This window comes from Zoogloea sp. (genome assembly GCF_041904905.1).
GTDB lineage: Bacteria > Pseudomonadota > Gammaproteobacteria > Burkholderiales > Rhodocyclaceae > Zoogloea.
Genome location: NZ_JAYRMI010000020.1, coordinates 1 through 54,902, shown reverse-complemented (window position 1 = coordinate 54,902; position 54,902 = coordinate 1). Strand labels below are relative to the sequence as shown.

Here is a 54,902-nt window from a genome sequence, read left to right as displayed (position 1 = left end):
GCCGGGCAAAGGGGACGACCCAGATCCCGGTGACCCGCCCGAGCACCGGACGCGACACCACCAGGCCGGCGCCGGCATCGTCCTGCAGCGTGCGGAAGTACTCCCGGTCGGCGATGGCGGCGCTGGCCACCGGCCCAGCCTGCCCCTGCCAGCGCAGGCCGCCGCGGGCATCGAAGACATACACGCCTTCGATCTCGGGCAGCCAGCCCTTGTAGCGCAGCAACATCGACCGGATCTCGTCGCCGTCCAGGTAGGACGAGCGCGCCTCCTCCCGCTCCAGCTCATCCACCAGCGCCCGCAGCGCCATGTCGATGGTGCGCCCGCTGTTGGCCAGGCTCTGGTCGAGCATGCCGGTGAGGTTGCGGGCGTTCTGGCTGACCAGCTCCTCGGTCTGGGCACGGCTGCCGATCAGGCTGGACACCCCCAGCCCCACCGCGAACAGGTTGCTCAGGACCACCGCCGCAATCAGCACGACGACGAAACGCCGCTGACGCTCCGGCGCAGACATGGCAGCAAAAAGACGGGACAGCAGCGGATTCATCGGCGGCGGCAACCTGAAGCGACTATCGGATTCGACCCCGGTGCCCTCGGCCCGGCGGTCCGTCGCCTTCTAACGGCAAGCGGTCGCCGGCCCTGAAGGCCGCGGCGTCGCGCCCTAGCGCCGGGCCAGGATCGGCGCGCTCAGGATCACCCGGCGCTGGATGTCCACCAGGTTATCGACGATCGCCCGCCAGGCCAGGCTGTTCACCCGCGCCCGCGCCGCCAGATGCAGGCTGGCGCGCAGCTCGGGCGCTTCGGCCAACGCCACCGCCCCCGCCACGAAGCCGCGCTCGTCGCCCGGCTCGGCCAGCCACCCGTGGACCCGGTGGTCGATCAGCTCATGGGCGGCCGCATCCCGGTAGGCTACCACCGGCAGCCCGCTGGCGAGCGCCTCGGCCACCACGTTGCCATAGGTTTCGGTAAGACTTGGAAAAACGAACAGATCGCCGCTGGCGTAGTGCTCGGCCAGCAGCACCCCGGTCTGGGGGCCGGCGCACACCGCCTCGGGCAGGCGCGCCCGCAGCTGGGGCAGGGCCGGCCCGTCGCCCACCAGCACCAGCCGCGCCCGGGGCTGGCGGGCCCGCACCGCGGCGAAGGCCTGCTCCAGCAAGGCCAGGTTCTTCTCCGGCGCCACGCGCCCCACGTACAGCACAGCCAGATCGTCGGGCGCCAGCCCCCACTGACGGCGCAGGGCCTCGCTGCGCCGGGCGGGATCGAAGAGGGTCGTATCCACCCCGCGGGACACCACATCCACCCGCGGAATACCCTGCCCCGCCAGCTCGGCGCACAGGGCGCGGGTGGGCACCAGGGTCAGGTCGGCGCGGTTGTGGAACTTGCGCAGGTAGGCCGCGATGGGGCGCTTCAGCCAGCCCACGCCGTAGTGGCCGGTGTAGCGGTGGAAGTTGGTGTGGAACTCGCTGATCGTCGGCAGGCGCAGCTTGCGCGCCGCGGTGAGCGCCGACCAGCCCAGCGGGCCCTCGGTGACCACCTGCACCACGTCCGGCCGCCGGTGCGACCAGCGCCGCAGCAGCACCTTCTGGGCCGGCAGGCCCAGCTGCAGGTTGGCGTACTTCGGGATCGGGATGCCCCGGGCAAGCATCTGCTCCACCCCGTCGGCGGCGATGGCGGCCCCTTCGTGGGCCTGCCGCGGGCGGATCAGATCCACCCGGTGGCCGGCGGCGACGAGCCCCTCGACGATGCGCCCGGTGGTCATCGCCACCCCGTTGATTTCGGGCGGATAGGTTTCGGTCACCACGGCAACCCGCAGCGGGCCCTTGTGGCTGACGATTTCCTGGCAGACGAGTCCGGCGTTGTCCATCCAGCCAGTGTCGTGGGGCGATGCTGCAGCGGTGTTACCGGCAGGTGATGGTCGAGTGACGGGCGCTGTTCGCCTCACCGGCCGGGTGCTAGCATCTCGCCCCTCATGCGCATCGAACACCTCCGCCAGCGCCTTGCCGATCTGGGCGCCAAACCCGTGCACATCCAGCGCGTGCTGCGCGCCTGGACCCACGCCCTGCCCCTCTCCGCCGGCCCGGCCCGGCGCGGCCCCAACCTGCCGCAAGCCGTGCTCGACGCCCTGCCGGCGCTCGCCGCCGAGCTGGACGGCCTCGCCCGGCTGCACTCCGAGCACCCGGCCGAAGACGGCTCGGCGCGCCTGCTGGTGCAGCTGCCCGACGGCCAGACGGTGGAGAGTGTGCTGCTCCCCCGCGACGGCCTGTGCGTGTCGAGTCAGGTGGGGTGTGCGGTGGGCTGCGTGTTCTGCATGACCGGCCGGGACGGCCTGCTGCGTCAGGTGGGCAGCGCGGAGATCGTCGCCCAGGTGGTGCTGGCGCGGCGCCGGCGGGCGGTGAAGAAGGTAGTCTTCATGGGCATGGGCGAGCCCGCCCACAACCTGGAAAACGTGATCGAGGCGATCCAGCTCCTCGGCAGCGAGGGCGGCATCGGCCACAAGAACCTGGTGTTCAGCACGGTGGGGGACCCCCGCGTTTTCGAGCGCCTGCCCACGCTCACGGTCAAGCCCGCGCTGGCGCTGTCGCTCCACACCAGCCGCGCGGATCTGCGCTTCGAGCTGCTCCCCAAGGCCCCCCGCATCGGCCCCGACGAGCTGGTGGAGCTGGGCGAAACCTACGCCCGCCGCACCGGCTACCCGATCCAGTACCAGTGGACGCTGATCGACGGAGTGAACGACACGCCGGAAGAGCTGGACGGTATCGTCCGCCTGCTCTCGGGCAAGTACGCGATCATGAACATGATCCCGTACAACGCCGTGCCCGACCTACCCTTCCGCCGCCCGGCGTGGGACAAGGCCGCCGACATCGCCCGCCAGCTCCACCGCCGCGGCATCCTCACCAAGCTGCGCAACTCGGCCGGGCAGGATGTGGAAGGCGGCTGCGGGCAGCTGCGGGCGCGGGTGCTGGGCGACGAAACCCGCCCGGCAGAGGCGCCGGTGAAGTTCGTGAGCAGATCGTAGATCGGGTTGGCCAGCGGGCGTGACCAGGCATTGAAGCGACGCCCCCGTTCGCCAGAACGGAAGACTTCGCGGGGAAGATCGACAGCGCGTCGGCCCTGCGTGTCGATCGCGTGGGAGGTGTGTCGGGTTACGCCCTGACGGGCTAACCCGACCTACGCCACTCCCTACTCCCCACTTCCCACCGCTCCCTCCATCAACACCTTCCGCAGCCCTTCCGGCACGTCGGTGAGGACCAGGGTGTTGTTGGCCGGGTCGTACTGGACGGTGCCGGAGCGCAGGCCGGCGCGTTCGAATTCCAGCTTCCAATCTTGCGCCGCGGCCTTGAAGCGGATCAGCGGGCGCAGGGCGCGCTTGTCGGGGACGAAGCCGGTGGCGAGATCGGCCGCCTCGTCCTGCAGGCGTTCGACGAGCTTCTGGGGCGCATCGGGGAAGACCTGGCTGGCAACGGCGGCGAGATCCAGCGGGGCGCCGGTCTCGTGCATTTCTTCGAGCACCAGATGGGCGCGCTCCAGCAGTTCGTCGCGGGCCGGGGCTTCGAGCTGCTGGGTGTCGGCGAAGTGGGTGAGCGTCTCGACGAGCTTCTTGGTCTCCTTGAGGGCGATCACCACGTCGGTGCAGCCCAGGAAACGCTTGAACCAGCCGGCTACGTCGCCGCGGCCCTTGAGGAAGGCGATGTAGCGCTCGGCGCCGGCCTGCCAGGCGGTGAGGTCGATGCGCCCGGCCACCTGCAGGCCGGCAAAATCCAGGTGCGGGTTGTCGTGGATGGCGAGGCCGTCGTCGATCACCGAGCCCACCGTCTCCTGCACGAGCGCGAAGTACAGGCAGTCCGCCCCGAACACGGTGGCGCGGGCGATGACCAGGAAGCCGGCCTCCTCCACCCCGTCCTCATCCACCCGCTGCTGCAGGTGGGCCAACGCCTCGGCGCTGAAGGCGGGGAAATCCAGGCTGCCCTCGCGGGCGTAGCGGCGCACCAGATCGATCGTCGGGAAGTTGTGCTCGTCCTGCTCGAAGCAGCCGTAGCCCTTGCCCGGGCGCTCGGCCAGGTGGCGGCACAGGCGCTCCATCAGGCCCACCGCCGGCGCGTCGATGACGTTGGGCGTCGGCCGGGGCTGGACGCGGGACGGCCCTTCGCCGACGCGGGCGAGGCGGTGGATGACGAGGGCGGAGATGGCGTGGGTCTGTTCCATGGCGGACGGGTGCTGCGGGTGAGGGGTGACGAGGAGAAGCGGGCGGCCGCTCAGAAACGCATCTTCTTGCGGTTGCCGGGCAGCTGACGGAGCTGCTCGCGGCGCAGCTCGGCGGCGGAGGGTTTCCTTTCCGGCGCGGCCGGCTGGGCGGCGGCCAGCTCGGGCGGGATGTTGGCGCCCACGCCCCGCGGGCAGAAGCCAGTGGTGGCGCAGGTGCAATTGACGCAGGGTTTGCGGGACGACTTCATGGGCGATTCAACCGAACAGGACCAGCCCCCAGACTACCACCGCATTCACCAGCGCCACGAACACCGCAGCGCTGCCGATGTCCTTGGCGCGCTTGGCGAGGTGGTGCTGCTCGAAGGAGATGCGATCCACCGCCGCCTCGACGGCGGAATTGACCAGCTCGACCAGGATCACCAGCAGCACGCTGGCGATCATCAGCGCCTTGCCGACGCCACTCACCGGCAGCCACAGGGCCAGCGGCACCAGCACGGCGGCCAGCCACACCTCCTGGCGGAAGGCGTCTTCGTTGCGGTAGGCGGCGGCGAGGCCGGCCATCGAGTAGTGGAAGGCGTTCCACACCCGGGTGAGGCCAGTCTTGCCTTTGAAGGGGCTCTCGTTCATGGCGATGGCAAAAAGCGGCAAGCCTGCGGGGCTCAGGTGACAGGGGTGTGATCGGCGAGGTAACGCCGCACCTGGGCGGCAAACGCCTCGGGCACCTCGAAGGGCGCCAGGTGGCCGGCGTCCAGCGCCACGAAGCGCCGCTCGGGGATCATGTCGGCCATGCGCCGCACCACCGGCGGCTGGGAGACCTGGTCGTGCAGGCCCGCCAGCACCAGCGCCGGTACGTCGATGGAGGCGAGCGACGCCCGCTGGTCGAAGCCCACCAGCGCCCGCAGCGCGGCGCGGTAGCTGTCCGGCGGGATGTCGGCCATCAGGTCGACGGCAGCATGCAGCACCTCGGGGTCGGCGTCCGGCCCGACCATCGTCGGGATCAGGTCCGCCGCGATGTCGCGCATGGTCGCACCTTCATCCAGCGGGCCGATCCGACGGGCCAGGAAAGCCTGCTGCAGCGGCCCCGCCGGCGCGCCGAAGGCCGGCGTGCAGCACGCCAGCACCAGCCCGGCAACGCGCGCGGGGAAGCGCGCGACGGTCTGGAGGGCGATCATCCCGCCCATGCTGTGACCGACCAGCACCGCGCGCTCGAGCCCCGCGGCATCGAGCAGTTCGACCACCGCCGCCGCGTAGCCGTCGAAATCCACCGGGTCGATGGGCGCGCTGGCACCGTAGCCCGGCATGTCCCACGCGAGCCCGCGCCAGCCCGGCGGGGTGATCGCCGGCAGGATCGACGCCGCGCCCTGCGCGCCGCCGCTCACCCCGTGCAGGAAGAGCAGCCCGCGCGGGCCGGCGCCGGTCTCGATCCAGCGTGGGGCGGCCATCAGGCCAGGCGCTGGTAGGCGCCGCCCTGGAAGAGCAGCGGCTTCTTGTCGGCGTTGCGCTCGAAGCGGATCACCTCGTCGATGAAGACGATGTGATCGCCGCCCGGATGCCGCGCGTGGGGCCGGCACACGAACTGGGCGCAGCAGCCGGCGAGCAGCGGAACGCCGCCCTCGCCATCGGTGAACTCGACGCCGGCGAAGCGGTCTTCCACCCGGCTGGCGAAGCGGTTGGAGAGGTCCTGCTGGTCTTCGGCGAGCACGTTGATCGCGTACACTGGCGCGTTTTCGAAGGCCGGCACCACCTGCAGGTGGCTGGAGAGGCTCCACACCACGAGCTGGGGCACCAGCGACACCGAGTTGAAGGAGCTGACCGTGAGGCCCACCGGGCGGCCGGCGCCGTCGCGGGTGGTGACCACCGTCACGCCGGTGGGAAACATGCCCAGCGTGTCGCGGAAGGCGCGCACCGCCGGATCGTTCTTGAGAGCATTCATGATGAAATCGGATCGGCCGGGCAAGTTTGCAGCCCGGCAACCTGTTTGGGGAGGCGCGATTATCACGCGCCGCCCGGCGAGCGTCGAGGGGATGCTGCGGTGAACAAAGCCTGGCCCGCGGGCATCGCGCCCTTTCCCGGCACGCCCTTCGCCCGCCGCCTGATCGACTGGCAGCGCCGCCACGGCCGCCACGACCTGCCCTGGCAGACGAGCGACGCCTACCGGGTGTGGCTATCGGAGATCATGCTCCAGCAGACCCAGGTGGAGACGGTGATCCCGTATTACACGCGCTTCCTGGAACGCTTCCCGACCCTCGAAAGCCTCGCCGCCGCGCCGGTGGAGGACGTGCTGGCCCGCTGGAGCGGCCTGGGCTACTACGCCCGCGCCCGCAACCTGCACAAGTGCGCCCAGGCGGTGATGGCCCGCCACGGCGGCGCCTTCCCGGCCGACCCGGCGCTGCTGGCCGAGCTGCCCGGCATCGGCCGCAGCACCGCCGCCGCCATCGGCGCCTTCAGCTACGGCACCCGCGCGGCCATCCTCGACGGCAACGTGAAGCGCGTGTTCGCCCGGGCGTTCGGGATCGACGGCTTTCCCGGCACCAAGGCGGTGGAAAACGCCATGTGGGATCTCGCCGAGGCCCTGCTGCCGGAAGGCGACGTGGGCACCTACACCCAGGCCCAGATGGACCTGGGCGCCACCGTGTGCACCCGCGGCAAGCCCCGCTGCGGGCAGTGCCCCCTCGCCGACGGCTGCGTGGCGCTGAAGGATGGCCGGGTAGCCGAGCTGCCCACGCCCCGCCCGAAGAAGACCGTGCCCGAACGCCACGGCCGCTTCGCGGCGATCATCGCTGGCGGCACGGTGCTGCTGGAGCGCCGCCCCCCCGCCGGCATCTGGGGCGGCCTGCAGAGCCTGCCGGAGCTACCCGAGGACGCCGACACGGCAGCGTGGGTCGCCCGGCGCTTCGGCCTGACGGTGACGCGGATCGCGCCGCTGCCGGGGCTGCGCCATGTGTTCACCCACTTCGTGCTGCATCTGGCGCCGGAGCGGGTGGAGGTGACAGCCGGCGACGGGGTGCGGGACGCGGACGGCCTCGACTGGTGGCCGCTGGATGCACTGGCCGACGCAGCGCTGCCGACGCCGATCAGAAAGGTGCTGGAGGGGCTGGCCGCACCGCAAGATCCGTGAGCACGGCCCGGCCTCACCCCACCAGCTTGTGCTGCTTGAGGTAGGCGTGAAGGATCTCGAGCCGCGAGAGCGTGTCGTCCAGCTCCAGCAGACGCAGGCGGGCTTCGGGCGGGATCGGCAGCACCTCCGCCAGGCGGTAGCCGACCCAGGTGGCGTCGTCGAAGCGGTGGGGCGGCGGGAACACCGAGCTGCCGGCGTCGGCAACGATGGCCCGCAGCAGCGGCAGCATGTCGGCCAGCGCCGGGGGCACGGGCTGGGGCGCCGGTTCGGGGAGCCATTCGACGCGGGCGGTCTGCAGCCGGTCGGCCTGGATGGTGCGCTCCACGATGCGGAAGCGCGGCCCGCCGCGGGTGGCGATGAAGAGCAGCCCCGGCTGGGACATGTCCCAATCGACGATGCGCGCCATGCTGCCGATGGCGTGGGGCACCGCCGCCTCGCCCACCTCGGCCCCCTCGCGGATCAGGCACACGCCGAAGGGCGTGTTGGCCTTCATGCAGCGGGCCGCCATGTCGAGATAGCGGGCCTCGAACAGCTTGAGCTGCAGCACCCCATCGGGAAACAGCACCACGCCCAGCGGAAAGAGCGGGATCTCGGCAGGCAGGGCTTGGGCGGTGGCGGTCATGGCGGGATGGACAGGTGGGTAATGGGAAGGAGGTAACGGGGAGTGGGTGTGGGTGATGGCTGAATCGGCGGAGCCGCTGCGGGCACGTCAGTGACAGATCGGAAAACGGGAAAGGGGTTCAGCAGCTTCCACCCATTTCCCACTTCCAACTTCCCACTCCCCCACGTCCCATCAATGCCGATGCACCGCGCCGATGCCCTCGTGGGCCACGCCGTGGGGGGCGGCGGCGTGGTGGCTGTGGCGCAGGCGATCATGCACATCGGGGTCGTGGGGCACCCACTGCCTGACCAGCGAGCCGGCAATCATCCCGACGACGCTGGCCACGAGGCCCGCCAGCTGGGCCGGCACGAAGGGGTCGTCGCCCCCCGCCAGATGCACGCCCAGCCACACCGCTATGCCGCAGACGATGGAGACCAGCGCGCCCTGGTTGGTGGCGCGCCGCCAGAACAGCCCGCACAGCAACGGGACGAAGGCCGCCACCAGAGTGACCTGATACGCGTTCTCAACCATCTTGAAGATGCTGGCCTTGGAGAACATGGCGTAAAAGGTGACCAGCACGGTGAACACCAGCGTCACCACGCGCATCCAGAACAGCAGCTTCTTGTCGGTGAGGTGAGGCAGCGCGGGCCGGAGGATGTTCTCGGTGAAGGTGACCGACGGCGCCAGCAGGGTGGCCGACGCGCAGCTCTTGATGGCGGAGAGCAGGGCCCCGAAGAACATCACCTGGGCGAACAGGGGCGCGCGGGACAGCACCAGCTCGGGCAGGATCATCTGGGAGTCGGTGTCGATGAGGCGGGCCACCATCTGCGGGTCGATCAGGGTGGCGGAGTAGGCCAGGAACATCGGCACGAAGGCGAACAGCAGATAAAGGCTGCCCCCAAGCACCGACCCCCACACCGCGATCCGCTCGGACCTGGCCGACTGCACCCGCTGGAAGACATCCTGCTGGGGGATGGAGCCCAGCATCATGGTGATGGCCGCGGCGGTGAAGGCGAGGATCTCCTTGGCGTCGGGGGGCGGCAGCATCGCAAACCTGCCCGCCTCCATCGCGTGACTCACCACCGCGCCCACGCCGCCGGCCATGCCGCTCACCTCGCCGCCGATCCACAGCATGCCGATCACGATGATGATCATCTGCAGGAAGTCGGTGACCGCCACCGCCCACATGCCGCCGAACAGGGTGTAGATCAGGATGGTGCCCGAGCCGATCCACATGCCCATCGTCTTGCTGATGGCGCCGTCCGACACCACGTTGAACACCAGCCCCAGCGCCGAGATCTGCGCCCCCACCCAGCCCAGGTAGGAGATCACGATGGCGACGGTGGTGAGCACCTCCACGCCGCGCCCGTAGCGCTTCTTGTAGAAGTCGCCGATGGTGAGCAGGTTCATGCGGTAGAGCGGCGCCGCGAAGAACAGCCCCACCAGGATCAGGCACATCGACGAGCCGAAGGGGTCGGCCACCACCCCGCGCAGCCCCTCGTTGAGGAAGGTGGCCGGCACCCCCAGCACGGCCTCGGAACCGAACCAGGTGGCGAACACCGTGGCGGTGACCATGTAGAAAGGCAGATGACGGCCGGCGACGGCGAAGTCGCGGGTGTTGTGGACCCGCGTGGCGGCGGCGAGGCCGATGGCCACCGAGATCAGCCAGTAGGCGATGACGAACCAGAAAAGCATGCGCGGAAACGGAAAAAACGTTGGCGAATCCGCGAATTATAGGGGCCCGGGAGCCGAATGAGGGAAACCGCGGAGGGTGCTCCGCGGCACCGGGCGACACACCCGGGCGCAAGGCGGCCACCCCCGTTGACGCCCGTCAAGGTAGACGGCCCGACGGGCGCCTATAGTCCCGCCGCGTCATTCCTGCCGTCCACACCCATGACCTCAGCGCGCCAAATCGAACTGGTCTGCCCCGCCGGCAGCCTGCCCGCCCTCAAGACCGCCGTGGATCACGGCGCCGACTGCGTCTACCTGGGCTTCAAGGACGCCACCAACGCCCGCAACTTCAGCGGCCTCAACTTTGACGACAAGGCCCTGGGCGAGGGCGTGCGCTACGCCCACGACCGCGGCCGCAAGGTGCTGCTGGCCCTCAACACCTACCCCCAGACCGACAACTGGCAGCGCTGGACCACCGCGGTGGATCGGGCCGCCGCCTTCGGCATGGACGCCGTGATCCTCGCCGACCCGGGCCTGATGGCCTACGCCCGGCGGGTGCACCCCGCTCTGCGCCTGCACCTGTCGGTGCAAGGTTCGGCCACCAGCTACGACGCGATCAACTTCTACCACCGCCACTTCGGCATCGCCCGGGCGGTGCTGCCGCGGGTGCTGTCGCTGGCCCAGGTGGAGCAGGTGATCGCCAACACGCCGGTCGAAATCGAGGTCTTCGGGTTTGGCGGGCTGTGCGTGATGGTGGAGGGGCGCTGCGCCCTGTCGGCCTACGCCACCGGCGAATCCCCCAACTGCCAGGGCGCCTGCTCGCCGGGCAAGCACGTGCGCTGGGAGCAGACCCCCAAGGGCATGGAGACGCGCCTGGGCGGCATCCTCATCGACCGCTTCGCCGACGACGAGCGGGCCGGCTACCCCACCCTGTGCAAGGGCCGCTTCGACGTGAATGGCGAGACCTACTACGCCATCGAGGAGCCCACCAGCCTCAACACCCTCGAGTTGCTGCCCGAGCTTGCCCGCATCGGCGTGCGCGCCATCAAGATCGAAGGCCGCCAGCGCAGCCCGGCCTACGTGGCCCAGGTCACCGAAGTGTGGCGCGCCGCCATCGACCGCCTGCTGGACGACCCGCAGCCCTTCCGCGTCGAGCCCGCCTGGATGACCGCCCTCAACAAGAACTCCGAAGGCCAGAGCCACACCCTGGGCGCCTACTACCGCCCCTGGAAATGAGCCGCGCCCGCCCCCTCCGAAAGCCCGATCACCGATGAAACTCGCCCTCGGCCCCCTGCTCTACTACTGGCCCCGCCAGTCCACCCTGGCCTTCTACGCCGACATGGCCGACGCGCCGGTGGATATCGTCTACCTGGGCGAAACCGTGTGCTCCCGCCGCCACGAGCTGCGCCTGCCCGACTGGCTGGAGATCGCCGAAACCCTCGCCGCCGCCGGCAAGGACGTCGTGCTGTCGAGCCAGGTGCTGGTCGAATCCGAATCCGACGTAAAAACCCTGCGCAAGGTCGTCGCCAACGGCAGCTTCCGGGTCGAGGCCAACGACATGGGCGCGGTCGAGCTGCTCACCGGCGGCGACGCCCCGGCCACCGGCTGGATCGCCGGGCCCACGCTCAACATCTTCAACCCGGTCACCCTCGGCATGTTCGCCGACCTGGGCGCCACCCGCTGGGTGGCCCCGCCCGAGATGTCCCGCCAGCAGATCGCCGACCTGCGTCGCGGCCTGGGCCGCGAGATCGAGACCGAACTCTTCGCCCACGGCCGCCTGCCCCTGGCCTACTCCGCGCGCTGCTTCACCGCCCGCCACTTCAACCTGCAGAAGGACACCTGCGAGTTCCGCTGCCTGCAGTTCGCCGACGGCATCCCCCTCAAGACCCGCGAGGGCGCCCCCTTCCTCACCCTCAACGGCATCCAGACCCAGTCGGCCCACGTCCACACCCTGCTGGCCGACCTGCCCGCGGTGGTCGCCGACGGCATCGACATCCTGCGCATCAGCCCCCAGGGCGAGCACACGCCCAGGATCGTCGAACTCTTCCGCCGCACCGTGGACGGCCTCATTCCGCCCATGGACGCCCTCACCGACGCCCTGCCGCTGCTGCCCGACGCGCCCTGCAACGGCTTCTGGCACGGGCGACCGGGCGTCGAACAGTTCGTCACGCCGTGACCCCCGGAGCCCGCCGATGAAACTCCCCGCCTTCACCCTGCCCGGCCCCTTCGCCCGCGTGGGCGCCCGGCTGCCGCAGCTGCCCCCCACCCTGGCGCTCGTCGCCGGCCTCAATCTGGCCCTCGACCGCCTGCTCCCCCGCGACACCCTGGAGCCCCTCACCGGCAAGCGCCTGCAGCTCAAGGTGACCGACGCCGGCATGGCCCTGCGCTTCACCTTCGGCCCGCGGGGCTTCAGCCCCCTCTTCGACGGGCGCGAACCGGATCTCACCATCTCGGCCAAGGCCCGCGACTACCTAGCCCTGGCGCTCCGCGAGGAAGACCCGGACACCCTGTTCTTCAGCCGCCGCCTGCTGATGGAGGGCGAGACCGACCTCGGCCTGCTGGTCAAGAACACCCTCGACGCCGTGGATTGGGACGGGGTGATGGCCCGCCTCGCCGCCCTCCGGCTGCCCGGCGCCGCCCAGCTCTTCGCCCGCGGGCACTGAGCCCGCCCAGCCGTCGGCACGGCACCGCGGGCGGCCGGCGAGCATCGTCGCCGCCGGCTTGACCGGGTAATCTGCCGCGTTCAGCGGCACGAACCGGGTTGGCGGATCGGGCCGGGCTTGGAGCGCCTTCATGCCCGGAATGGGTCGTCTCGCCGGGCCGCACGAACCAAAAATTTGCCCCCCGCCCCCAGTCGGCAGGTCAGATTTCGCAAAACCGCGGTGACAGACGCGGGGCGACTCGACGAACATGCGGCCAAGCCTGCCGATCGGACGGCAGACCTGCGGCGAGCTGGCACAGGCCCGCAGCACGCGAACGACTCGCCAGGGCAGCGCGCGGAAGGGTGACGCGCGGGCAAAGCGGATGACCGCCCAGGCAAGCCTCGGGCGCCCCCCCACCGGCACGCCCGCCAGCGACCCGCTAGAATTGCAGCACTCCGCCCAATCCCCGGCCCCATGCCCAACGCCCCTCGCCGAAGCTCGCCCCTCGCCGCCTGGTTCGCCGCCGTGATCGGCGTGCTGATCGTCTACGCCTGCCTGCACCCCTTCGCCGGCTGGCGCGACACCGGCCTGCCGGTCTTCGACTTCCTCCGCCAGCCCTGGCCGCGCTACTACACCCTCACCGATCTCGCGGTGAACGTGCTGGGCATCGTGCCCTTCAGCTTCGCGCTGGTGGCCGCGCTGCCCTCGCGGCTGACCCGGGGCGCCGCCGTGGCGGTGGCGATCCTGGCCACCCTCGCCCTCAGCCTGTCGGTCGAAACCCTGCAGAACTTCCTGCCCAGCCGGGTGCCGTCCAATGTGGACGTGGGCTGCAACACCCTGGGCGGCATCCTCGGCGCGCTGGCCGGCGGGCGCTGGAGCGGCGTACTGTTCGACCCCCGCAGCGGCCTCACCCGCTGGCGCCAGCGACGCATCGTGCCCGGTCACGTGGGCGAGTTCGGGCTGGTGGTGCTGGGCCTGTGGCTGCTCACCCTGCTCACCCCCGAGAGCCTGCTGTTCGCCACCGGCGATCTGCGCCGGCTGTTCGATCTGCCCACCCCGCTGCAATTCAACCCTACCCGCTTCATGAAGGTCGAGGCGGCCATCGCCGCCAGCCAGCTGGTGGCGGTGGGGCTCACCGCCCGCTGCGTGATGCGCCGCTTCTCGCCGTGGCCGCTGGTGCTGCTGGTGCTGCTCGGGCTGGGGGTGAAGACCCTCGCCTCGTCGGCCTTCTTCTCGCCGGGCGACCCGCTCCACTGGGCCACCCCGGGCGGGCAGATCGGCCTGGCCGCCGGCACCGTGCTGCTCACGGCCTGCCTGCTGCTGCCCGCCCGCAGCCACACCATGCTGGCCGGCATGGCCCTGCTGGTGGGCACCGCGCTGGTCAATCTGGCGCCGGAGAACCCCTTCCTGCCCACCGACGTGACCCTGATCCGCCAGGGCAACTTCCTCAACTTCCACGGGCTCACCCAGCTCACCGCCAGCCTGTGGCCCTTCGTCACCTTCGCCTACCTGGGCCTGCTGGGCGCCAGCGCGCCGCGCGACACCTTTCCCGGGCGCTGAAATCCGCCGCGGGCGGAACGATTGACAGATAATCGCGTCACTTTCCAGAACACCCTTGCGGAGTCGCCCGATGAGTTATTTCAAGCACCACGTTTTCTTCTGCTGCAACCAGCGCCCCGAAGGCGAAACCTGCTGCGCAGCCCACGGCGCCGTCGAACTGCACGCCTACGCCAAGGATCGCATCGGCGCGCTGGGCCTCAACGGCAAGGGCCAGGTCCGCGCCAACAAGGCCGGCTGCCTGGGCCGCTGCGACGAAGGCCCGCTGCTCGTGGTCTACCCAGAGGAAACCTGGTACACCTTCGTCGACAAGGCCGACATCGACGAGATCGTCGAAGAGCACCTGCAGCACGGCCGCATCGTCGAACGCCTGAAGATCTGAACACCATGGCCACCACCGAAACCGCCCTCATCAACGGCCCCGACGGCCCGATCGAACTCATCATCGACACGCCGGCCCAGGTGCGCGGCATTGCGCTGGTGTGCCATCCGCACCCCCTGTTCCACGGCAGCAACACCAACAAGGTGGCCCACACCCTGGCGCGGATCTTCCGCGACCTGGGCTACGCCGCGCTGCGCCCCAACTTCCGCGGCGTGGGCAAGAGCGTCGGCGCCCACGACCACGGCGGCGCCGAGACCGAAGACATGCTGGCCGTCATCAGCTGGGCCCAGAGCCGCTGGGGCGGCCTGCCCCTGGCGCTGGGCGGCTTCTCCTTCGGCGCCTACGTGCAGACCCGCGTCGCCGCCCGGCTGGCCGAAGGCGTCACCCCGGCCGGCCGCATCGTGCTGGTGGGCACCGCCGCCGGCACCGTCACCGGCGCCCGCAGCTACACCACCGAGCCGGTGCCCGACGACACCCTGGTCATCCACGGCGAGGCCGACGAGACCGTGGCGCTCGCCAACGTGATGGCCTGGGCCGCCCCCCAGGAGCTGCCGGTGGTGGTGGTGCCGGGCGCCGACCACTTCTTCCACGGCAAGCTCCACGTCATCCGCAAGATCGTCGAACGCGCCTGGACACCCCTCTGATCCGCCGCGCCCGTCAACCCCGGCCTGCCCCGCAGGCCGCCACGCCGAGGTCCAACCGATGAAACTCGTCGCATCGCTCACCAGCCCCTACGCGCGCAAGATCCGCGTCGCCCTGGCCGAAAAGGGCCTGCCCTTCACCCTCGAGGTGGACATCCCCTGGCTGCCCGAAACCTCGGTGCCGTCCTACAACCCGCTGGGCAAGGTGCCGGCGCTGGTGGCCGACGACGGCGAGGTGTGGTACGACTCGCCGGTGATCGCGCTGTACCTCGAAACCCTCGGCGGCGTGCCGCTGCTGCCCGCCGAACGGGTGGCCAGCCTGCCGGTGCGCCAGACCGAAGCCCTCGCCGACGGCATCTGCGATGCGGCCATCGCCGCGTTCTTCGAGGGCCGCCGCCCGCCCGAGCAGCAGGACACCGTGGGCATCGAACGCCAGCTCGCCAAGATCCACCGGGGCCTCGCCACCCTGGAGGAACGCCTGGTGCAGCGCAAAGGCTTCGGCAACGCCGCCATCAACATCGCCGACATCGCGGTGGGCTGCATGCTGGGCTACCTGGATTTCCGCTTCGGCCAGCTGCACTGGCGCAGCACCCACCCGGCCCTGGCCGCCTGGGCCGCGGATCTCCTCGCCCGGCCCTCCTTCGCCGCCACCACCCCGCCGCCCGCCTGATGCCACTGCAGATCGACGGCCTCGTCAAGCGCTTCGGCAGCGGCGCCGACGCCCGGGAGGTGGTGCGCGGCATCGACCTGCACCTCGTCCCCGGCGAATGCTTCGCCCTGCTCGGCCCCAACGGCGCCGGCAAGACGACCACCCTGCGCTGCGCCCTGGGCCTCACCGGGGCCAGCGGCGGCAGCATCCGCCTGTGCGGCGAGCCCGTGCCCGAGCGCGCCCGCGAAGCCCGCGCCCGGGTGGGCGTGGTGCCCCAGCTCGACAGCCTCGACCCCGACTTCACCTGCGCCGAGAACCTGCTCATCTTCGCCGGCTACTTCGGCGTCCCCGAGCGCGACATCCGCCCGCGCATTCCCGAGCTGCTCGCCTTCGCCGGCCTCGAGGGCAAGGAGCACGCGCGCATCCAGTCGCTCTCCGGCGGCATGAAGCGCCGCCTCACCCTGGCCCGGGCGCTGGTGAACAAGCCCGATCTGCTGATCCTCGACGAGCCCACCACCGGCCTCGACCCCCAGGCCCGCCACCTCATCTGGGAGCGCCTGCGCCGGCTCACCGCCGAAGGCACCACCATCCTCCTCACCACCCACTTCATGGACGAGGCCGAACGCCTCGCCAACCGGCTGGCCATCCTCGACGGCGGGCGCATCCTCACCCAGGGCAGCCCCCGCGAGGTGATCGCCGAACACATCGAGCCCCAGGTCGTCGAAGTCTTCGGCGAATGGAACGGCACCGGCGCCGCCGCCTGGGCCGCCGCGCACGCCGCCGGCCTTTGCAAACGCTGCGAAATCAGCGGCGAGACCGCCTTCTGCTACACCGACGACGCCGCGCCGCTGCTCGCCCACCTGGCCCACCAGCCGGGCCTGCGCACCCTGCACCGCCCGGCCAACCTGGAAGACGTGTTCCTCAAGCTCACCGGACGCGAACTGCGCGATTAATGAACGACCCCCACGCTCACTTCGTTCGCTGCCCCCCGAGGGGGCTGCAGCCTCCCTTGGGGCGGCCCGGCGGGAGGCTGGCGCGCTCCCACGCTCGCTCCGCTCGCTGAAGACCCTGCCATGCCGAACCACTTCGCCCCGCCCCGGCTGTCATCCCGCCTCCTGGCCGTGTGGCGCCGCAACTTTCTGGTCTGGAAGAAACTCGCCCTGCCGTCCATCGTCGGCAACCTGGCCGACCCGGTGATCTACATGCTGGGCCTGGGCTACGGGCTCGGGATGCTGGTGCCGGAGGTCGAAGGCGTCTCCTACATCGCCTTCCTGGCCGGCGGCACCCTGTGCTACTCCACCATGAACGCCGCCACCTTCGAGGCCCTGTACTCCGGCTTCTCGCGGATGCACGTGCAGAAGACCTGGGAAGCCATCATGAACGCCCCGGTGGCGCTGGACGACATCGTCGCCGCCGAACTGGTGTGGGCCGCCAGCAAGGCAACGCTGGCCGGCACCGCCATCCTGGCGGTGATCGCCGCCTTCGGTTTTGCCGCCTCGCCGCTGGCGCTGGCGGCGATCCCGGTGGTCTTCCTCACCGGGCTGTGCTTCGCCGCCCTCGGCCTCATCATGACCGCCCTGGCGCCAAGCTACGACTTCTTCATGTACTACTTCACCCTGTTCATCACCCCGATGACCATGCTCTCGGGCGTATTCTTCCCCCAGAGCCAGCTGCCCGACGCGGTGCTCGGGGTGGCCAACCAGCTGCCCCTGGCCCACGCCGTGGCGCTGGTGCGCCCACTGCTGCTGGGCCAGATGCCCCAGCAGATCGGCTTTCACCTGGCCGTACTGGCCCTCATCGCGGCGCTGGCCTTCTGGCTGGCCCTGGCGCTCACCCGGCGCCGCCTGCTCAACTGACGACGACGACCATGACCGCACCTGCCGAAACCCTCCTCGTCCTCACCAACCTGCCCGACGCCGACAGCGCAAGGCAGATCGCCCGCCAGCTGGTCGAGCAACGCCTCGCCGCCTGCGTGAACATCCTGCCGGCGTGCACCTCGGTCTATCGCTGGAACGATGCCATCGAATCCGCCGCCGAGGTGCCGCTGCTCATCAAGACCACCCTCGCCCGCTACCCGGCGCTCCAGGCCGCCCTCACCGAACTCCACCCCTACGAACTTCCCGAGATCATCGCGGTCCCTCTGCACGAAGGCCTGCCCGCCTACCTGGCGTGGGTCGACACCGAAACCGCCGAGCCGCACCCCTGATTTCTTGATCCATCCGCTGGCGGGGTCGCCACCCCGCCGCCACACTTGCCGGCCATGATCCGTCTCATCCGCCACCTCCTCGCCCTCGCCGCCTTCCTGCTCGCCGCCTTCGGCGGGCACGCCGCTGGCGAGCCGCTGCCCGTCGAACAGGCCTTCCGCGCCACCGCCCGCGCGCTTGACGAGCACACCGTCGAGATCCGCTTCCAGATCGCCGACGGCTACTACCTCTACCGCCACCGCTTCAAGTTCGAGGCCGACGGCGTCGGCTTCGGCGAACCCGCGCTCCCGCCCGGCAAGCCCAAGAAGGACGACGCCTTCGGCGAGGTCGAGATCTACCGCAAGGAACTCGTCTTCACCCTGCCCGTCACCGCCGGCAAGCCGCCCTTCCCGCTCACCCTCGTCAGCCAGGGCTGCGCCGACATCGGCATCTGCTACCCACCCCAGACCCACACCCTCACCGTGGCCCTCTCCAGCGGCGGCCCCGGCGAGAGCCTGCTCGCCCGGGCGCTCGGCAAGGGCGACGCCCCCGCCGCCAGCCCCGCCCCGGCCGCAGCCCCCGACGACCACGACGAATCCGGCCGCATCGCCCGCCTGCTGGCCGGCGGCGGCACCCTCGCCACCCTCGCCAGCTTCTTCGGCTTCGGCCTGCTGCTGGCCTTCACCCCCTGCGTCTTCCCGATGATCCCGATCCTCTCGGGCATCATCGTCGGCCACGGCCACGCCATCACCAAGAGCCGCGCCTTCGGCCTGTCGGCGCTCTACGTGCTGGGCATGGCCGTCACCTACGCCGCGGCCGGCGTGGCCGCCGGGCTGTCCGGCACGCTGCTGTCGGCGGCGCTGCAGAACCCCTGGGTGCTGGGCGGCTTCGCGCTGGTCTTCGTGGTGCTGGCCCTGTCGATGTTCGGCTTCTACGAGCTGCAGATGCCCACCGCGCTGCAAAGCCGCCTCTCCGACACCGCCAGCCACCAGAAGGGCGGCTCGCCCGGCGGCGTGATCGCCATGGGCGCGCTCTCCGCGCTGATCGTCGGCCCCTGCGTGGCCGCGCCGCTCGCCGGCGCCCTGCTCTACATCGCCAAGACCGGCGACGCCACCCTCGGCGGCCTCGCCCTGTTCACGATGGCCCTGGGCATGGGCGCACCGCTCATCCTCGTCGGCGTGCTCGCCCGCAGCGCCCTGCCCAAAACGGGCCCGTGGATGGAAGGCGTCAAGCGCGCCTTCGGCGTCATGCTGCTGGCGGTGGCGGTGTGGCTGGTCTCGCCGGTGCTGCCGGGCATCGCCGCCATGCTGGCGTGGGCGGCGCTCCTGGTCGTCTCGGCGATCTACCTCCACGCCCTCGATCCCCTGCCGCCCCACGCCAGCGGCTGGCAGCGCTTCTGGAAGGGCTGGGGCGTAATCGCCCTGCTGGCCGGCGCGGCGATGTTCGTCGGCGCCCTGGCCGGCTCCCGCGACCCGCTTCAGCCGCTGGCCGTGCTGCGCGCCCAGGCCGCGGCCGCCCCGGTGGCCGAAACCAGGTTCCAGCGCATCCGCTCGGTGGCCGAACTCGACGCTGCGCTCAAATCCGCCAACCGCCCGGCGATGCTCGACTTCTACGCCGACTGGTGCATCTCGTGCAAGGAGATGGAGCGCTTCACCTTCGCCGACCCCGCCGTCGCCCGCCGCCTCGCCGGCTTCCAGCTCCTGCAGGCGGACGTCACCGCCAACAACGACGACGACAAGGCCCTCCTCAAGCGCTTCAAGCTCTTCGGCCCGCCGGGCATCGTCTTCTTCGACGCCGCCGGCACCGAGCGCACCGCGCTGCGGGTCGTCGGCTTCCAGGACGCCGAAGTCTTCGGCAAGGTGCTGGACGCAGCCCAGGCGCCCTGACCCCGGCTGGCGCACCGGGCTACCCCGGGCTATGCTGGAAAGCATGACAACGTCCGCGCCCGCCTGAGGGGCCATCGCCCCGCGGCAGGGCCGGCCTCAGGAGCCGTCCCGATCATGCCCGACCACCTGCCCGCCTTCGACGAACTCTACGTCATCTCCGATCTGCACATGGGCGGCGAGCCCGGCTTCCAGATCCTCAAACAAACCGGGCGGCTCGCCCGCTTCGTCCGCCACCTCGCCGACCTGCCCGCGGCCCGACGGGTCGCCCTGGTGCTCAACGGCGACATCATCGACACCCTCGCCGAAACCCGCGTGAAGGGTTGCGTGGCGATGCTGGACGCCGTGGACGTGGTGGGCGCCATCGTCGAGCGCGCCGCCTTCAAGCCGGTGTGGGACGCCCTCGCCGCCTTCGTCCAGACCGACAACCGCCAACTGGTCCTGGTCATCGGCAACCACGACATCGAACTCGCCCTGCCGGCCGTCCAGCGGATGCTCGCCGCCCGCCTCGTGGGCAGCAAGCCCGCGGCCCGCGCGCAGCTCGAGTTCTCCACCACCGGCGGCGGCTACCCCTGCACGGTGGGCGGGGCGCGGGTCTTCTGCACCCACGGCAACGAAACCGACACCTGGAACTTCAACAGCTACGAGGATCTGGCCCGCCTCGGCCGCCGGGTGGAGCTGGGCCAGCCCCTCGACGACTGGCACCCCAACGCCGGCACCCGGCTGGTCAAGGAGGTGATGAACGAGGTCAAGCGCCGCTACGCCTGGATCGACCTGCTCAAGCCCGAGAAATCCGCCGCCTTCGGCACCCTGCTGGCCCTCGACCCCGGCCGCATCCGCAAGCTGCCCGACGTGGCCACCATCGTGCCCGCCGCACTCGACACCCGCGAACGCGACCGCCGCCTGAACGAGCAGGCCGCCGCCAAGGCGCCCACCGACAGCGAGCGGCTCGACCAGCTCCTCGGCCCCAACCTGCGCGCCCTGCGCCACGCCGCGCCCCCGCCGGCCACCGGCGCCGACGCCATGCTGCTCAACGCCGAAGACGCCCTGGGCGCCGCGCCCGGCACCACCAGCCAGCCTGAAGAAACCCTCGGCACCGGCCAGTACCTCATCGACCGCCTGTTCGGCTGGATCACCAAGGTCTCGAAGGAAGAGGCCCTGCGCAAAGCCCTGCTCGACTGGCTGAAGGACGACCGCAGCTTCGACTGGCACTTCGGCAAGAACGACGACGACCGCCAGATCATCGACTCCGTGGGCACCGGCTTTCGCTTCATCGTCGCCGGCCACACCCACCTGGCGCGGGCCATCGACCTGGGCGGCGGGCGCGCCTACTTCAACTCGGGCACCTGGATCCGCCTGATGCAGTTCACCGCCGACATGCTGGCCAACGCCAAAGCCTTCAAGCCGGTGTACGCTGCGCTGGACGACGGCCACATGACCACCCTCGACGACGGCCAGCTCATCCTCGACCGCACCACCGCCGTGCGCATCTCCGCCGCCGCCGGCCAGCCGGTCGGCGAACTCCTCGTCGTGCGCGGCGACGCCGACGCCGTCAGCTTCGAAGCCATCGACCCCAAGGCCTGAACCATGAGCGACATCCGCAGCGTCAAGCTCGAATTCCTGCGCCCCGGCCCCGCCCACAACCAGCTGCTCTCGCCCCTCACGCCCTACGTCGCGGTGTGCGGCGACGACGGCTCGGTGACCGTGCACCTGCCCTTCGAGCACCGCGAGCTGCTGGTCCGCCTCAAGCGCCTGCGCTACGAGAGCGGGCTCGACCCGGCCCAGGACGTGCAGCGTCAGGCCGAAGTGCGCAGCATGGGCGAGGCCGTCGGCGAAGTGATCGGCAAGGTGCCGTCGCTGCTCTCGGCGATCAGCGGCATGGGCAGCGATCTGGTGCACCTGCGGCTGGTGCTGTCCCCGTCCGAGCTGGGCATGGTGCCCTTCGAGATGGCCATCGCCCCGAACGCCTTCCCCGGCTCCGGCGCCTCGCTCTTCCTGCAGCCCTGCTCCCCGATCACCGTCACCCGCGAAGTGCGCCGCAGCACCCCGCTCAAGGTGGAGTGGGACCGCCCCCCGCGCATCCTGTTCGCCTTCGCCACCCCGCCGGGCTACGCCCCCGTGCCCGCCCAGGACCACCTCAACGCCCTGCGCCGGGCCATCGAACCGTGGGTGGACATCGTCGACCCCGGCGCACGGGACGCCCGCCTCGAGAAGGTCAAGGCCAACCTCACCGTGCTGCCCGAAGCCACCCTCGAAGACATCCGCCGCGCCTGCGCCGCGGCCGACTACACCCACATCCACATCCTCGCCCACGGCGCCGAATACCACGACGCCGGCGAGAGCCGCTTCGGCGTGGCCCTGGCCGGCGCCCTCGACCCGTCCGGCGCCGACGTGGTGGACGGCACCCGCCTCGCCATCGCCCTCACCGCCCGCGGCAACGACGGCAGCACCCGCTCGGTGCCCACCTTCGTCTCGCTGGCCACCTGCGACTCCGGCAACATCGACTCGGTACTCGCCCCCGGCGGCAGCATCGCCCACGCCCTGCACATGGCCGGCATCCCGTGGGTCGTCGCCTCCCAGTTCCCGCTGTGGATGCGCGCCTCCACGCTGGCCACCGAGATCCTCTACGGCGGCATCCTCGCCGGCCTCGACCCCCGCCGGGTGCTGTTCGACCTGCGCCAGCGCCTGCGCGCCAACGCCCCGGGCACCCACGACTGGGCCAGCATCGTCGCCTACGCCGCGGCGCCGTGGGATTTCGCCGCGCAGGTGCGCAAGTTCCGCTACCGCCAGACCAAACGCCGGGTCGACATCCAGCTCGACCGCCTCGACAACCTCCGCCTGCACCCCGACGGCGCCAACCGCGAAGCGCTCGAAGCCGAGATGGCCGAACGCCACCGCGCCATCCGCAGCGTGATCGCCGACTGGCTCAACGAGTCAAAGAGCAGCCCCGACCCCCTCCTCGCCAGCGAGCGCCTGGGCATGGGCGGCGCCACCGAAAAGCGCATCGCCCTGAACCTGGAAACCCTCGCCCCGGCCGACCGCCGCACCATCGACGCCGCCTACGACGCCGCCATGGACTACTACCAGCGGGCCCTGCGCAAGAGCACCACCAACCACTGGGTCGCCACCCAGTACCTCTCCCTCGCCGCGGTGCGCGAGCGCGACGCCAAAGCCCCTTCGGCGGAACTCCGGAAGCTCGCCGCCTGGTGGCAGGCCGCCGAGCAGATCACCCGCTGGGAGTACGCCGCGCCCAGCTGCTGCAAGTCCCAGAACCACCTGTGGGCCATCGGCACCCTGCTTGAGCTGCTCACCCTCGGGCCATTCTTCGCCGCCAAGGGCCAGTGGGACGCCGAAGCCCGCAAGCGCGAGGCCGTCGACTACGCCCGGGAGCTGGTGCGCCTCGTCGGCGACGACGACTTCCCGCTCAAGTCCACCCAGCGCCAGTTCCGCCGCTACCGGGACTGCTGGCGCTCCGAGCGCTGGAACGACATGGTCGCCGCCATCCTCGAGGCCCTGGGCGAAGCGCCCGAAAGCCCTTGAAAGCCCTTAAAAAACCGCCACAAAAACCGATATAATCGGCGACTCTTCGAGGAGCGCTGCAAGACCGCCGGGTGCAATGCCCGCCGTCCCAGGCTCGATGTCAGTGCCGCCGGGCTTGCCCGACGCACCAGCAACCGCGCTCACCCGTCCATGCTTTGTCTGCAACCCGTGCCGGGCACGGGGAGACGTGGTGAGCCCCTCGTAAAGCCACCCGTAGTCCCTTCCCGGCCACACGTTCGAGGAAACCTCATGAACACTGTGGCTGAAAAGTTCACCGATTACATCGTCGCCGACCTCTCCCTGGCCGACTGGGGCCGCAAGGAGATCAAGATCGCCGAAACCGAGATGCCGGGCCTGATGGCGATCCGCGACGAATTCGCCGCCGCCCAGCCCCTCAAGGGCGCGCGCATCACCGGCTCGCTGCACATGACCATCCAGACCGCCGTGCTGATCGAGACGCTCACCGCGCTCGGCGCCGAAGTGCGCTGGGCCTCGTGCAACATCTTCAGCACCCAGGATCACGCCGCCGCCGCCATCGCCGCCCAGGGCATCCCGGTGTTCGCCGTGAAGGGCGAGACCCTGGTGGATTACTGGGACTACACCCACCGCATCTTCGAGTGGGCCGACGGCGGCTACTCCAACATGATCCTCGACGACGGCGGCGACGCGACCCTGCTGCTGCACCTGGGCGCCAAGGCCGAGAAGGACATCTCCGTCATCGCCAAGCCCTCGTCCGAAGAAGAAACCATCCTCTTCGCCGCCATCCGCGCCAAGCTCGCCACCGACCCGACCTGGTACTCCACCCGCCTCGCCCAGATCAAGGGCGTCACCGAAGAGACCACCACCGGCGTGCATCGCCTGTACCAGATGCACCAGCGCGGCGACCTCAAGTTCCCGGCGATCAACGTCAACGACTCGGTCACCAAGTCCAAGTTCGACAACCTCTACGGCTGCCGCGAATCGCTGGTCGATGGCATCAAGCGCGCCACCGACGTGATGATCGCCGGCAAGGTCGCCGTGGTGTGCGGCTACGGCGACGTGGGCAAGGGCTCCGCCCAGGCCCTGCGCGCCCTGTCGGCCCAGGTGTGGGTCACCGAGATCGACCCGATCTGCGCCCTGCAGGCCGCGATGGAAGGCTACCGCGTGGTCACCATGGAATACGCCGCCAGCCTGGCCGACATCTTCGTCACCACCACCGGCAACTTCCACGTCATCACCCACGACCACATGGCCGCCATGAAGGATCAGGCCATCGTCTGCAACATCGGCCACTTCGACAACGAGATCGACGTCGCCTCCATCGAGCAGTACCAGTGGGAAGAGATCAAGCCCCAGGTGGATCACGTCATCTTCCCCGACGGCAAGCGCATCATCCTGCTCGCCAAGGGCCGCCTGGTTAATCTGGGCTGCGGCACCGGCCATCCGTCCTACGTGATGTCCAGCTCCTTCGCCAACCAGACCATCGCGCAGATCGAGCTTTTCACCCGCACCGCCGACTACCCGGTGGGCGTCTACACCCTGCCCAAGCACCTGGACGAGAAGGTTGCGCGCCTGCAGCTCAAGAAGCTCAACGCCCAGCTCACCGAGCTGACCGACGAGCAGGCCGCCTACATCGGCGTGCCCAAGCAAGGCCCGTACAAGGCCGAGCACTATCGTTACTAAACTTGATTCAAGCCCACCGAGAATCCACAATGGAACCATAATGATTCCATTGTGGATTAAGCCATGCCTGTCACGCTCACCATCAAGAATGTTCCGGACAAACTGGCCGAGCAGCTTCGTGCACTCGCCGCAGCCCATCACCGTTCGCTTCAGGGGGAGCTGATGGCGATCGTCGAAGCCGTCGCACGCAACGAGGATTCCGCCAAAACGCATCCGCCCCTCCCGCCCGCCATGGCTGCCAGCCATGGCCCCGTGGAGCCCAAAGCGGTTGCGTCCGACGACCTCCTCGATCAGCTTGATTCAATCGTCACCGGCAGCCAGTGGGGTCAGGCGCCGCTCCTCACCCGAAGCCAGGCCCATGACCGCGCGCTCTCGCGAGAGTTCGACTACCAGTTGCAGGAAGAGCAGGCGCAGTACAAACCATGAGTTCGCCCTACTTCCTCGACACCAACATCCTGATCTACGCAACCTCGCTGGCCAGCGACCACGCCGCCAAGCGGCCCATTGCCCGAAGCTGGGTGGCCCGCACCGACTGGGGCCTGTCCACTCAGGTGTTGATGGAGTTCTACGCCAACGCTCGCCAGCCCCGCCATGGCCTGCTGCCCACGGCGCCCCAGGCTTTCGTCGAAAGCCTCGCCGCCAGCCGTCCTGTACAGGCAGTCGACCGCGAACTGGTGCTCGCGGCCCTCAGCCTGCGCAACCGTTACAACCTCAGCCACTGGGATGCGGCAATCCTCTGTGCTGCAGCGCGCCTCGGCGCCCACACCGTCATCAGCGAGGACCTCTCCCATGGGCAGCAATACGATGGCGTCACCGTCCTCAACCCGTTTGTGGCGCAGGCCTGAGCGCTGACGCAGCATCTACCCCATTATTGGCGGCCCAAGCGCCGCCCCCGTACGGAGCAGTCATGACCGACTCACGCCTCACTCCTCACTCCTCACAGCACTTAAGCATCGAATTCTTCCCCCCGCAAACGGCCGAAGGCGCCGACAAGCTGCGCGCGGTGCGCCAGAAGCTCGCCGTGCTCAAGCCCGAGTTCTTCTCGGTCACCTTTGGCGCGGGCGGCACCACCCAGGATCGCACCTTCGAAGCCGTCTTCGAGATCCAGAGCGAAGGCCACCAGGCCGCGCCGCACCTGTCGTGCATCGGCTCCACCCGCGAGCACATCCGCGAGATCCTGCAGCGCTACCGGGCCGCCGGCATCCGCCGCATCGTGGCCCTGCGGGGCGATCTGCCCTCCGGCGTGGGCTTTGCCGGCGAACTCCGCTACGCCAACGAGCTGGTCGAGTTCATCCGTGCCGAAACCGGCGACCACTTCCACATCGAAGTCGCCGCCTACCCCGAATACCACCCCCAGGCCCGCACCCCGCAGGACGACCTCCTCGCCTTCAAGCGCAAGGTCGAGGCCGGCGCCGATTCGGCCATCACCCAGTACTTCTACAACGTGGATGCCTACCTGCACTTCCGCGACGAATGTGCCGCGCTGGGCGTCGATGTGCCCATCGTGCCGGGCATCATGCCCATCGTGTCGTTCTCGAAGCTCGCCCGCTTCTCGGATGCCTGCGGCGCCGAAATCCCCCGCTGGATGCGCCGCAAGTTCGAAGCCTTCGGCGACGACAGCGACAGCATCAAGGCCTTCGGGCTGGACGTGGTGAGCGAGCTGTGCGAGAAGCTCCTCGCCGCCGGCGCGCCGGGGCTGCACTTCTACAGCATGAACCAGTCCGCCGCCACGCTGGCCATCTGCCAGCGCCTGGGCATTGCAGGCTGATCCAGCCCGACCACGGGAAAGACACCCATGCGCGACCCCTACGAAGTCCTCGGCGTAGCCCCCACCGCCCCCGACGAAGCCATCAAGACGGCCTACCGCAAGGCGGCGCGCCTGTACCACCCCGACCGCAACCCCGACCCCAACGCCGCGGCCCGCTTCCGCGACATCCAGAGCGCCTACGAGCTGCTGGCCGATCCGGCAAAGCGGCGCGACTACGACCTGCTGCGCCAGCGCAACCTCATCGACGACCCCCAGCAGGAAGCCACCTTCCTCTGGAACGCCTACATTGAAAAGGTGATTGCTTGACCTCGTTCTACTTCGAAGACATTTTCGAGCGCTACGCCCACGAAATCGACGACCTGCGATCCGACTCCGAAGGCCGCGACGTGCTCGCCCGCCGCCTGCGCGACAAGCACAAGGAATTCCCCTTCCTGCTGTCGATGATCGACACCGCCCCCGAGATGGTCGCCCCCGCCTTCCACGGCGCCTTCCGCTTCACGAGCCAGACCCTCGTCTATGGCGCCGCCCACAGCGAACCCGGCGACGACGACTTCCCCAGCTGGAGCGAACTCGCCCGCACCCTCGAGATCGCCGACTGGGCCAAGCCCCTGGTCGCCCAATGCCTCAAGCAGGATGGCGGCGACAGCTTCCTCGTCACCGTCGCCGTGCTCGAACACATGCTCGGCAGCGGCCTCGCGGTGCGCGCCGCCCCCGAATCCGCCCGGGGCCACGACGAAGACGACGACGCCGAAGATCTCTCCGAAGCCGGCGACGCGTGGATGTCCGAACAAGGCTTCGACGCCGTCGAACGATAAGCACGCCAAGGAACGCCCCGCATGAACGCCCTGGTCATCAAACAGACCCACGCCCTCATCCAGGCCGGCGAGATCGCCGAAGCCGAATCCGCCCTCGCCGTCATCGCCGAACAGGAAGGCGACCACGCCCTCGTCGAAGTGCTCGACGAGATGGCCCCCAAGGATGTCCTCGCCGTGATGCGCGAGTACGACGCCAGCAAGGAATCCATCGTCAACATGGTGGTCAGCCCCGAGCAGTTCGTGGCCGCCATCCTGCTTGAGCGCCAGTACGGCGAGCCCCTCGAAAAGTACGTCCCGCGCCTGCGCAACACCATGAACGCGGTGATGCACCGCAGCAGCGGCAGCTGCGCCGAAGTGCTCGACTGCCTCGCCGAACACGACGAAGGCGTGCGCCTGCTGGCCGACTACTTCACCGACCACTACGACTCGCTCCTCGCCCTCGCCTACCACGGCGTGTTCGAGGTCGAGGTGGATCTGGAGCGCGCCTTCACGCCCAAGTCCGCCATCGGCTTCGACTCCGAGCGCATCGACGAACTCGACCAGGGCCTCGAGATCGGCGACGCCATCGAGATGGTCAAGGCCCGCGTATCCCGCACCGAAGTCGCCGACGGCGACTGGATGGAGACCGCCTGGCTGCTGCGCCACGAATTCTCCGACACCTTCGAGCTGCTCGTCATCGAGATCCAGGACCGCATCGCCCGCGCCAGCGAAGCCGCCCGCCTGCCGGTGGCCGACACCGAGCCCGGCGTGCCCAAGCTCGACGACGAGGACGAAGAATCCGCCATCTAAGCCCCTCACCCCCGCACGGCCCCCCGGCCGTGCGCCCGCGCCCATGCCCATCGCCCAAGCCCTCACGACCGTCGACAGCCGCCCCTACTTCGAGCGCGTGCTGTGCCACGCCCTGACGGAAAAGCTGATCGACGCCGCCCGCCTCGACGCCATCCGCCGCGAAGGCGCCAAAGGCATCGTGCAGCTCGCCGGCTTCTTCAGCACCGCCCACCTGCGCCCCGAACTCGAAGCCGCCCGCGGCCGCCTCGTCACCCTGGTCGGACTGGCGCTGGAGGCAGAATCCGGCGGCAAGTTCGACGCCGCCGCCCGGCTCCTGCGCGACAAAACCCTCCTCGCCCTCTCCAAAGCCGGCGCCGACCGCCTGCGCCGGCTCCACGCCCTGCCCACCGAACGCCTGCTCGGCACCCCCGAAGTCCTGCGCGAAAGCGAAAAGGACTTCCTCGCCCGCAGCACCATCGAGCCCGGCATCACCTATGCCCGCTATCTGGCCGAACACGCCGCCCGCGAACGCAACCAGCAGTTCATCGACGCCGCCTACTGGCTCGCCGGCAAGTTTGGCGTCGCCCGCGACGACGCCCAGGAATGGCACGTCTTCGCCGAATCCGTCATCAACAGCGCCCTGCTCGTGCTGTTTGCCGAAAAGAAACCCGGCGGCTTCTTCAGCGTGGATCGCTTCCTCAAGCTCGCCGAAGCCGCCACCAAAAAACGCGGCGCCACCTTTGGCGTGCTGGATGGCTGGCTCGAAGACGCCCCGCCCGCCCTCCGCCGCCTCATCGAAAAGGAATGCACCCGCTTCACCGCCGAAGTACTGCCCCTGCTACGCGAACACCCCGCCACCGAGATCTACCGCAACCAGGACCGCTTCTCCGGCCTGTTCTTCTTCGACAGCCACTCCATCGGCGAAATCACCCACCACGACAAAGCCCGCGCCGCCGAATGGCACAGCATCATGGGCACCCAGGGCGAACACCCCGACGTGCAATGCGGCGTGCTCCTGATGGTCGCAACCGGCCTCGAACCCACCCGCAGCCTGCGCAAGAAAGACGCCCTCGCCATCTGGGACAACTTCCGGGACACCGGCTTCAACCAGCCCGCCATCACCCGCTTCATCGACAACGTCGTCCCCTTCGAATACCAGTCCGACATCCGCCGCCTGTGGGATGAAGACCTCGGGCCCGAGGCCAGCCAGCAGCTGGATGGCGATGACGAGACGAGGGTGCTCAACTACCTGCAGGAGACGTGCAGGACGGGGTGGAAGAAGAAGGGGTGAGGGGCGGACTGCCGCAGCTGCCGACCCTAAACAGCCATAAAAACGCCAAGAAAACCACCCATTGACGTAAAGATCACAGGTGCCACGCGGCTATATCATGCAGCGCCCAGTGAAACATCATGTTATGCCGCGCTATATTCCGCTGGCGGCTCAAGCAGGATGTATTGAACTTGGCGCTCTTCGCGGCGGCGAATAGGGTTTTCCGTAAAGTTGGTTACTAACGCTTCAACAACTGGATTTCTATTTTCCTCTTTGCCGCCGACATGATAGAAATGCTCACGCGTAAGAACGCGATGCTCTGACCATAAGGATTTCACATATTCATTTTCTCGGTAATCATTGTGATGCCAAGTCGACAAAATGAATTTCCCAGCAAAACCCGAGAGCTGCCTAAAAAGCTCTCGTTCCTGACTATCATCCCACCCGTTATAATAATCAACATGCCGATCAATGTATGGCGGGTCGCAGTAAATTAGGTCTTTCGACGAAGCGTCTTGTATCGTCTTATTGAAGTCTTGGCATCTAAAAGTAAACTCCTTTGCCTTGATGATCTTACTGACCCAAGCAACCTGATTGACAATTTTAGTCACATAAGCCTGTGCAAACCGTTGGGGCTTTCTACAAAACGGAATATTGAACCCACCCTTCTTATTGAACCGGATCATTCCATTGAATCCTGCGCGATTGACGAACAAAAAATCGAGCGGGGAATGCTCTGCGTTAAATCTATCCCTGACGAAGTAGTAGTGATCTTCACCTTTTGACAACAGCACTTCCCCTTCGCGGGTAAGAAACTCCTTGACCACTTCAGGCGTTATGTTGCCTGACGCTATGCTGGCATAAAAATTAACAAGGTGCGGATTAGAGTCACACAAGAGGGCACGCCGTGGCGCCACATTGAAAGCAACAACACCAGTACCCATAAAAGGTTCAATCCATGTGCCGTCAAAATCACTTGGAACTACGCTTTGTATCCATGGAACAAGCTTGGTCTTTATGCCCTGAGACTTGATCGGCGGCACGCCAATTTTTATCGTCATTCGTTGCCGCTCCTTTTATCTACCACCAACAAGACATCGCCTTTTTTGTATTCGACGAACTCTCGAAGAGTCGATATTTTCTTGGTCCCACCTTTTCCGTCGCAAACAGTAATTTTCTTGTAGTTCATCCAGTATTCGTCAAACCACTCCTCCCCGAGCTTCGAGAACATCCCTCTGCCTGCGATAATGTCGGCTATGTTGTTTATGCTGCCGATGTTGGCTGTATTGCCACTTCCACCTCTATCGCTGGCGATCCTCCACTTCTCAGTGACAAAGAAATGGAAGTTTCTTGCCACGGAAAAAATTGAATGCAAATCATCCAACCCATGGACTCTTGTTTCATCGATTTCCGCCGCTTCCGCTCTGTCATAGATGATGCCAAGACAGAAATGGCCTGAGTAGCTCCCGTAGGGAAACTGGATGTTCTTGGTGCTGGCTCTATTCTCGAAATATTCACCATGCGAACCCAGTGTAAAGCCGTTGCATAGATGTGGCTTCTTCGGGTTTCTGTATGTGGTCTTGAAATCAACAGCAAACCTTACCGACTGATCGCTTGCCTTTACGAACGAAATGTCCGGGTAGTAATTCTGATGCTCAGCGAGAACAACTTTGTACCCGTTGGCCTGAGCAAACGCCAGAATTTTCGGAAAGAGGTGTATCTCAAGAATCTTCGAAACGATCTTTGTGTCTGACGAGATGGTGTAAACGTTTTTGAAGATATCAACAAATCCTTTGACCGTCCACTGACCATCGTCACTGCTGACGTGATCTCGTAGCTCGGTCACAAACTTCTCCAGTTTCCTTGCGAATTCTTTTTTTTCAGTCATCTGATTGCAGGTGCTGTGAGAGCGAAAAAGTCATGTTATAGGTTACGCGATAAGTACGGGAACGCCCGATAGACCGCAAGGTATAACTTCACTTTCCAACGAAAATTTCACTGCATGAAATTCCAAAAAAGCAGTCGACAGTTATTTTCAAGAAAAGACTGCCCCCGACAAAAAGCAACACGACGGGGCAGAGCTGCCGCAGCTACCCGTATGACATCGACCTCCGGTCCTTTCGCAGCCTTCACGACTTCGCATCCCTTTGTTTCTTAGGAGTAAGCAAATGGCGATACAGCAAAAAAGCAAATCCGTAATGGGTAGCTGCGGGCGCCCTGCCCCCACTTGGCTATTGCGACCAGAGCCGCTATATTTCTGCCGCAATCATTCTCCCGAGCACAAGAGCAACAATCGACCATGCAACTTCATTTATTGGGCGAAAGAAAGCGTCCGCATCAACAATTTCTTTCGAAGACGCACTTTGATTACTTCCTGAAAGATGATGAAAGAATTTATTTCTAACATCAACTAAAAAACCAAATGCTTTCAGAAACTCAACCTCCACACCACCTGCAGACACCACACAACATCTTGAATGGATTTCTTTTATATACTTCTCAAACCCAGAAGAATAAACTGGATCGAATTTCAATTTATACTTATAACCTTTAAATACAGGATCTTGACCGAAAATATTTTTAATGAATTTATCGCAAAACTTTAATTCACCATCGCCAGAAGCAATCAAATTCCTCAAATCGTTGAATGCCTTTATGTAGTTTGTCGCATGGCGGGCGTGAAAAAAAGGCAAGGCATAGCTCATATGCTCCAGAGCGCGATAAATATAAACGAATCCAGATAGGTCGTTGCCGTTTTTCGACGCAACAAAAGACCTCGCAACCTCATTCAACAAGACTTCAAAGAAACCCTTGTTAGTCCCTACTGCATTAAAGAAATTACCCAAAGACCGCACTATCGTATAAGAGAGGAAATTTCCATTCCGGTCTTGCACCCCCAACCCAGGAAAAGCACGCAAAATATCCGCCCCAAGAGAGAACCCTTGCGTCGCTGGGAAATCTAATACAAAAAAGTTGCAATTCTGCAGTGCGCTTCTTCCCCCAGGGAGCTCAATCTTCACCCCTCCCAATAGCGTTCTAAATAGCACCTGAGAAATGGGGCTTCTTGAGTGCAACGGAAGCTGTTTCGATCGCTCCTCATCACGCCAAGAGATCGCATTGCTAACCGAGATGTAGCCATTCGAGAACATATATCAAATTTCTTGACTAATCTCATCAAGTATTTCTTCAGAATCTAGCTTTATCATTCTCTGAATATTTTCGCAAAAATGCTTGACAGCCTTTCTGCGTGCATTCCCTAACTTGATCTTTGATACATTAATCCCAGAGAACGCTGACTCAAATACCAATATCGATTCAACGAGATCCTTATCGCAAAGCTCTGCGATACTTTGAACAGACTTACGCGCCCCAGCGCAGAACCCAATGATATTATTCTGACCCATTATCCAATCACGTGTTTCCACGAAACCGTAAAGCCGCTCAATTTGACGCATAACGTCTTCAAAGCTATTTTTTGTGGACGTGAGATCGGAATTCATAATTTTTGATGCCAGAAGTTCATCCATTTTCTCTTGAATGATCTTGTCGTTATCCACATTAACACTTTCGCTCAAAAAGGCGAGATACGCCTTAATAAGATCAGCTTTCTTAAATGCCCCGCGCTTTCTTTTTTGGCCTGCAGCGCGCTTTTCCGCCTGAACGTTAATTCCAGCATCGTCGAAATCATAGATATTTGACGCAACAATCTCAATCTGATGACGTGCAGTCATCGGCTTCTGTCCATTGTTTAGCGTAATCATTCTATAGAGAAGCAGATCCATAGAGTGGCATATTAAAATATTAAGAAACACCGGCCGATCTAACGGAAATTCTTGCGAAGAGCGCTTGTACGCACGATCGATAGTGTTAAGTCGCTGCATCCCATCAAGGACGAAAAACTCGTCAATTCTCTCAGCTATAAAACCCCTTGCGTCCTCTGCGCTCGCAGGGCTTGCAGCCCCCCCATCGACGATCGCGAGTGTGAGCGGCGGCATAATGCAACCGCCTACGATATCTTTTGCCAGACGGTCGTAGAACTTTGGATTTTGAACCTCGCGCTGGATATCCAGTCGCCCGATAAGAGGGACCAATTTCTCCAACGCAAATCTGTAGTCCGCTTGCGCACTAATAAATGTGCTTCGAATAATATTGTCGAATTGGACGCTATGAACAACTAAATTCATAAATTATCTCCTACGGATTTGGAACGAACATCAGTGAAAGTGCTTGCCGCAAGGGCTAGTCGCCTAACGAATTCGAAGCTCGCTTCAGACCGATTAACCTGTCAAAACACTCGTTATAAGCGGATTCCTGGCTCACAGCTACTGCCCACCAATCGCGAGCGCAGTCGAGCAGGTTACTAATGACCGTCCAGGCCGACAAGCAGCCGGAAGAAGTGGCTCAATCCAGCTTCTTATTAAACCCCTACTTACTGGGAAAGCATCTCTCTCGGACCACCACCAAGCCCCCCCAACAGCCCCTCACTCTCAAAAACCATTTGACATCCCCCACCCTCCCCCCGAGAATCCGCTTCGCGATTTTCGCACTTGCCATATCAACACCACAAGCACATAGGAGCGGAGCATGTTTCAGAACCTGATTTCCCTTGAACTCTCGGCCGAACAGCTGAAGGAAGTACATGGCGCGCTGGGGGTGCTGGAGAAGAACCTCGACGGCCTGATTTCGCTGTCGGTGGCGGAGCGGCATGAGCTGGCGAAGATGGGGCCGAAGTCGGAGATGTTTGCGCGCAAGGCGTATGACGTGCTGGCGCTGAATCCGGAGGTGATGCCGGGCACTTTCAGCCTGCGGGAGTTCGAGGCCGACATCAAGGCGCTGGATCAGCTGCGGCCGGTGTTTGCGCGGCTGGCAGCACTGATGAATCGGGCGGAGGACACCGAGATGGCGCTGGGCAGCGACATCTACCGCGCGGCGCTGGACGGTTACCGCTTTGCCAAGGCGGCCGGCAAGGGGGCGGTGCTGGATGAATTCTCAGCCCACGCAGCGGTGCGTTTTGCGGGCCAGGGCCGGCGCAAGGGCGGCGGCGACGGCTCGGCGAAGTAACTCGCCCCGTCAGCAGCGAGGCGGGATGGGCGCGGAGCGGGGCCGGGCCATCCCGGACCGGGGCTTGCCCCGCATTGAGCGGGCCGAATCCACCCCCGACCGGGGATTGCCCGGCCTGGACCCGAACCCGCTCGCCGCCAACCGGAACAGGTTGGGCTTTGACTTGAACGAACCCGGCCGGGACTTGAACATGCAGGGCTTTGCCCCAAGCGCGCTCCGCTCGAAATGGAAGTTGCCCGGCTCTTGGCCGGACCACTTCATCCCGAACTTGAGCGGGTTCCGCTTTACCCCGAACGCGTTCCTCCCGTACCTGAGCCTGTTCATCTTTGAGTTGAGCAAGTTCGTCTCGAACCTGAACTCACTTCGCTTCAACACCAACTCGCCCAGCCCAGCCCCGGACTTTTTCGGGGCTACGACGATATTTTTTCACCGGGCACTAGCGCTCCCGCAAAACCTTGGTTATTATTCGCGCCCTTCACCGCCTGCCCAGGTGGCGGAATTGGTAGACGCACTAGTTTCAGGTACTAGCGGGTAACTCCGTGGAGGTTCGAGTCCTCTCCTGGGCACCAAGGTAAGTGAAGATCCCGACGCCGGTTGCGGCGCCTGGGCGCCGACGCGGAGTGGTAGTTCAGTCGGTTAGAATACCGGCCTGTCACGCCGGGGGTCGCGGGTTCGAGTCCCGTCCACTCCGCCAAGCATCGCGCAGCATTCTTTCGAGCGGCAGTAGCTCAGTTGGTAGAGCGCAACCTTGCCAAGGTTGAGGTCGAGAGTTCGAGACTCTTCTGCCGCTCCATTCCCCCTCGCGTCCTTAGCTCAGTTGGTTAGAGCGCCACGTTGACATCGTGGAGGTCGGCGGTTCGACTCCGTCAGGACGCACCAGGCGCCATCCCCTGCCCGCCTGTCCAGCCCCGCCCGCCGCACATCGAAGCTTCCGCTCCATGCCGGACACATTTCGCTGTGTATAATGCCAGCCTGCCTATACACCTCCCTTAGCAGGCTCACGCATGAAAAAGACCCTCGCCCTCGTTGCCTCCGTCGCCGCTGCCGGCATTCTGGCCGGCTGTGCCGCCACCGAAGAATCCCGCACCGTGGCCGTTGCCAAGCCGGCCGCAGCTGCCCGCGCCTACACCGGCGCGCGCACGCCCATCTCGGTGGGCAAGTTCGACAACCGCTCCAGCTTCATGCGCGGCATCTTCTCGGATGGCGTGGATCGCCTTGGCAGCCAGGCCAAGACCATCCTCATCACCCACCTCCAGCAGACCAACCGCTTCAACGTGCTGGAGCGCGAGAACATGTCCGAGATCAAGCAGGAGGCCGCCCTCAACAAGGTGGAGCAGAAGCTCAAGGGCGCCCGCTTCGTGGTGACCGGCGACGTGACCGAGTTTGGCCGCAAGGAAGTGGGCGATCACCAGCTGTTCGGCATCCTCGGCCGCGGCAAGCAGCAGGTGGCCTACGCCAAGGTGGCTCTCAATGTGGTGGATGTGAAGACCTCCGAGGTCGTCTACTCCGCCCAGGGTGCCGGCGAATACAGCCTCTCCAACCGCGAGGTGGTGGGCTTTGGCAGCACCGCCAGCTACGACTCCACCCTCAACGGCAAGGTGCTCGATCTGGCCATCCGCGAGGCCGTGGACAACCTGGTCGGCGGCGTGGAATCCGGCGCGCTGCGTCTGGCCGACTGATCGCAGGCGGAATCGAAGACCATGCGACACCTTTCCGCCCCCCGGGGCCGGCTGGCGCTGGCCGCGCTGGCCGTCGGCCTGCTTGCCGGCTGTGCCACCCGCCCCCAGCCGCTCTATTACTGGGGCGACTACCCCGGCCTCACCTACAGCTACTTCCAGAACGCCAAGGGCGCGCAGGAGCAGATCCAGGCCCTGGAGGCCCTGCGCGAGAAAGCCCGCGCCAGGGGCCAGGCCCTGCCGCCGGGCTTTCAGGCCCATCTGGCCATGCTCTACGGTCAGGCCGGCCAGACCGACCGGCTGGCCCAGAACCTCGAAGCCGAGAAGCAGCAGTTCCCCGAGAGCGCACCCTTCATGGATTTCATCCTGAAGAAGTTTGAACGCAAACCCGCCGAGGCCCGCCCATGACCCGCCTGCTTCGACTCCACCGAGCCCTGCTGGCCGTCGGTGTGCTGCTGCTGGCCGGCTGCGCCACCCAGCCCGGCTACGATTACACCGCCTTCCGCGAGAGCCGCCCCAAGTCCATCCTGGTGCTGCCGCCGCTCAACGATTCGCCGGATGTGAACGCCACCTACAGCATGTACGCCCAGTCCACGCTGCCGCTGGCCGAATCCGGCTACTACGTGCTGCCGGTCACCCTGGTGGACGAGGCGTTCCGCCAGAACGGCCTCACCGCACCGGCCGACATCCAGCAGGTGCCCCTCAAGAAACTGCGCGAGATCTTCGGCGCCGACGCGGCCCTGTACATCAAGGTCACCCACTACGGCACCAAGTACATGATCGTCTCCAGCGAGACCCGCGTCTCCGCCGAGGCCAAGCTGGTTGATCTGCGCAGCGGCGCCACCCTGTGGGAAAGCAGCGCCACCGCGTCGAGCGAAGAGGGCAACAACAACTCGAGCGGCGGCGTGGTGGGCCTGCTGCTGAAGGCGGTGATCACCCAGATCGCCGACACCCTGAGCAACCGCGGCCACCCGATCGCCGGCATCACCGCCAACCGCCTGCTCTCCGCCGGCCAGCCCAACGGCATCCTGTACGGGCCGCGTTCGCCCAAGTACCAGAAGGACGGATCGCCGGCGCCTTGAGTCCGTGGTGTCGGGTTACGCCCTACGGGCTAACCCGACCTACATATCCTTCGCCTCCTGCTCACAACGACAGTGGTGTCGGGTTACGCTGCGCTAACCCGACCTATCGTCCGAGCATCCTGAAAGTATCGTGGAGTGTCGGGTTACGCCTTTCAGGCTAACCCGACCTACATCCCACCATCCTGAAAGTAGGTCGGGTTAGCCCACCAGGGCGTAACCCGACACCACCACCCCGACACCACCCGAACGGCACTCAGCGCATCCTGAAAGTAGGTCGGGTTAGCCTGAAAGGCGTAACCCGACACCACCGGCACCCCTCAGCCGATCGTCCCCGGCTTGTTGCCCAGCATCGCGCGCAGGTTGGCGATGCGGGCGCGGGCGTCTTCCTTGCTCACCGGCTCGGCGGATTTGCGGTCGCTGCGGCGGATGCCTTCCATCCCCATCTCGTCGATGAAGCGCGAGGGGTCGCAGGTGCGCACCTCGCGGCCGGCCTTGCGGCGCTCGCAGTAGCTGATCGACAGGCTGCGCTGGGCGCGGGTGATGCCCACGTACATCAGGCGCCGCTCTTCCTCGATCTTGTCTTCGTCGATGGAGCTTTGGTGGGGCAGCAGCCCCTCCTCCACCCCCACCAGAAACACGTGCTTGAACTCCAGCCCCTTGGAGGCGTGCAGCGTGGCCAGTTGCACCTGATCCAGCTCCTCGTCGTCCTTGTCGAGCATGGTGATGAGGCTGATGGTCTGGATCATGTCGGTGAGGGTCTTGCCGTCCTCCTCGCCCTTGCGCACCAGCCAGCCGGTAAAGTCGCTCACGTTGCTCCACTTGGTTTCGGCCTCGCGGGGCTCGCAGCTCTCGTACAGCCACGCCTCGTAGCCAATGGCCTTGAGCAGGTCGTTGATGACCGGCCCGGCGGGCTCCCGCGGGGCGCGGTGGGTGATGCGGTTGATGAAGTGGCAGAACTCCCGCATCCCCTCCAGCTGGCGCGCCGCCACGTGCTCGGTCACGCCCTCCTCGAAGACCGCGGTGAACAGGCTGATGTTGCGGTTGCTGGCGTAGTGGCTGAGGGATTCGATGGTGGCGGCGCCGATGCCCCGGCGGGGCACGGTGATGGCCCGGATGAAGGCCAGGTCGTCGTCTTCGTTGGCGATCAGGCGCAGGTAGGCGCACAGATCCTTGATCTCGGCGTTCTCGAAGAAGCTGCGCCCGCCGGAGATGGCGTAGGGAATCTTCTGGTTGCGCAGCTGCTGCTCGAAGAGCCGCGCCTGGTGGTTGCCCCGGTAGAGGATGGCGTAATCCTTGAAGTGGGTGCGGTGCTCGAACTTGTGGGCGACCAGCTTCATCACCACCGATTCGGCCTCGTGCTCGGGGGTCTGGCAGGCCACCACCGTCACCGGCTCGCCGGCGCCGTGCTCGGACCACAGCTTCTTGTCGAACAGCTTCTCGTTGTTGGCGATCACCGTGTTGGCGGCGTGCAGGATGCGGGTGGTGGAGCGGTAGTTCTGCTCCAGCTTGATGACCTTGAGGCTCGGGAAATCCACCGGCAGCTGGCGCAGGTTCTCGATGTCGGCGCCGCGCCAGGCGTAGATGGCCTGGTCGTCGTCGCCCACCGCGGTGAAGGCGGCGCGCACGCCGGTGAGCAGCTTGAGCAGCCGGTACTGGGCGCGGTTGGTGTCCTGGTATTCATCCACCAGCAGGTAGCGCAGGCGGTTCTGCCAGCGCTCGCGCACCTCGGGGTGCTCGTCGAAGAGTTTGACCGGCAGGCGGATCAGGTCGTCGAAATCCACGCCCTGGTAGGCCCGCAGGGTCTTGTCGTAATCCCGGTAGAGCAGCGCGGCGGCGGCGGAGACTTCGTCGTTGGCGAGGTGGGCGGCCTCGTTGGGTTCGACGAGCGCGTTCTTCCAGCTGGAGATCTGCCACTGCAGGGCCTTGGCGCGGTTCTTGTCGGTGTTGCCGGTCATCTCGGCGATGATCTGGGTGGTGTCGCCGGCGTCGAGGATCGAGAACTGGGGCTTGAGCCCCAGGAGCTGGGCCTCCTGACGCACGATGCGCACGCCCAGCGCGTGGAAGGTGCACACCGTCAGCCCCTTGGCGGCCCGCCCGCCCATCAGCTTGGCGATGCGCTCCAGCATCTCTTTCGCGGCCTTGTTGGTGAAGGTGATCGCAGCGATGGCGTGGGGGTTGAAGCCGCAGTCGTTCACCAGATAGGCGATCTTCTGGGTGATGACCCGGGTCTTGCCCGACCCCGCCCCGGCCAGCACCAGGCAGGGGCCATCCAGGTAATGGATGGCTTCGCGTTGGGGGGCGTTGAGCATGAGGGACATGGCGGTGCGGCGGATGGAGCGGGGAAGGGCATTCTACCGCCACCGATTGATGTAAGCTCCCGCCACCATGTCCGTCTTCACTCCCGTCACCGAATCCGAGCTTGCCGACTGGCTGCGCAACTACGCCATCGGCCGCCTCGAAAACCTGCAGGGCATCTCTGCCGGCGTGCAGAACAGCAACTTCTTCGTCACCACCAGCCTGGGCCGCTACGTGCTCACCCTGTTCGAGACGATGCCCCGGGCCGAGCTGCCCTTCTACCTGCACCTGATGGCCCACCTGGCCCGCCACGGCCTGCCGGTGCCCGCGCCGGTGGCCAACCGCGACAACGAATACCTGGGCACCCTCTCCGGCAAGCCGGCGGTGCTGGTGGCGCGGCTCTCGGGCAAGTCCGAGATGAACCCCGGCCCGGCCCACTGCCGGCGCATCGGAGCGATGATGGCCGGGCTGCATCTGGCCGGCGTCAACTTCGGCCGCAAGCAGGCCAACCCCCGCAACGCCGACTGGCGCCGCGACTGCGCCCAGCGGGTGCGCCCCCACCTGTCGGCCTACGAGCAGGTCGAACTCGACGCCGAACTCGTCTTCCAGGCCGGCTTCGACCTGAAGAAGCTGCCCCAGGGCGTGATCCACGCCGACCTGTTCCGCGACAACGTGCTGTGGGACGGCGAGTTCGTCGGCGGCGTCATCGATTTCTACTTCGCCGGGGTCGACGCCCTGCTGTTCGACGTGGCCGTCACCGCGAACGACTGGTGCGCCGACGCCGACGGCCGCCTCGATCCTGCGCTTACCTCCGCGCTCCTCGAAGGCTATGCCGAATCGCGCCCCTTCACCGCCGCCGAGCGGGCCGCCTGGCCGGCCATGCTGCGCGCCGCCGCGCTGCGCTTCTGGCTGTCGCGGCTGGAGGATTTCCACCGCCCGCGGGCCGGCGAGATGGTGCTGGTGAAAGACCCGGGCGAGTACCGGCGCATCCTCCACCAACGCGCCACCGACCCCGCGCTGCCCGCCCTGCCGGTGTGAAATCGGATCGCAAGCCGATCGGCGGTTTGAACACCGCCGTCAATTTGGGCTAGCATTTCACCGCGGCGCAACATGCTGATTTTTCGTCCCGTATTCCTGTTTTCCGCAACCCCGACATGACCGAACCGGCCCCTCCGGCACCCCACCCGTACAGCAGCGCCCGGCACCCCCAGCCGCGCCACGTATCCCCCGCCGAAAGCCTGGTGTGGCTGAAGGCCGGCTGGTCCTTCTTCATGCAGAGCCCCGGCGTATGGATCGCCATCGCGGTGATCTTCATCGTGATGCTCTTCGTGCTCGGGCTGGTGCCCCTGCTGGGCTGGGCGGTGGTGCTCATCGGCTTCCCCATCATGGTCGCCGGCATGGTGCTGGGCTGCCACGCCCTCGCCCAGGGCCAGCCGCTGCGGGTCGATCACCTCGCCGCGGGGCTCAAGGTGCACGCCGGCAACCTCGCCCTGGTGGGCGTGTTCTACCTGCTCGGGGGCCTCGTGGCCGGCTTCGTGTCGGTGGTGGTGGGCGGCGGCGCGCTGCTCACCGGCTACATCCTCGGCGCGCTGGCCGGCCTCGGGCTGGGCCTGGTGAGCGGCGTGGTGCTGGGCAGCGTGGTGTTCTCGGTGCTGTGGGTGCTGCTCATCACCGCCCTGTGGTTTGCGGCGCCGCTGGTGGTGCTGCGCGACACCCCGCCGCTGGATGCGATGAAGCTCTCCCTCACCGCGTGCTTCAACAACTTCGGGGCCTTCGTGGTGCTCGGGGTGCTGATCTACGTGCTGATCTGGGTGGCGATGCTGCCCGCCGGGCTGGGGGTGCTGGTGCTCATCCCGGTGCTCGCCGGCACCCTCTACGCCTCCTTCCAGGACGTCTTCGGCGAACGCCCGGCCCTGCCGCCGGCCGCGCAGCCCGAAGCCACGCCGGAGTAAACCCGTGCAGGCGCGCACCCTTCCCGCCCGGCGCGGCTGGGCCTGGATCGTCGACGGCTTCGCGATCTGGAAACGCAACCCGGCCCTCATCACCTTCCTGGTGATGGCCTACTCCTTCATCCAGCTGGTGATGTTCATCGTCCCCTTCATCGGGCCGATCGTCATCTCCCTCACCACGCCGGCCCTGGTGCTGGGCATCTACAACGGCTGCAAGGCCGTCGCCGACGGCCGCAAGGTCGGGCCCGAAGTGCTGTTCTCGGGCTTTCGCCAGCAGCTGCCCGAACTCGTCAAGATCGGCGGCATCAACTTCCTGTGCACCCTCGCGCTGGTCGGCATCTCGATGCTGATCGACCCCGGCATGGGCGACCGGCTGGTGGACATCCTGCAGGGCAAGGCCACGGCGGGCGAGACGCTCGACGCCCACCCCGGCTTCGGCCTCGCCGTGCTGGTGACCCTGCTCGGCTTCACCCCGCTGGCGATGGCCTACTGGTTCGCCCCGCTGCTGGCCGCCTGGGGCAAGGTGCCGGCCGTCAAGGCGCTGTTCTTCAGCTACGTGGCCTGCCTGCGCAACTGGCGCGCCTTCCTGGTGTACGGCCTGAGCCTGATGCTCGTCACCCAGGCCGCGAGCCTGGTCGTGATCGTGCTCGACCTCGCCCTGCCGGTGCTGGGCAGCCTGGCCGCCCTGGCCTTCCCGCTGGTCTTCATGCCGGTGGTGTTCGCCAGCCTCTACGCCAACACCACCGACGTCTTCGGCAAGATCGCCCCCGATGAGCAGGACTGACCCGGCGGGCCCCCTGGGCCTGTTCGGCGGCACCTTCGACCCGATCCACCTGGGCCACCTGCGCCTGGCCGAAACCGCCCGCGAAGCCCTCGGGCTGGCCCGGGTGCGCCTGATCCCCGCCGGCCAGCCGCCCCACCGGGCCACGCCCGGCGCCAGCGGCGAGCACCGCCTGGCGATGGCCCGCCTCGCCACCGCCGACAACCCCGCCTTCGAGGTGGACCCGGCCGAAGTCGCCGCCGCCCAGGCCAGCTTCACCATCCTCACCCTCGAACGCCTGCGCGCCGAACTCGGCTCCGCTCAGCCACTGGTGCTGCTGCTGGGCGTCGACGCCTTCCTCGGCCTGCCCACCTGGCGGCGCTGGACCGAACTGCTCGACTTCGCCCACCTGGCCATCGCCAGCCGCCCCGGCTACACCCTCGACGCGGCGCAGATGCCCCCGGCGCTGGCCGATCTGGTCGCCCGCCACCGGGCCGGCCCGGCAGCCCTCGGCAGCGCCCCGGCCGGCGCCATCGTCACCTTCGAGACCGTTCCCATGGCCATCTCGGCCACCGACATCCGCGCCCGCGCGGCGGCCGGCCTGAGCCTGCGCTATTTGCTCCCCCCGCCGATTGTTGACTATATTTCCCGGCATCAACTCTACCTCTGACTCAATGGACATCACCCAGCTCGAACAACTCGTCGTCTCCGCCCTCGAAGACATCAAGGCCAAGGACATCCAGGTCATCGACACCACCCGCGTCAGCGCCCTCTTCGAGCGCGTCGTGATCGCCAGCGGCGACTCCAACCGCCAGACCCGCGCCCTGGCCCGCAACGTGGCCGACAAGGCCCGCGAAGCCGGCATCGAGATCGTCGGCATCGAAGGCGAAGGCAGCGGCGAATGGGTGCTGGTGGATCTGGGCAGCGTCGTCGTGCACATCATGCAACCCGCGGTGCGCAGCTACTACAACCTCGAGGAACTGTGGTCCGCCACCCCGGCGCGGCCGTCCCGCCCCCGCGCCGCCCTCCACGCCTGAGCCCCCCGTGAAGCTGCTCCTGGTCGCCGTCGGCACGCGCATGCCCGGGTGGGTCGACACCGCCTTCGACGACTTCGCCAAACGCATGCCCCGGGAGCTGCCCCTCCAGCTCGTCGAGGTCAAGGCCGAACCCCGCACCACCGGCAAGACGGTCGAGGCCATGATGGCCGCCGAAGCCGCCCGCATCGAAGCCGCCCTGCCGCCCCGCTGCCGCCGCCTGATCCTCGACGAACGCGGCGAAGACCTCACCACCAAGGCCCTCGCCCGACGCCTCGAACGCTGGCAGGACAGCGGCGACGACGTGGCCCTGATCGTCGGCGGGCCCGACGGGCTCGACCCCTCCCTCAAGGCCACCGCCCACGAGACGATGCGCCTCTCCAGCCTCACCCTGCCCCACGCGCTCGTGCGGGTGATGCTCGCCGAGGCCGTCTACCGGGCCTGGAGCGTGCTCAAGAACCACCCCTATCACCGGGAGTGACGGGCGGCACGTGAAGGCCGACACCGGGCGCCCGCCCGGCGGCGTTTGGCTTTATCCTTCCGGCTGGCCCGCAACCGGTTTTGCATAAGGCGCAAGGCGGTCCGGCCGGGCATCCCGCCACCCACCCTTCACGCATCGCCGCCCCATGATCTACCTCGCCTCCAACAGCCCCCGCCGGCGCGAACTGCTCCAGCAGATCCACGTCCACTTCGAGCCCCTGCTGTTCCGCGGCCCCGGCCGCAACGATCACGACATCGCCGAAGACGTGCTCCCGGGCGAGGACGCGGTCACCTACGTCCAGCGCGTCGCCAACGCCAAGGCCACCGGCGGCGTGCAGCGGATGCGCTGGCGCGAGCTGCCCAGCCGCCTGCTGCTGGCCGCCGACACCACCCTCGAGCTGGACGGCGAGATCATCGGCAAGCCCGAAGACGGCGAACACGCCGTGGCGATCCTCCAGCGCCTGTCCGGTCGCACCCACCGGGTGCTCACCGCGGTGGTGGTGAGCGACGGGCTGCGCTTCGAGACCCGCCTGTCCGCCAGCGAGGTGCGCTTCCGCCCCCTCTCCGAAGACGAGATCCGCTACTACGTGGCCACCGGCGAGGCCGCCGACAAGGCCGGCGCCTACGGCATCCAGGGCCGCGCCGCCCTGTTCATCGAGGAGATCCGCGGCAGCTACACCGGCATCATGGGCCTCCCGCTCTTCGAGACCGGCGCCCTGCTGCAGGAATTCGGCTATCCTCTGTGACCGCCCGCCGGCCCCCAGCCGGCACGCCTGACGAGGAGACGACACCCACAACCGGGGCGCCATGACGCCCCATCGGACAGACGCCCGCCCTGCCGCCGGACGAGTGGCGATCGGTGAAGGCCCCCCCAGCCGGCCCTCACCCATCACCATTTGCCTCCGCCACCATGTCCGACGAGTACCTCATCAATTTCACCCCCCAGGAAACCCGCGTCGCCCTCATGCAGCAGGGCGTCGTCCAGGAAGTGCACGTCGAGCGCACCGCCAGCCGCGGCATCGTCGGCAACATCTACCTGGGCAAGGTCGTGCGGGTGCTGCCCGGCATGCAGTCGGCCTTCATGGACGTGGGCCTGGAGCGCACCGCCTTCCTCCACGTCGCCGACATCTGGACCGACCGCCACACCGGCGACGCCCCGCGCCCCATCGAGCGCATCCTCGCCGAAGGCCAGAACCTCATGGTGCAGGTGCTGAAAGACCCCATCGGCACCAAGGGCGCCCGGCTCTCCACCCAGATCTCCATCGCCGGCCGGATGCTCGTCTACCTGCCCCAGGACAAGCACATCGGCATCTCCCAGCGGATCGGCGACGAGGCCGGCCGCGAGGCCCTGCGCGAACGCGTGAGCCGCCTGCTGCCCCCCGACGAGAAGGGCGGCTACATCGTGCGCACCATGGCCGAGTACGCCACCGACGACGAACTTGCCGCCGACATCGCCTACCTGCGCAAGCTGTGGGCCGAGATCCGCAACCGCACCGTCGGCGCCTTCCCGCCCAGCGTGCTGTACCAGGATCTCAACCTCGCCCAGCGGGTGATGCGCGACTTCGTCACCGACGCCACCTCGCGCATCGTGGCCGACTCCCGCGAGAACTTCCAGAAGCTGATGGCCTTCGCCAGCGAGTACATGCCCCAGGTGGCGCCGCTCCTCGACCACTACACCGGCGAGCGGCCGCTGTTCGACCTGCACGGCGTCGAGGCCGAGATCGAAAAAGCCCTCGCCCGCCGGGTCGATCTCAAGTCCGGCGGCTACCTCATCATCGACCAGACCGAGGCGATGACCACCGTCGACGTAAACACCGGCGGCTTCGTGGGCGCCCGCAACTTCGACGACACCATCTTCAAGACCAACCTCGAAGCCGCCCAGGCCATCGCCCGCCAGCTGCGCCTGCGCAACCTGGGCGGCATCATCATCGTCGACTTCATCGACATGGAAAGCGCCGAACACCGCTCCGCGGTGCTCGACGAGTTCCGCAAGGCGCTCTCCCGCGACCACACCAAGATGACGGTCAACGGCTTCACGTCGCTGGGCCTGGTCGAGATGACCCGCAAGCGCACCCGGGAATCCCTCGCCCACCTGCTGTGCGAACCCTGCCCCACCTGCAACGGCCGGGGCGAAGTGAAGACCGCCCGCACCGTGGCCTACGAAATCCTCCGCGAGCTGCTGCGCGAAGCCCGCCAGTTCAACGCCAAGGAGTTCCGCGTGCTCGCCTCGCCCACCGTGATCGACCTCTTCCTGGAAGAAGAATCCCAGTCCCTGGCGATGCTCTCCGACTTCATCGGCAAGACCGTCTCGCTGCACCCCGAGGCCAGCTACGGGCAGGAGCAGTTCGACATCGTGCTGCTTTGAAGCAAACCCGACAACGCCCCGGCAAAACCCGCACCAAACAGGTGCAATCCCAGTATTGGTGCGGGTTTCGCCGGTTTCACGCCCCTTCTTGAAGCATCCAAAAATTCAATCGGCCAACGATTGACGCTGCCATCGGCCCGCCTGCAGAATCGCCGCCCCGACTCCCGCAGGTGCCCCCGATGCAGACCCGCCACACCCTCCACGCCCCCTCCGCCCACCTGCCCGGCGCCCTGCGTCTTGGCGCCGACCACGGCTACGCCTTCGACGGCGACCGCGTGCAGCTCAACGCCGACCTCCTGGGCGACGTGGCCGGCAACTGGGCCCTGCAGCTGTGGGCCTGCGACGCCCCCCTCGACGCCCAGCCGGTGCGCGGCACCAAGGTGGCCGAAGTGGCGGTTGGCACCGAAGGCCGGGTCAGCGCCAGCGCCGCCGCCTTCCCGCCCGCCGGCCACGCCCGGCACGCGATGGTGCTGGTGCTCGCCGACGGCACCGACGGCCGCGTCGCCGACTTCGCCAACTTCCCGCTGCCCGAGCAGTTCGCCCAGCCCCGCCTGCAGGGCACGGCCGGCTTCACCCTGGGCGACGGCCAGGTTCGCATCGCCGTCGACGGCATCGACAACCCCCGCGCCGCCGACAACCTGAGCGGCAGCCTCGTCGTCGAGCTGTGGGCCCTGCCCGCCCCATTCGCCGACCGTGGCGACACCGACGGCGTGCAGCTCGCCGGCGTCTTCCTGGGCAGCCTGAGCGGCCAGCAGGGCTGGCAGCAGCTCGCCTTCGACCTGCCCCTGGCCGCCCGCCCGGCCGGCACTTGGCACGTCGCCCTGCTGCTGCGCGAATGGACCGCCGCCGGCCACGTGACCCGCGACTTCACCGACTTCCCGCTGCCCGTCAGCTGGGCCGCCGAAGCCGCCCCGGTTGCCGAAGTCGAGCCCGCCGCCCCCGCCAGGCCGGCCAGGAAGCCCGCCGCGAAGAAGGCCGCCCCGAAAGCCGCCCCCAAAGCCGAAGCCGGCAAGGTGTCGATCAACACCGCCAGCGAAGCCGAGCTGGCCGCCGTCAAGGGGCTGCCCAAGGCCGTCGCCACCGCCATCGTCGCCGGCCGCCCCTTCAAGCAGGTGGACGACCTGCTGGCCGTCAAGGGCGTCGGCGCCAAGCTCCTCGACAAGCTGAAGGGCAGTCTCGCCCTGTAAGCCGCAGCCGCCTCACCCCGCCGTCGGGTTCGCGCCCGGCGGCGCCCACAGCGTCGCCCCCGTCGTCTCCACCAGGCACAGCCACACCCGCACGTCGAACTCCAGCTGGTGATAGGCCGGCTCGATCCGGCAGCACAGCTGGTAAAACGCCTTGTCGTGCTCGGGCTCCTTCAGGTGGGCCAGCTCGTGGGCCACGATCATCCGCAGGAATTCCTCCGGCGCCGCCCGGAACAGGTTGGCGATGCGGATCTCCCGCTTCGTCCGCAGCTTGCCGCCCTGCACCCGCGCCACCCGGGTGTGGGTGCCCAGCGCGTTCTGGATGTTCTGCAGTTTGCCGTCCCACGCCACCTTCGCCAGGGGCGGCGCGTTGCGCAGGTAGCGCGCCTTCAGCTCGCCCACGAAGTCGTACAGCGCCCCGTCGTTGCGCACCGCGTGGGGGCGGGGATACTTCTCCAGCAGCAGCCCGCCCAGCTCGCCCCGGGCCAGCACCTCGCCCACCTGCCCGACCAGATGCGGCGGATAGCCGGCGAGGTATTTCAGGTGAGGGGCAGGCATCATGACGGCGATCCGCAGGCGCGGCAGGAACGGAGCAGGGAGCCGGATTCTACCCCCTCGCGGCATGGCCTTTTGATCTGGCGCAATGCCGGGCCAAGCGCTTGCGTGTAACTTACTGACCAAAGAGTCATTAACTTTCCGGACGGAGCAAGACATGCTCGACACCGTCGCCGAAAGCCACACCCCACCCGGCCCTCCCACCCCGGCGCGGATGCTCGCCCTCCTCGCCGCCCTGCTGCTCCCCCTCCCCTCCGCACCGCTCCTCGCCGCCGAAACCCTCGCCGACGCCTGGCGCGACGCCCTCGCCGTGGATGCCCGCCTGCGCGCCGCCGACGCCGATGCCGACGCCGCCCGCGCCACCCGCGACGCCGCCCGGGCGCTGGCCCTGCCCCGCGCCACCGCCAGCAGCCGCTACACCGTGCTCAGCAACGAGCCCGCCGCGCGCATCGACTTTCCCGCCATCCCCGGCATCGCCCTGCCCAGCCAGATGCCGCTGCAGGAGCGCAGCTACGCCACCCACGCCCTGCAGGCCACGCTGCCGGTCTACACCGGCGGGCGCATCGCCTCCGCGGTGGCGGCGGCCGAGACCGGCGTCGCCGCCAGCGGCTTCGAGCGCACCCGCAGCGAACAGGCCGTCAAGCTCGACGTGGCCGAGGCCTACCTCAACGTGCTGCGCGCCCGCCGGGCCCAGCGCGCGGCCGAGCACCACCTCGCCGCCCTCGACGCCCACGCCGCCGACGTGGCCGCACTGGGCAAGCAGGGCCTCGTCGCCCGCAACGACATCCTCTCGGTGGCCGTCGCCCGGGCCGACGCCGCCCAGCGCCTCACCCAGGCCGGCAACGCCGCCCAGCTCGCCGACGCCGCCTACAACCGCCTGCTGCGCCGGCCGCTGGATGCCCCGGTCGACCTCACCGAGCCCCCCGCGCCCGACACCCCGCCCGGCGACCTTGCCGCCCTCGCCAGCCGCGCCCGCAGCCTGCGCCCCGAGCTGGCCCTGCTAGGCGCCCAGGCCGAGGTCACCGACCGCGAAGCCGACCAGGAACGCGCCGGCCTGAGGCCCCAGGTCGGGCTGTCGGCCGCCGCCCTGCATGAAGACAACCGCTACCGCGTGCGCCAGGACGTGGCCCAGATCGCCGTCGGCGTGGAATGGCAGCTCTTCGACGGCGGCCTGCTGCGGCACCGGGCCGACGCCGCCCGCGCCCGCGCCCGCGCCGCCCGCGAACGCCAGACCGACGCTGCCAGCCTGATCGAGCTCGAAGTACGCCGCGAATGGCTCGCCACCGACGAAGCCGCCCGCCGCCTCGCCACCACCGAAACCGCCGTCGGCCAGGCCGACGAGAACCTGCGGGTGGCCCGCGACCGCTACCGCAACGGCGTGGGCACCCACACCGAAGTGCTCGACGCCGAGGCCCTGCGCAGCCTCACCGACTACAACCACCTGAACGCCCACTACGACCTCCACCTCGCCCGCCTGCGGCTGAGGAAGGCCGTCGGCGAGCTGTAGAACCGGAAACGGACCTTGACCGCTTCCCGACACCTCAAGCACCGCATGAACTCGCCTTATCACGCCGTCGCCAAGCCTCACCCCGGCAGCGCGCGCGCGACGCCTCCGCGGGCCGCCCTGCGCGGGCGCCCGGCCTTGTCGCTCCGCGCCAGCGTCCCGCGCAGCCCCACCATCAGACACGTCCAACTTCCGTTTCCAGGTTGAGGAGCCCCGCCATGCGTCTCGACAAGACCCAGCTCATCGTTGCCGCCACGGTGGCCGCCCTCGCGGCCGGCGGCCTGTGGGCGTGGCACACCTTCTCCGGCGGCCACGCCCTGCCCGAGGGGCTGATCCAGGCCAACGGCCGTATCGAAGGCGACCACACCACCGTCGCCAGCAAGCTCGCCGGCCGCATCGCGAGGCTGGAGGTGCGCGAAGGCGCCGGCGTTGCCGCCGGGCAGGTGCTGGCGCGGCTGGAGGACACCCAGCTCGCCGCCCGCCAGCTGCAGGCCGACGCCGCCGTCGCCACGATCGCCGCCCAGCTCCAGGCCGCCCGCAGCCAGCTCGACATCGCCCGCCGCGAGGTGCCCCTGGCCGAAGCCAGCGCCGACGCGGCCGTGGCCCGGGCCCGCGCCGCCGAAGCCCAGGCCGCCCGCGACGCGAAGCGCTTCGACGAGCTCGCCGCCCGCGGGACCGTCGAGCCTCGCCGCGCCGAGCAGACCCGCCTCGCCCTCACCGCCGCCGGCGCCGACCTGCGCCAGGCCGAGCAGGCCGCCTCGTCGTCGCGCCTGGGCCGCGACAAGGTGCGCGCCCGCGAGAACGACATCGCCGCCCTCGAAGCCGGGCTGCGCCAAGCCCAGGCCGCGGCCAAGGAGGTCGCCAGCCTGGTGGACGACCTGGTGATCCGCGCCCCGGCCGCCGGCACCGTGCTGTCGCGCCTGCGCGACACCGGCGAGGTGGTGGCCGCCGGCACCCCGATCTTCGACATCGTCGATCTCGACAAGCTCTACCTCAAGGTCTACGTGCCCGAGAAGCAGATCGGTCAGGTGCGCCTGGGCCTGCCGGCGCAGGTCTACACCGACGCCTTCCCCGGCCAGACCTTCCCGGCCACCGTGCGCTACGTGGCGAGTCAGGCCGAGTTCACCCCCAAGGAGGTCCAGACCCCCGACGAGCGGGTCAAGCTCAGCTACGCCGTGCGCCTGTATCTCGACGCCAACCCCGAGCGCCGCCTCAGCCCCGGCGTGCCGGCCGACGCGGTGATCCGCTGGAAGGACGGCGTGCCCTGGCAGGCCCCGCGCTGGTAAGCCCCCCGCCGCCATGACCGCCATGACCGCCGAGACCGCCATCCGCGTCGAAGGCTTCGTCAAGCGCTACGGCCGCCGCGTGGCCGCCGACGGGCTCACCCTCGACGTGAAGCACGGCGAGATCTACGGTCTGGTGGGCGCCGACGGGGCCGGTAAATCCAGCCTGATGAAGGCGGTGGCCGGCGTGCTGGCCTTCGACGGCGGCACGGTGGACGTCTTCGGCACCCGCATCGATTCGGCCCGCGCCGCCGAGCGGGTCAAGCAGCGCATCGGCTTTCTGCCCCAGGGGCTGGGGCTCAACCTGTACCCCGACCTCTCCATCGACGAAAACGTGGATTTCTTTGGCCGCCTGCGTCTGGTGCCGGCCGACGTGCTGGCCGAACGCAAGCGCGTGCTGCTGGGCATGACCCGCCTCGACGCCTTCCGCCACCGCCCCATGCGCCAGCTCTCCGGCGGCATGAAGCAGAAGCTGGGGCTGGTGTGCACGCTGATCCACGAGCCCGATCTGGTGATCCTCGACGAGCCCACCACCGGGGTCGACCCGGTGTCGCGGCGCGATTTCTGGGCCATCCTGGGCCGGCTGCTGGAGGAGAAAGGCATCACCGCGCTGGTGTCCACCGCCTATCTCGACGAGGCCGACCGCTTCCATCGGGTGTCCCTGTTCCACGAGGGCAAGGTGATGGGCGAAGGCACGCCAGCCGAGCTGGTCGCCATCGTGCCCGGCACCCTGGCCCTGTTCCGCGCCGAACCCCAGGCCGACGCCCTGCCGCGCCTCAAGGCCCGCTTTGCCCAGACCGAGGCGATGGGAAGCTGGCTGCGGGTGTTCGCCGAAGGGCTGGCGGCCGAAGCCGCCCGGGCCGAGATCGACGCCTGCCTCGCCGGCATCCGCCTCACCGACTGGTTCGCCCGCGAGCCCGAGCTGGAGGACGTCTTCGTGGCCATGCTGCGCCAGCGCGGCGCCCGGCTCGACTCGACGCTCCGCGACGACCTCCCGGCGCCCCACACCGCCAGCGCCCCGGCCATCGAGGCCCGCGAGCTGACCCGGGTGTTCGGCGACTTCCGCGCCGCCGACGCGGTGAGCTTCCGGGTGCCTCAGGGCGAAATCTTCGGGCTGCTGGGGGCCAACGGCGCCGGCAAGACCACGGTCATCAAGATGCTCACCGGCATCCTCAAGCCCTCGTCGGGCTTCGGGATGGTGGCGGGCGCCGACATGCGCAGCGCCGGCTGGGCGATCAAGGAACGCATCGGCTACATGAGCCAGGCCTTCTCGCTCTACCACGACCTCTCGGTGGTGGAGAACATCCGCCTCTACGCCGGCATCTACGGCCTGGACGACCGCGCCGCCCGCCAGCGCACCGACTGGGTGATCGGCATGGCCGGCCTCGCCGGCTTCGAGAACGACGCCGCCGGCCGCCTGCCGATGGGCCTGCGCCAGCGCCTCGCCCTGGGCTGCGCGCTGGTGCACCGGCCCCAGGTGCTGTTCCTCGACGAGCCCACCTCGGGCGTCGACCCCATTGGCCGGCGGGTGTTCTGGGACATCCTGTTCCACCTGTCGCGGCGCGAGGGCGTGGCGATCCTCGTCACCACCCACTACATGGGCGAGGCCGAGCACTGCGACCACCTGGCGCTGATGTTCGCCGGCAAGGTGGTGGCCGATGCCTCGCCCGAAGCGATGAAGCAGGCCGTCGTCGCCGAGGCCGGCCAGCTCCTCGAGCTGCGCGTCGACCGGCCCGTGCCGGCCCAGGCGGCCCTGGTCGCCGCCGGCTTTGCCAGCGCCGCGCTCCACGGCCGGGCGGTGCACCTGCTGTCCGCCGCCGCCGATGCCGACCTCGCCCGGCTGCCCGGCATCCTGGCCGCGGCCGGGGTGAAGCTGCAGTCGGCGCAGCCCCGCCCGCTGTCGATGGAGGACGTGTTCGTCCATCGGGTGAGCGCCCTCGAAGCCGCCCAGCGAGGCGCGCCATGAACCTCAAGCGGATCGTCGCGCTGGCCTGGAAGGAGTGGCGGGAGATCGTCCGCGACCGGCTGTTCTTCGCCCTCGCCTTCATCGTGCCGCCCATGCTGATGCTGGTCTTCGGCTTCGGGCTGACCCTCGACGTGGAGAACCTGCCCTTCGCCGTGGTGGACCACGACCGCACCCCCGCCAGCCGCGACTACGCCTACCGCTTCATCTCGTCGCGCTACTTCGACTTCAAGGGCTACGCCGACGACGAGCGGGTCATCGACCGCCTGCTGGCCGACAACCGGGTGCGGGTGGCGCTGGTGATCCCGCCGCGCTTCCACGAGCGGCTGGCCCGCGGCGAGGCGGCGCCGGTGCAGGTCATCATCGACGGCACCTTCCCGATGCGCGCCCAGACCACCCAGGGCTACGTGGCCGCCATCAACGCCGCGGTGAGCGCCGAGAACATGGCCCAGGCCCTGTCGGCCACCCGCGGCGTGCCCCTGGCCGAAGCCCGCGCCCGCGTCCAGCCGGTGAAGCTGGAGGTGCGCTACCTCTACAACCAGAGCATCAAGAGCATCTGGTCGATGGCGCCCAAGCTCATCATGCTCATCATGATGCTGTCGCCGCCCTTCCTCACCGCCCTGGGCGTGGTGCGCGAGAAGGAATCCGGCTCGATCTTCAACATCTACTCCTCCACCGTCTCGCCGGGCGAGTTCCTGCTGGGCAAGCTGGCGCCCTACGTGCTCATCTCGGCGGCAAACTGGTTCATTTTGTGGCTGCTTTGCCTGGGGGTGTATCAGGTTCCGTTCAAGGGCGACCCGCTGTTCTTCACCCTCGCCAGCCTGATCTACGTGGTGTGCACCACCGGCTTCGGGCTGGTGATCTCGATGCTGGTGCAGACCCAGGTGGCGGCGATGATCATCACCAGCATCGTCACCATCATCCCGGCGGTGCTCTACTCCGGCCTGCTGCTGCCCCTGTCGTCGCTGTCGCCCAGCGCCTCGCTGATCGCCCACGCCATGCCGCCGATGTACTACGGCCGGATCGTCACCGACTGCTTCCTGAAGGGTGCCGGCGCCGCCCAGCTGTGGCCCGACGCGCTGGTGCTGGCCGGCTACGCGGTGGGGCTGTTCGCCATCGGCTACCTGCTGTTCTCCAAGCGGCCGAAATCATGAAAGGCTTCTTCTCCATCGCCGGCCTGCGGCGCCTGCGGGTGATGACCTGGAAGGAGCTGCTCCAGCTCTTCCGCGACACCGCGCTGATGGTGTTCTTCCTCTACAGCTTCACCGGCGACATCTACGTGGCCGCCTCCGGCGTGTCGATGCAGCTGCGCAATGCCGCGCTGGCGGTGCTCGACAACGACCGCAGCTTCGCCTCCCGCGAGCTGGCCAGCCGCTTCCAGCCGCCCTACTTCAAGCCGGCCGGCGAAGCCGCCAGCCCCGACGCCAGCCTCAAGCTGCTCGACCGGGGCGACGCCATGGCGGTGCTCGACATCCCGCCGCGCTTCGAGGAGCGCCTCGCCCGCGGCGAGCAGGTGCCGGTGCAGATCCAGGTGGACACCACCAACTCGGTGCTGGGCTTCCTCGCCTCCAGCTACGCGGCCCAGATCGTCGGCAAGTACGCCAGCGAGGCGGCCCTGCTGCGGGAGGGCCTCGCCGGCGCCGGCGGTCCGCTGATCGATGCCGAGCCCCGCATCTGGTACAACCCCAACCAGTACGACCCGTGGTTCATGGGCATCTCCGAGCTGCTCACCGTCGTCACCCTGTTCTCGATCCTGCTGCCGGCGGCAGCGATGGTGCGCGAGAAGGAGCGCGGCACCATCGAGCAGCTGATGGTCACCCCCCTCTCGCCCTTCCAGATCCTCTTCCCGAAGGTCATCGCGATGACCCTGGCCATCGTCGCCGGCACCGCCATCGCCCTGTTCGGCGTGCTCGGCCCGCTGTTCGACCTGCCCATGCGCGGCAGCCTGGCGGCCTTCTTCCTGATCTCCGCGCTGTACGTGTTCACCACCGCCGGCCTGGGCCTGCTGGCGGCCACCTTCGCCCGCAACCTGGCCCAGGTGGGCATGCTGACCATCGTGATCCTGATGCCCATGCTGCTGCTCTCCGGCGCGTGGACCCCGCTCGAGGCCATGCCGCCGTGGATGCGCCTGGCGGCCAGCGTCTCGCCGCTGCACTACTACCTCGACGCCGCCTACGGCATCCTGCTCAAGGGCGCGGGGATGGATCTGCTGTGGGATTCGGTGCTGGCGATGGGCGGCATCGGGGTGACGATCTTCGGGATCGGCGTGGGGTGGTTCCGGCGACAGTTCGGGTGACCCGTGTCGGCTGGGGGCAACACACGGCCCCGACCGACACAATCGATTGCGCTCGACCCAAGCGGGCC

The 54,902-nt window shown here is 67.7% G+C and carries 56 protein-coding genes, 4 tRNA genes and 1 riboswitch (1 of these 61 running past the window's edge); of the genes, 45 read left to right on the top strand and 15 right to left on the bottom strand.

Features of this window, described 5'->3' with window-relative positions; translation table 11 throughout:
• Together ACE3N6_RS08010 and ACE3N6_RS08005 are read right to left on the bottom strand one after the other, a co-directional pair.
• Positions 1-541 carry part of the coding region annotated (locus ACE3N6_RS08010; RefSeq protein ID WP_374244658.1) for a hypothetical protein on the bottom strand (this coding region is incomplete at its 3' end). 353 nt of the annotated region lie to the left of the window's left edge, so 541 of the 894 annotated nt are shown.
• Between the two features lie 114 nt (positions 542-655).
• Positions 656-1,858: a glycosyltransferase family 4 protein gene (locus ACE3N6_RS08005; protein WP_374244657.1), complete on the bottom strand. Its 1,203-nt coding sequence runs from the start codon at positions 1,856-1,858 to the stop codon at positions 656-658.
• 105 nt (positions 1,859-1,963) lie between these two features.
• Between ACE3N6_RS08005 and ACE3N6_RS08000 the strand changes: the two genes are divergently transcribed.
• Positions 1,964-3,010, top strand: coding sequence for an RNA methyltransferase (locus ACE3N6_RS08000; protein ID WP_374244656.1), 1,047 nt, complete (start codon positions 1,964-1,966; stop codon positions 3,008-3,010).
• A 164-nt stretch (positions 3,011-3,174) separates the two neighbouring features.
• On the opposite strand, the gene ACE3N6_RS07995 is transcribed toward ACE3N6_RS08000, so the two are convergent.
• From ACE3N6_RS07995 to ACE3N6_RS07975, 5 genes are read right to left on the bottom strand one after another with little or no spacing between them, the layout of a single operon-like run.
• A complete protein-coding gene (locus ACE3N6_RS07995; RefSeq protein ID WP_374244655.1) occupies positions 3,175-4,197 on the bottom strand; it encodes a nucleoid-associated protein in 1,023 nt (340 codons plus the stop codon).
• Positions 4,198-4,247: 50 nt separating this feature from the next.
• Entirely contained in the window at positions 4,248-4,445 is a 198-nt protein-coding gene (locus ACE3N6_RS07990; RefSeq protein ID WP_374244654.1) for a hypothetical protein, read from the bottom strand.
• 7 nt (positions 4,446-4,452) lie between these two features.
• Positions 4,453-4,824 carry a diacylglycerol kinase gene (locus ACE3N6_RS07985; RefSeq protein ID WP_374244653.1) on the bottom strand — a complete coding sequence of 124 codons (372 nt, stop codon included), beginning with the start codon at positions 4,822-4,824 and terminating at the stop codon, positions 4,453-4,455.
• Between the two features lie 32 nt (positions 4,825-4,856).
• On the bottom strand, positions 4,857-5,639 hold the full coding sequence (locus ACE3N6_RS07980; RefSeq protein WP_374244652.1) for an alpha/beta fold hydrolase: 783 nt from the start codon (positions 5,637-5,639) through the stop codon (positions 4,857-4,859).
• Positions 5,639-6,130 (bottom strand): flavin reductase family protein, encoded by a 492-nt coding sequence (locus ACE3N6_RS07975; RefSeq protein ID WP_374244651.1) that lies wholly within the window; start codon positions 6,128-6,130, stop codon positions 5,639-5,641. The genes ACE3N6_RS07980 and ACE3N6_RS07975 overlap by 1 nt, the downstream gene beginning before the upstream one ends.
• A gap of 99 nt (positions 6,131-6,229) precedes the next feature.
• On the opposite strand from ACE3N6_RS07975, the gene mutY reads away from it, so the two are divergent.
• Positions 6,230-7,315: an A/G-specific adenine glycosylase gene (mutY, locus tag ACE3N6_RS07970; protein ID WP_374244650.1), complete on the top strand. Its 1,086-nt coding sequence runs from the start codon at positions 6,230-6,232 to the stop codon at positions 7,313-7,315.
• Positions 7,316-7,328: 13 nt separating this feature from the next.
• Here the strand turns inward: mutY and ACE3N6_RS07965 are convergent, their stop codons facing one another.
• Together ACE3N6_RS07965 and ACE3N6_RS07960 are read right to left on the bottom strand one after the other, a co-directional pair.
• Complete coding sequence (locus tag ACE3N6_RS07965; RefSeq protein WP_374244649.1) at positions 7,329-7,937, bottom strand: LON peptidase substrate-binding domain-containing protein; 609 nt, start codon at positions 7,935-7,937, stop codon at positions 7,329-7,331.
• Between the two features lie 171 nt (positions 7,938-8,108).
• On the bottom strand, positions 8,109-9,611 hold the full coding sequence (locus tag ACE3N6_RS07960) for a sodium:solute symporter family protein (RefSeq protein ID WP_374244648.1): 1,503 nt from the start codon (positions 9,609-9,611) through the stop codon (positions 8,109-8,111).
• 198 nt (positions 9,612-9,809) lie between these two features.
• Here ACE3N6_RS07960 and ACE3N6_RS07955 point away from each other — a divergent pair, with 198 nt between their 5' ends.
• The 21 genes from ACE3N6_RS07955 to ACE3N6_RS07855 all read left to right on the top strand — a co-directional run bounded on the left by ACE3N6_RS07955 (position 9,810) and on the right by ACE3N6_RS07855 (position 29,368).
• A complete protein-coding gene (locus ACE3N6_RS07955; RefSeq protein ID WP_374244647.1) occupies positions 9,810-10,823 on the top strand; it encodes a peptidase U32 family protein in 1,014 nt (337 codons plus the stop codon).
• Between the two features lie 34 nt (positions 10,824-10,857).
• Positions 10,858-11,763, top strand: coding sequence for a U32 family peptidase (locus ACE3N6_RS07950; RefSeq protein ID WP_374244646.1), 906 nt, complete (start codon positions 10,858-10,860; stop codon positions 11,761-11,763).
• Positions 11,764-11,779: 16 nt separating this feature from the next.
• A complete protein-coding gene (locus ACE3N6_RS07945; protein ID WP_374244645.1) occupies positions 11,780-12,250 on the top strand; it encodes an SCP2 domain-containing protein in 471 nt (156 codons plus the stop codon).
• A gap of 453 nt (positions 12,251-12,703) precedes the next feature.
• Positions 12,704-13,789, top strand: coding sequence for a VanZ family protein (locus ACE3N6_RS07940; protein ID WP_374244644.1), 1,086 nt, complete (start codon positions 12,704-12,706; stop codon positions 13,787-13,789).
• A 70-nt stretch (positions 13,790-13,859) separates the two neighbouring features.
• Positions 13,860-14,168 (top strand): ferredoxin, encoded by a 309-nt coding sequence (locus ACE3N6_RS07935; RefSeq protein WP_374244643.1) that lies wholly within the window; start codon positions 13,860-13,862, stop codon positions 14,166-14,168.
• 5 nt (positions 14,169-14,173) lie between these two features.
• Positions 14,174-14,812, top strand: a complete 639-nt coding sequence (locus tag ACE3N6_RS07930; RefSeq protein ID WP_374244642.1) for an alpha/beta hydrolase — start codon at positions 14,174-14,176, stop codon at positions 14,810-14,812.
• Between the two features lie 58 nt (positions 14,813-14,870).
• The gene (locus ACE3N6_RS07925; protein WP_374244641.1) at positions 14,871-15,479 is read left to right on the top strand and encodes a glutathione S-transferase; all 609 of its coding nucleotides are present in this window, start codon (positions 14,871-14,873) and stop codon (positions 15,477-15,479) included.
• Positions 15,479-16,411, top strand: a complete 933-nt coding sequence (locus ACE3N6_RS07920; RefSeq protein ID WP_374244640.1) for an ATP-binding cassette domain-containing protein — start codon at positions 15,479-15,481, stop codon at positions 16,409-16,411. The genes ACE3N6_RS07925 and ACE3N6_RS07920 overlap by 1 nt, the downstream gene beginning before the upstream one ends.
• Before the next feature lie 120 nt (positions 16,412-16,531).
• Positions 16,532-17,314, top strand: a complete 783-nt coding sequence (locus ACE3N6_RS07915; RefSeq protein WP_374244639.1) for an ABC transporter permease — start codon at positions 16,532-16,534, stop codon at positions 17,312-17,314.
• Between the two features lie 11 nt (positions 17,315-17,325).
• Positions 17,326-17,664 (top strand): divalent-cation tolerance protein CutA, encoded by a 339-nt coding sequence (gene cutA, locus ACE3N6_RS07910; RefSeq protein WP_374244638.1) that lies wholly within the window; start codon positions 17,326-17,328, stop codon positions 17,662-17,664.
• Between the two features lie 54 nt (positions 17,665-17,718).
• Positions 17,719-19,527: a protein-disulfide reductase DsbD gene (gene dsbD, locus ACE3N6_RS07905; RefSeq protein WP_374244637.1), complete on the top strand. Its 1,809-nt coding sequence runs from the start codon at positions 17,719-17,721 to the stop codon at positions 19,525-19,527.
• A gap of 114 nt (positions 19,528-19,641) precedes the next feature.
• Positions 19,642-21,108: a metallophosphoesterase gene (locus ACE3N6_RS07900; protein ID WP_374244636.1), complete on the top strand. Its 1,467-nt coding sequence runs from the start codon at positions 19,642-19,644 to the stop codon at positions 21,106-21,108.
• A 3-nt stretch (positions 21,109-21,111) separates the two neighbouring features.
• Entirely contained in the window at positions 21,112-23,064 is a 1,953-nt protein-coding gene (locus ACE3N6_RS07895) for a CHAT domain-containing protein (RefSeq protein WP_374244635.1), read from the top strand.
• Positions 23,065-23,106: 42 nt separating this feature from the next.
• Positions 23,107-23,213: riboswitch (S-adenosyl-L-homocysteine riboswitch) on the top strand.
• A 100-nt stretch (positions 23,214-23,313) separates the two neighbouring features.
• Positions 23,314-24,726 (top strand): adenosylhomocysteinase, encoded by a 1,413-nt coding sequence (gene ahcY, locus ACE3N6_RS07890; RefSeq protein ID WP_374244634.1) that lies wholly within the window; start codon positions 23,314-23,316, stop codon positions 24,724-24,726.
• Between the two features lie 63 nt (positions 24,727-24,789).
• The gene (locus tag ACE3N6_RS07885) at positions 24,790-25,152 is read left to right on the top strand and encodes an Arc family DNA-binding protein (protein WP_374244633.1); all 363 of its coding nucleotides are present in this window, start codon (positions 24,790-24,792) and stop codon (positions 25,150-25,152) included.
• Positions 25,149-25,571 carry a PIN domain-containing protein gene (locus ACE3N6_RS07880; protein WP_374244632.1) on the top strand — a complete coding sequence of 141 codons (423 nt, stop codon included), beginning with the start codon at positions 25,149-25,151 and terminating at the stop codon, positions 25,569-25,571. The genes ACE3N6_RS07885 and ACE3N6_RS07880 overlap by 4 nt, the downstream gene beginning before the upstream one ends.
• A gap of 62 nt (positions 25,572-25,633) precedes the next feature.
• Complete coding sequence (gene metF, locus ACE3N6_RS07875) at positions 25,634-26,494, top strand: methylenetetrahydrofolate reductase [NAD(P)H] (RefSeq protein WP_374244631.1); 861 nt, start codon at positions 25,634-25,636, stop codon at positions 26,492-26,494.
• Between the two features lie 27 nt (positions 26,495-26,521).
• Complete coding sequence (locus ACE3N6_RS07870) at positions 26,522-26,800, top strand: DnaJ domain-containing protein (protein WP_374244630.1); 279 nt, start codon at positions 26,522-26,524, stop codon at positions 26,798-26,800.
• A complete protein-coding gene (locus ACE3N6_RS07865; protein ID WP_374244629.1) occupies positions 26,797-27,309 on the top strand; it encodes a hypothetical protein in 513 nt (170 codons plus the stop codon). Before ACE3N6_RS07870 ends, ACE3N6_RS07865 begins: the two co-directional genes overlap by 4 nt.
• Before the next feature lie 21 nt (positions 27,310-27,330).
• Positions 27,331-28,098 carry a hypothetical protein gene (locus ACE3N6_RS07860; protein WP_374244628.1) on the top strand — a complete coding sequence of 256 codons (768 nt, stop codon included), beginning with the start codon at positions 27,331-27,333 and terminating at the stop codon, positions 28,096-28,098.
• Positions 28,099-28,141: 43 nt separating this feature from the next.
• Positions 28,142-29,368, top strand: a complete 1,227-nt coding sequence (locus ACE3N6_RS07855) for a hypothetical protein (protein ID WP_374244627.1) — start codon at positions 28,142-28,144, stop codon at positions 29,366-29,368.
• Between the two features lie 122 nt (positions 29,369-29,490).
• Here ACE3N6_RS07855 and ACE3N6_RS07850 read toward each other — a convergent pair whose 3' ends face one another.
• The 4 genes from ACE3N6_RS07850 to ACE3N6_RS07835 form a co-directional block, all read right to left on the bottom strand.
• Entirely contained in the window at positions 29,491-30,408 is a 918-nt protein-coding gene (locus tag ACE3N6_RS07850) for a DNA adenine methylase (RefSeq protein ID WP_374244626.1), read from the bottom strand.
• Positions 30,405-31,235, bottom strand: a complete 831-nt coding sequence (locus tag ACE3N6_RS07845; RefSeq protein ID WP_374244625.1) for an EcoRV family type II restriction endonuclease — start codon at positions 31,233-31,235, stop codon at positions 30,405-30,407. Before ACE3N6_RS07845 ends, ACE3N6_RS07850 begins: the two co-directional genes overlap by 4 nt.
• Positions 31,236-31,596: 361 nt before the next feature.
• Positions 31,597-32,367, bottom strand: coding sequence for a hypothetical protein (locus ACE3N6_RS07840; protein WP_374244624.1), 771 nt, complete (start codon positions 32,365-32,367; stop codon positions 31,597-31,599).
• 132 nt (positions 32,368-32,499) lie between these two features.
• Positions 32,500-33,531 (bottom strand): hypothetical protein, encoded by a 1,032-nt coding sequence (locus tag ACE3N6_RS07835; RefSeq protein ID WP_374244623.1) that lies wholly within the window; start codon positions 33,529-33,531, stop codon positions 32,500-32,502.
• Positions 33,532-33,931: 400 nt separating this feature from the next.
• Here ACE3N6_RS07835 and ACE3N6_RS07830 point away from each other — a divergent pair, with 400 nt between their 5' ends.
• The 8 genes from ACE3N6_RS07830 to ACE3N6_RS07795 all read left to right on the top strand — a co-directional run bounded on the left by ACE3N6_RS07830 (position 33,932) and on the right by ACE3N6_RS07795 (position 37,166).
• Positions 33,932-34,408 (top strand): hypothetical protein, encoded by a 477-nt coding sequence (locus tag ACE3N6_RS07830; RefSeq protein WP_374244622.1) that lies wholly within the window; start codon positions 33,932-33,934, stop codon positions 34,406-34,408.
• 484 nt (positions 34,409-34,892) lie between these two features.
• A tRNA-Leu gene (locus tag ACE3N6_RS07825) sits at positions 34,893-34,977 on the top strand.
• A gap of 48 nt (positions 34,978-35,025) precedes the next feature.
• Positions 35,026-35,102 (top strand) — tRNA-Asp (locus tag ACE3N6_RS07820).
• A 23-nt stretch (positions 35,103-35,125) separates the two neighbouring features.
• Positions 35,126-35,201 (top strand) — tRNA-Gly (locus tag ACE3N6_RS07815).
• Between the two features lie 9 nt (positions 35,202-35,210).
• Positions 35,211-35,287: transfer RNA gene (locus ACE3N6_RS07810), tRNA-Val, on the top strand.
• A gap of 125 nt (positions 35,288-35,412) precedes the next feature.
• Positions 35,413-36,087, top strand: coding sequence for a CsgG/HfaB family protein (locus ACE3N6_RS07805; protein WP_374244621.1), 675 nt, complete (start codon positions 35,413-35,415; stop codon positions 36,085-36,087).
• Between the two features lie 21 nt (positions 36,088-36,108).
• Positions 36,109-36,492 carry a DUF4810 domain-containing protein gene (locus ACE3N6_RS07800; protein ID WP_374244620.1) on the top strand — a complete coding sequence of 128 codons (384 nt, stop codon included), beginning with the start codon at positions 36,109-36,111 and terminating at the stop codon, positions 36,490-36,492.
• Positions 36,489-37,166 (top strand): DUF799 domain-containing protein, encoded by a 678-nt coding sequence (locus tag ACE3N6_RS07795; protein ID WP_374244619.1) that lies wholly within the window; start codon positions 36,489-36,491, stop codon positions 37,164-37,166. Before ACE3N6_RS07800 ends, ACE3N6_RS07795 begins: the two co-directional genes overlap by 4 nt.
• 317 nt (positions 37,167-37,483) lie before the next feature.
• On the opposite strand, the gene ACE3N6_RS07790 is transcribed toward ACE3N6_RS07795, so the two are convergent.
• A complete protein-coding gene (locus ACE3N6_RS07790) occupies positions 37,484-39,484 on the bottom strand; it encodes a UvrD-helicase domain-containing protein (RefSeq protein ID WP_374244618.1) in 2,001 nt (666 codons plus the stop codon).
• 67 nt (positions 39,485-39,551) lie between these two features.
• Between ACE3N6_RS07790 and ACE3N6_RS07785 the strand changes: the two genes are divergently transcribed.
• The 9 genes from ACE3N6_RS07785 to ACE3N6_RS07745 all read left to right on the top strand — a co-directional run bounded on the left by ACE3N6_RS07785 (position 39,552) and on the right by ACE3N6_RS07745 (position 47,236).
• Entirely contained in the window at positions 39,552-40,499 is a 948-nt protein-coding gene (locus tag ACE3N6_RS07785; protein ID WP_374244617.1) for a homoserine kinase, read from the top strand.
• A gap of 116 nt (positions 40,500-40,615) precedes the next feature.
• Positions 40,616-41,413, top strand: a complete 798-nt coding sequence (locus ACE3N6_RS07780) for a BPSS1780 family membrane protein (RefSeq protein WP_374244616.1) — start codon at positions 40,616-40,618, stop codon at positions 41,411-41,413.
• 4 nt (positions 41,414-41,417) lie between these two features.
• Positions 41,418-42,194, top strand: coding sequence for a BPSS1780 family membrane protein (locus ACE3N6_RS07775; protein ID WP_374244615.1), 777 nt, complete (start codon positions 41,418-41,420; stop codon positions 42,192-42,194).
• Positions 42,181-42,840, top strand: coding sequence for a nicotinate-nucleotide adenylyltransferase (gene nadD, locus ACE3N6_RS07770; protein WP_374244614.1), 660 nt, complete (start codon positions 42,181-42,183; stop codon positions 42,838-42,840). Before ACE3N6_RS07775 ends, nadD begins: the two co-directional genes overlap by 14 nt.
• Positions 42,841-42,844: 4 nt before the next feature.
• Entirely contained in the window at positions 42,845-43,207 is a 363-nt protein-coding gene (gene rsfS, locus ACE3N6_RS07765) for a ribosome silencing factor (RefSeq protein ID WP_374244613.1), read from the top strand.
• Between the two features lie 7 nt (positions 43,208-43,214).
• Positions 43,215-43,685: a 23S rRNA (pseudouridine(1915)-N(3))-methyltransferase RlmH gene (rlmH, locus tag ACE3N6_RS07760; RefSeq protein ID WP_374244612.1), complete on the top strand. Its 471-nt coding sequence runs from the start codon at positions 43,215-43,217 to the stop codon at positions 43,683-43,685.
• Between the two features lie 145 nt (positions 43,686-43,830).
• The gene (locus tag ACE3N6_RS07755) at positions 43,831-44,430 is read left to right on the top strand and encodes a nucleoside triphosphate pyrophosphatase (RefSeq protein ID WP_374244611.1); all 600 of its coding nucleotides are present in this window, start codon (positions 43,831-43,833) and stop codon (positions 44,428-44,430) included.
• A 164-nt stretch (positions 44,431-44,594) separates the two neighbouring features.
• Positions 44,595-46,049, top strand: coding sequence for a ribonuclease G (rng, locus tag ACE3N6_RS07750; protein WP_374244659.1), 1,455 nt, complete (start codon positions 44,595-44,597; stop codon positions 46,047-46,049).
• A 179-nt stretch (positions 46,050-46,228) separates the two neighbouring features.
• Positions 46,229-47,236: a ComEA family DNA-binding protein gene (locus tag ACE3N6_RS07745; protein ID WP_374244610.1), complete on the top strand. Its 1,008-nt coding sequence runs from the start codon at positions 46,229-46,231 to the stop codon at positions 47,234-47,236.
• A 12-nt stretch (positions 47,237-47,248) separates the two neighbouring features.
• Here ACE3N6_RS07745 and ACE3N6_RS07740 read toward each other — a convergent pair whose 3' ends face one another.
• Complete coding sequence (locus tag ACE3N6_RS07740) at positions 47,249-47,794, bottom strand: YgjP-like metallopeptidase domain-containing protein (protein WP_374244609.1); 546 nt, start codon at positions 47,792-47,794, stop codon at positions 47,249-47,251.
• A 151-nt stretch (positions 47,795-47,945) separates the two neighbouring features.
• On the opposite strand from ACE3N6_RS07740, the gene ACE3N6_RS07735 reads away from it, so the two are divergent.
• The 5 genes from ACE3N6_RS07735 (at position 47,946) to ACE3N6_RS07715 (ending at position 54,834) form a co-directional block, all read left to right on the top strand.
• Entirely contained in the window at positions 47,946-49,295 is a 1,350-nt protein-coding gene (locus ACE3N6_RS07735; protein ID WP_374244608.1) for a TolC family protein, read from the top strand.
• Positions 49,296-49,510: 215 nt separating this feature from the next.
• Positions 49,511-50,578, top strand: coding sequence for an HlyD family secretion protein (locus ACE3N6_RS07730; protein ID WP_374244607.1), 1,068 nt, complete (start codon positions 49,511-49,513; stop codon positions 50,576-50,578).
• 13 nt (positions 50,579-50,591) lie between these two features.
• Positions 50,592-52,541 carry an ATP-binding cassette domain-containing protein gene (locus ACE3N6_RS07725; protein WP_374244606.1) on the top strand — a complete coding sequence of 650 codons (1,950 nt, stop codon included), beginning with the start codon at positions 50,592-50,594 and terminating at the stop codon, positions 52,539-52,541.
• A complete protein-coding gene (locus ACE3N6_RS07720) occupies positions 52,538-53,692 on the top strand; it encodes an ABC transporter permease (RefSeq protein ID WP_374244605.1) in 1,155 nt (384 codons plus the stop codon). The genes ACE3N6_RS07725 and ACE3N6_RS07720 overlap by 4 nt, the downstream gene beginning before the upstream one ends.
• Positions 53,689-54,834: an ABC transporter permease gene (locus tag ACE3N6_RS07715; RefSeq protein ID WP_374244604.1), complete on the top strand. Its 1,146-nt coding sequence runs from the start codon at positions 53,689-53,691 to the stop codon at positions 54,832-54,834. The genes ACE3N6_RS07720 and ACE3N6_RS07715 overlap by 4 nt, the downstream gene beginning before the upstream one ends.
• The last annotated feature ends 68 nt before the right edge of the window (positions 54,835-54,902 follow it).

What these genes read in the sequence shown, in the direction of transcription:
- ACE3N6_RS07845 (WP_374244625.1), bottom strand. Translation starts at nt 31,235, where the DNA reads ATGACTGAAAAAAAAGAATTCGCAAGGAAACTGGAGAAGTTTGTGACC.
- ACE3N6_RS07745 (WP_374244610.1), top strand. Translation starts at nt 46,229, where the DNA reads ATGCAGACCCGCCACACCCTCCACGCCCCCTCCGCCCACCTGCCCGGC.
- rsfS (WP_374244613.1), top strand. Translation starts at nt 42,845, where the DNA reads ATGGACATCACCCAGCTCGAACAACTCGTCGTCTCCGCCCTCGAAGAC.
- ACE3N6_RS07945 (WP_374244645.1), top strand. Translation starts at nt 11,780, where the DNA reads ATGAAACTCCCCGCCTTCACCCTGCCCGGCCCCTTCGCCCGCGTGGGC.
- ACE3N6_RS07995 (WP_374244655.1), bottom strand. Translation starts at nt 4,197, where the DNA reads ATGGAACAGACCCACGCCATCTCCGCCCTCGTCATCCACCGCCTCGCC.
- ACE3N6_RS07955 (WP_374244647.1), top strand. Translation starts at nt 9,810, where the DNA reads ATGACCTCAGCGCGCCAAATCGAACTGGTCTGCCCCGCCGGCAGCCTG.
- ACE3N6_RS07965 (WP_374244649.1), bottom strand. Translation starts at nt 7,937, where the DNA reads ATGACCGCCACCGCCCAAGCCCTGCCTGCCGAGATCCCGCTCTTTCCG.
- ACE3N6_RS07730 (WP_374244607.1), top strand. Translation starts at nt 49,511, where the DNA reads ATGCGTCTCGACAAGACCCAGCTCATCGTTGCCGCCACGGTGGCCGCC.
- ACE3N6_RS07960 (WP_374244648.1), bottom strand. Translation starts at nt 9,611, where the DNA reads ATGCTTTTCTGGTTCGTCATCGCCTACTGGCTGATCTCGGTGGCCATC.
- ACE3N6_RS07900 (WP_374244636.1), top strand. Translation starts at nt 19,642, where the DNA reads ATGCCCGACCACCTGCCCGCCTTCGACGAACTCTACGTCATCTCCGAT.
- ACE3N6_RS07805 (WP_374244621.1), top strand. Translation starts at nt 35,413, where the DNA reads ATGAAAAAGACCCTCGCCCTCGTTGCCTCCGTCGCCGCTGCCGGCATT.
- ACE3N6_RS07795 (WP_374244619.1), top strand. Translation starts at nt 36,489, where the DNA reads ATGACCCGCCTGCTTCGACTCCACCGAGCCCTGCTGGCCGTCGGTGTG.
- ACE3N6_RS07885 (WP_374244633.1), top strand. Translation starts at nt 24,790, where the DNA reads ATGCCTGTCACGCTCACCATCAAGAATGTTCCGGACAAACTGGCCGAG.
- dsbD (WP_374244637.1), top strand. Translation starts at nt 17,719, where the DNA reads ATGATCCGTCTCATCCGCCACCTCCTCGCCCTCGCCGCCTTCCTGCTC.
- ACE3N6_RS07930 (WP_374244642.1), top strand. Translation starts at nt 14,174, where the DNA reads ATGGCCACCACCGAAACCGCCCTCATCAACGGCCCCGACGGCCCGATC.
- ACE3N6_RS07940 (WP_374244644.1), top strand. Translation starts at nt 12,704, where the DNA reads ATGCCCAACGCCCCTCGCCGAAGCTCGCCCCTCGCCGCCTGGTTCGCC.
- ACE3N6_RS07830 (WP_374244622.1), top strand. Translation starts at nt 33,932, where the DNA reads ATGTTTCAGAACCTGATTTCCCTTGAACTCTCGGCCGAACAGCTGAAG.
- ACE3N6_RS07740 (WP_374244609.1), bottom strand. Translation starts at nt 47,794, where the DNA reads ATGATGCCTGCCCCTCACCTGAAATACCTCGCCGGCTATCCGCCGCAT.
- ACE3N6_RS08000 (WP_374244656.1), top strand. Translation starts at nt 1,964, where the DNA reads ATGCGCATCGAACACCTCCGCCAGCGCCTTGCCGATCTGGGCGCCAAA.
- ACE3N6_RS07925 (WP_374244641.1), top strand. Translation starts at nt 14,871, where the DNA reads ATGAAACTCGTCGCATCGCTCACCAGCCCCTACGCGCGCAAGATCCGC.
- ACE3N6_RS07935 (WP_374244643.1), top strand. Translation starts at nt 13,860, where the DNA reads ATGAGTTATTTCAAGCACCACGTTTTCTTCTGCTGCAACCAGCGCCCC.
- ahcY (WP_374244634.1), top strand. Translation starts at nt 23,314, where the DNA reads ATGAACACTGTGGCTGAAAAGTTCACCGATTACATCGTCGCCGACCTC.
- metF (WP_374244631.1), top strand. Translation starts at nt 25,634, where the DNA reads ATGACCGACTCACGCCTCACTCCTCACTCCTCACAGCACTTAAGCATC.
- ACE3N6_RS07725 (WP_374244606.1), top strand. Translation starts at nt 50,592, where the DNA reads ATGACCGCCATGACCGCCGAGACCGCCATCCGCGTCGAAGGCTTCGTC.
- ACE3N6_RS07850 (WP_374244626.1), bottom strand. Translation starts at nt 30,408, where the DNA reads ATGACGATAAAAATTGGCGTGCCGCCGATCAAGTCTCAGGGCATAAAG.
- ACE3N6_RS07915 (WP_374244639.1), top strand. Translation starts at nt 16,532, where the DNA reads ATGCCGAACCACTTCGCCCCGCCCCGGCTGTCATCCCGCCTCCTGGCC.
- ACE3N6_RS07735 (WP_374244608.1), top strand. Translation starts at nt 47,946, where the DNA reads ATGCTCGACACCGTCGCCGAAAGCCACACCCCACCCGGCCCTCCCACC.
- ACE3N6_RS07780 (WP_374244616.1), top strand. Translation starts at nt 40,616, where the DNA reads ATGACCGAACCGGCCCCTCCGGCACCCCACCCGTACAGCAGCGCCCGG.
- ACE3N6_RS07860 (WP_374244628.1), top strand. Translation starts at nt 27,331, where the DNA reads ATGAACGCCCTGGTCATCAAACAGACCCACGCCCTCATCCAGGCCGGC.
- ACE3N6_RS07800 (WP_374244620.1), top strand. Translation starts at nt 36,109, where the DNA reads ATGCGACACCTTTCCGCCCCCCGGGGCCGGCTGGCGCTGGCCGCGCTG.
- ACE3N6_RS07755 (WP_374244611.1), top strand. Translation starts at nt 43,831, where the DNA reads ATGATCTACCTCGCCTCCAACAGCCCCCGCCGGCGCGAACTGCTCCAG.
- ACE3N6_RS07785 (WP_374244617.1), top strand. Translation starts at nt 39,552, where the DNA reads ATGTCCGTCTTCACTCCCGTCACCGAATCCGAGCTTGCCGACTGGCTG.
- ACE3N6_RS07985 (WP_374244653.1), bottom strand. Translation starts at nt 4,824, where the DNA reads ATGAACGAGAGCCCCTTCAAAGGCAAGACTGGCCTCACCCGGGTGTGG.
- ACE3N6_RS07990 (WP_374244654.1), bottom strand. Translation starts at nt 4,445, where the DNA reads ATGAAGTCGTCCCGCAAACCCTGCGTCAATTGCACCTGCGCCACCACT.
- nadD (WP_374244614.1), top strand. Translation starts at nt 42,181, where the DNA reads ATGAGCAGGACTGACCCGGCGGGCCCCCTGGGCCTGTTCGGCGGCACC.
- ACE3N6_RS07950 (WP_374244646.1), top strand. Translation starts at nt 10,858, where the DNA reads ATGAAACTCGCCCTCGGCCCCCTGCTCTACTACTGGCCCCGCCAGTCC.
- ACE3N6_RS07855 (WP_374244627.1), top strand. Translation starts at nt 28,142, where the DNA reads ATGCCCATCGCCCAAGCCCTCACGACCGTCGACAGCCGCCCCTACTTC.
- ACE3N6_RS07975 (WP_374244651.1), bottom strand. Translation starts at nt 6,130, where the DNA reads ATGAATGCTCTCAAGAACGATCCGGCGGTGCGCGCCTTCCGCGACACG.
- ACE3N6_RS07790 (WP_374244618.1), bottom strand. Translation starts at nt 39,484, where the DNA reads ATGTCCCTCATGCTCAACGCCCCCCAACGCGAAGCCATCCATTACCTG.
- ACE3N6_RS08005 (WP_374244657.1), bottom strand. Translation starts at nt 1,858, where the DNA reads ATGGACAACGCCGGACTCGTCTGCCAGGAAATCGTCAGCCACAAGGGC.
- ACE3N6_RS07715 (WP_374244604.1), top strand. Translation starts at nt 53,689, where the DNA reads ATGAAAGGCTTCTTCTCCATCGCCGGCCTGCGGCGCCTGCGGGTGATG.
- ACE3N6_RS07920 (WP_374244640.1), top strand. Translation starts at nt 15,479, where the DNA reads ATGCCACTGCAGATCGACGGCCTCGTCAAGCGCTTCGGCAGCGGCGCC.
- ACE3N6_RS07720 (WP_374244605.1), top strand. Translation starts at nt 52,538, where the DNA reads ATGAACCTCAAGCGGATCGTCGCGCTGGCCTGGAAGGAGTGGCGGGAG.
- ACE3N6_RS07870 (WP_374244630.1), top strand. Translation starts at nt 26,522, where the DNA reads ATGCGCGACCCCTACGAAGTCCTCGGCGTAGCCCCCACCGCCCCCGAC.
- ACE3N6_RS07835 (WP_374244623.1), bottom strand. Translation starts at nt 33,531, where the DNA reads ATGAATTTAGTTGTTCATAGCGTCCAATTCGACAATATTATTCGAAGC.
- ACE3N6_RS07895 (WP_374244635.1), top strand. Translation starts at nt 21,112, where the DNA reads ATGAGCGACATCCGCAGCGTCAAGCTCGAATTCCTGCGCCCCGGCCCC.
- ACE3N6_RS07880 (WP_374244632.1), top strand. Translation starts at nt 25,149, where the DNA reads ATGAGTTCGCCCTACTTCCTCGACACCAACATCCTGATCTACGCAACC.
- ACE3N6_RS07980 (WP_374244652.1), bottom strand. Translation starts at nt 5,639, where the DNA reads ATGGCCGCCCCACGCTGGATCGAGACCGGCGCCGGCCCGCGCGGGCTG.
- rng (WP_374244659.1), top strand. Translation starts at nt 44,595, where the DNA reads ATGTCCGACGAGTACCTCATCAATTTCACCCCCCAGGAAACCCGCGTC.
- cutA (WP_374244638.1), top strand. Translation starts at nt 17,326, where the DNA reads ATGACCGCACCTGCCGAAACCCTCCTCGTCCTCACCAACCTGCCCGAC.